The sequence below is a fragment of the Ornithobacterium rhinotracheale DSM 15997 genome, assembly GCF_000265465.1.
In the GTDB taxonomy this organism is placed as follows: Bacteria; Bacteroidota; Bacteroidia; order Flavobacteriales; family Weeksellaceae; genus Ornithobacterium; species Ornithobacterium rhinotracheale.
Genome location: NC_018016.1, coordinates 115,344 through 173,014 on the forward strand (window position 1 = coordinate 115,344; position 57,671 = coordinate 173,014).

At 35.9% G+C, this 57,671-nt stretch carries 53 protein-coding genes and 2 pseudogenes (2 of these 55 cut by a window edge); 23 read left to right on the forward strand and 32 right to left on the reverse strand.

Going from position 1 to position 57,671, the window contains the following annotated elements; translation table 11 throughout:
* The 3 genes in view from ORNRH_RS00565 to ORNRH_RS00575 are tightly spaced (at most 8 nt apart) and all read left to right on the forward strand, a layout consistent with a single transcriptional unit that may run on beyond the window.
* Positions 1-381 carry the 3' portion of an HAD family hydrolase gene (locus ORNRH_RS00565; RefSeq protein ID WP_375600444.1) on the forward strand. Its footprint begins 54 nt before the window's first position, so the window shows 381 of its 435 coding nt (coding positions 55-435); its start codon lies beyond the left edge, outside the window; it ends in the stop codon at positions 379-381.
* 8 nt (positions 382-389) lie between these two features.
* Positions 390-3,593 (forward strand): type I restriction endonuclease subunit R, encoded by a 3,204-nt coding sequence (locus ORNRH_RS00570; protein ID WP_014789972.1) that lies wholly within the window; start codon positions 390-392, stop codon positions 3,591-3,593.
* Positions 3,593-4,291 (forward strand): M48 family metallopeptidase, encoded by a 699-nt coding sequence (locus tag ORNRH_RS00575; protein WP_014789973.1) that lies wholly within the window; start codon positions 3,593-3,595, stop codon positions 4,289-4,291. Before ORNRH_RS00570 ends, ORNRH_RS00575 begins: the two co-directional genes overlap by 1 nt.
* A 29-nt stretch (positions 4,292-4,320) precedes the next feature.
* Here the strand turns inward: ORNRH_RS00575 and ORNRH_RS11470 are convergent, their stop codons facing one another.
* The 5 genes and pseudogenes from ORNRH_RS11470 to ORNRH_RS00600 form a co-directional block, all read right to left on the reverse strand.
* A complete protein-coding gene (locus ORNRH_RS11470; protein ID WP_014789974.1) occupies positions 4,321-4,953 on the reverse strand; it encodes a hypothetical protein in 633 nt (210 codons plus the stop codon).
* Entirely contained in the window at positions 4,916-5,683 is a 768-nt protein-coding gene (locus tag ORNRH_RS00585; protein WP_014789975.1) for a relaxase/mobilization nuclease domain-containing protein, read from the reverse strand. Before ORNRH_RS00585 ends, ORNRH_RS11470 begins: the two co-directional genes overlap by 38 nt.
* Entirely contained in the window at positions 5,676-6,125 is a 450-nt protein-coding gene (locus ORNRH_RS00590; protein WP_014789976.1) for a plasmid mobilization protein, read from the reverse strand. Before ORNRH_RS00590 ends, ORNRH_RS00585 begins: the two co-directional genes overlap by 8 nt.
* Positions 6,126-6,267: 142 nt before the next feature.
* Positions 6,268-7,071, reverse strand: a complete 804-nt coding sequence (locus tag ORNRH_RS00595; protein ID WP_014789978.1) for a toprim domain-containing protein — start codon at positions 7,069-7,071, stop codon at positions 6,268-6,270.
* 60 nt (positions 7,072-7,131) lie between these two features.
* A pseudogene (locus ORNRH_RS00600) lies at positions 7,132-8,477 on the reverse strand (IS3 family transposase).
* Between the two features lie 226 nt (positions 8,478-8,703).
* Between ORNRH_RS00600 and ORNRH_RS00610 the strand changes: the two are divergent.
* Together ORNRH_RS00610 and ORNRH_RS00615 are read left to right on the forward strand one after the other, a co-directional pair.
* Complete coding sequence (locus tag ORNRH_RS00610) at positions 8,704-9,945, forward strand: type I restriction enzyme subunit R domain-containing protein (protein WP_155814479.1); 1,242 nt, start codon at positions 8,704-8,706, stop codon at positions 9,943-9,945.
* Between the two features lie 231 nt (positions 9,946-10,176).
* A complete protein-coding gene (locus ORNRH_RS00615) occupies positions 10,177-10,686 on the forward strand; it encodes a C40 family peptidase (RefSeq protein WP_014789981.1) in 510 nt (169 codons plus the stop codon).
* Here the strand turns inward: ORNRH_RS00615 and ORNRH_RS00620 are convergent.
* The 3 genes from ORNRH_RS00620 to ORNRH_RS00630 form a co-directional block, all read right to left on the reverse strand.
* Positions 10,683-12,494: a chloride channel protein gene (locus ORNRH_RS00620; RefSeq protein ID WP_036600850.1), complete on the reverse strand. Its 1,812-nt coding sequence runs from the start codon at positions 12,492-12,494 to the stop codon at positions 10,683-10,685. The genes ORNRH_RS00615 and ORNRH_RS00620 overlap by 4 nt on opposite strands.
* Before the next feature lie 81 nt (positions 12,495-12,575).
* Positions 12,576-14,357: an aspartate--tRNA ligase gene (aspS, locus tag ORNRH_RS00625; protein WP_014789983.1), complete on the reverse strand. Its 1,782-nt coding sequence runs from the start codon at positions 14,355-14,357 to the stop codon at positions 12,576-12,578.
* A gap of 81 nt (positions 14,358-14,438) precedes the next feature.
* The gene (locus ORNRH_RS00630; protein ID WP_014789984.1) at positions 14,439-15,383 is read right to left on the reverse strand and encodes an NAD(P)H-dependent flavin oxidoreductase; all 945 of its coding nucleotides are present in this window, start codon (positions 15,381-15,383) and stop codon (positions 14,439-14,441) included.
* A gap of 134 nt (positions 15,384-15,517) precedes the next feature.
* Here ORNRH_RS00630 and ORNRH_RS00635 point away from each other — a divergent pair, with 134 nt between their 5' ends.
* Both ORNRH_RS00635 and secA read left to right on the forward strand, forming a co-directional pair.
* The gene (locus ORNRH_RS00635; protein ID WP_014789985.1) at positions 15,518-15,739 is read left to right on the forward strand and encodes a DUF2795 domain-containing protein; all 222 of its coding nucleotides are present in this window, start codon (positions 15,518-15,520) and stop codon (positions 15,737-15,739) included.
* A gap of 126 nt (positions 15,740-15,865) precedes the next feature.
* The gene (secA, locus tag ORNRH_RS00640; protein WP_036600999.1) at positions 15,866-19,225 is read left to right on the forward strand and encodes a preprotein translocase subunit SecA; all 3,360 of its coding nucleotides are present in this window, start codon (positions 15,866-15,868) and stop codon (positions 19,223-19,225) included.
* 88 nt (positions 19,226-19,313) lie between these two features.
* On the opposite strand, the gene ORNRH_RS00645 is transcribed toward secA, so the two are convergent.
* Together ORNRH_RS00645 and ORNRH_RS00650 are read right to left on the reverse strand one after the other, a co-directional pair.
* The gene (locus tag ORNRH_RS00645) at positions 19,314-19,865 is read right to left on the reverse strand and encodes an XAC2610-related protein (protein ID WP_014789987.1); all 552 of its coding nucleotides are present in this window, start codon (positions 19,863-19,865) and stop codon (positions 19,314-19,316) included.
* A gap of 154 nt (positions 19,866-20,019) precedes the next feature.
* Positions 20,020-20,343, reverse strand: a complete 324-nt coding sequence (locus ORNRH_RS00650) for a hypothetical protein (protein ID WP_014789988.1) — start codon at positions 20,341-20,343, stop codon at positions 20,020-20,022.
* A gap of 431 nt (positions 20,344-20,774) precedes the next feature.
* Between ORNRH_RS00650 and ORNRH_RS00655 the strand changes: the two genes are divergently transcribed.
* A complete protein-coding gene (locus ORNRH_RS00655) occupies positions 20,775-22,454 on the forward strand; it encodes a beta-N-acetylhexosaminidase (RefSeq protein WP_014789989.1) in 1,680 nt (559 codons plus the stop codon).
* Positions 22,455-22,503: 49 nt separating this feature from the next.
* Here the strand turns inward: ORNRH_RS00655 and ORNRH_RS12455 are convergent, their stop codons facing one another.
* From ORNRH_RS12455 to ORNRH_RS00695, 9 genes are all read right to left on the reverse strand, one after another.
* Positions 22,504-22,728: a TrmH family RNA methyltransferase gene (locus ORNRH_RS12455; protein ID WP_311316249.1), complete on the reverse strand. Its 225-nt coding sequence runs from the start codon at positions 22,726-22,728 to the stop codon at positions 22,504-22,506.
* Positions 22,718-22,999, reverse strand: a complete 282-nt coding sequence (locus ORNRH_RS12460; protein ID WP_258204924.1) for a TrmH family RNA methyltransferase — start codon at positions 22,997-22,999, stop codon at positions 22,718-22,720. Before ORNRH_RS12460 ends, ORNRH_RS12455 begins: the two co-directional genes overlap by 11 nt.
* 2 nt (positions 23,000-23,001) lie before the next feature.
* Positions 23,002-23,484, reverse strand: a complete 483-nt coding sequence (locus ORNRH_RS00665) for a hypothetical protein (RefSeq protein ID WP_036600852.1) — start codon at positions 23,482-23,484, stop codon at positions 23,002-23,004.
* 134 nt (positions 23,485-23,618) lie between these two features.
* Complete coding sequence (dnaX, locus tag ORNRH_RS00670) at positions 23,619-24,716, reverse strand: DNA polymerase III subunit gamma/tau (RefSeq protein WP_036600854.1); 1,098 nt, start codon at positions 24,714-24,716, stop codon at positions 23,619-23,621.
* Positions 24,717-24,848: 132 nt separating this feature from the next.
* Positions 24,849-25,751: a DNA adenine methylase gene (locus tag ORNRH_RS00675; protein ID WP_014789990.1), complete on the reverse strand. Its 903-nt coding sequence runs from the start codon at positions 25,749-25,751 to the stop codon at positions 24,849-24,851.
* Between the two features lie 4 nt (positions 25,752-25,755).
* Entirely contained in the window at positions 25,756-27,321 is a 1,566-nt protein-coding gene (locus ORNRH_RS00680) for a ParB N-terminal domain-containing protein (RefSeq protein WP_014789991.1), read from the reverse strand.
* 298 nt (positions 27,322-27,619) lie between these two features.
* Complete coding sequence (locus ORNRH_RS00685; RefSeq protein WP_014789992.1) at positions 27,620-28,909, reverse strand: DUF445 domain-containing protein; 1,290 nt, start codon at positions 28,907-28,909, stop codon at positions 27,620-27,622.
* Positions 28,910-28,986: 77 nt separating this feature from the next.
* A complete protein-coding gene (locus ORNRH_RS00690) occupies positions 28,987-30,204 on the reverse strand; it encodes a metallophosphoesterase (protein WP_014789993.1) in 1,218 nt (405 codons plus the stop codon).
* 30 nt (positions 30,205-30,234) lie between these two features.
* Entirely contained in the window at positions 30,235-31,305 is a 1,071-nt protein-coding gene (locus ORNRH_RS00695) for a 3-oxoacyl-ACP synthase III family protein (protein ID WP_014789994.1), read from the reverse strand.
* A 404-nt stretch (positions 31,306-31,709) separates the two neighbouring features.
* Between ORNRH_RS00695 and uvrB the strand changes: the two genes are divergently transcribed.
* Positions 31,710-33,707 carry an excinuclease ABC subunit UvrB gene (uvrB, locus tag ORNRH_RS00700; RefSeq protein ID WP_014789995.1) on the forward strand — a complete coding sequence of 666 codons (1,998 nt, stop codon included), beginning with the start codon at positions 31,710-31,712 and terminating at the stop codon, positions 33,705-33,707.
* 14 nt (positions 33,708-33,721) lie between these two features.
* Positions 33,722-34,612, forward strand: a complete 891-nt coding sequence (locus tag ORNRH_RS00705; protein WP_014789996.1) for a mechanosensitive ion channel family protein — start codon at positions 33,722-33,724, stop codon at positions 34,610-34,612.
* Between the two features lie 42 nt (positions 34,613-34,654).
* Here the strand turns inward: ORNRH_RS00705 and ORNRH_RS00710 are convergent, their stop codons facing one another.
* The 8 genes from ORNRH_RS00710 to folD form a co-directional block, all read right to left on the reverse strand.
* On the reverse strand, positions 34,655-35,152 hold the full coding sequence (locus ORNRH_RS00710; protein WP_014789997.1) for a hypothetical protein: 498 nt from the start codon (positions 35,150-35,152) through the stop codon (positions 34,655-34,657).
* A gap of 97 nt (positions 35,153-35,249) precedes the next feature.
* On the reverse strand, positions 35,250-35,819 hold the full coding sequence (locus tag ORNRH_RS00715; protein WP_014789998.1) for a hypothetical protein: 570 nt from the start codon (positions 35,817-35,819) through the stop codon (positions 35,250-35,252).
* Between the two features lie 81 nt (positions 35,820-35,900).
* Positions 35,901-36,290 carry a hypothetical protein gene (locus ORNRH_RS00720; protein WP_014789999.1) on the reverse strand — a complete coding sequence of 130 codons (390 nt, stop codon included), beginning with the start codon at positions 36,288-36,290 and terminating at the stop codon, positions 35,901-35,903.
* 3 nt (positions 36,291-36,293) lie between these two features.
* A complete protein-coding gene (locus tag ORNRH_RS00725; protein WP_014790000.1) occupies positions 36,294-36,692 on the reverse strand; it encodes a hypothetical protein in 399 nt (132 codons plus the stop codon).
* A 94-nt stretch (positions 36,693-36,786) separates the two neighbouring features.
* Positions 36,787-37,065, reverse strand: coding sequence for a DUF6804 family protein (locus ORNRH_RS00730; protein WP_014790001.1), 279 nt, complete (start codon positions 37,063-37,065; stop codon positions 36,787-36,789).
* 2 nt (positions 37,066-37,067) lie between these two features.
* Positions 37,068-37,550, reverse strand: coding sequence for a DnaJ-like cysteine-rich domain-containing protein (locus ORNRH_RS00735; RefSeq protein WP_014790002.1), 483 nt, complete (start codon positions 37,548-37,550; stop codon positions 37,068-37,070).
* 20 nt (positions 37,551-37,570) lie between these two features.
* A complete protein-coding gene (locus ORNRH_RS00740; RefSeq protein ID WP_014790003.1) occupies positions 37,571-38,212 on the reverse strand; it encodes a 7-carboxy-7-deazaguanine synthase QueE in 642 nt (213 codons plus the stop codon).
* An 83-nt stretch (positions 38,213-38,295) separates the two neighbouring features.
* Positions 38,296-39,177 (reverse strand): bifunctional methylenetetrahydrofolate dehydrogenase/methenyltetrahydrofolate cyclohydrolase FolD, encoded by an 882-nt coding sequence (gene folD, locus ORNRH_RS00745; RefSeq protein ID WP_014790004.1) that lies wholly within the window; start codon positions 39,175-39,177, stop codon positions 38,296-38,298.
* A 300-nt stretch (positions 39,178-39,477) separates the two neighbouring features.
* Here folD and ORNRH_RS00750 point away from each other — a divergent pair, with 300 nt between their 5' ends.
* From ORNRH_RS00750 to ORNRH_RS00810, 13 genes and pseudogenes are all read left to right on the forward strand, one after another.
* Positions 39,478-39,894, forward strand: coding sequence for a hypothetical protein (locus ORNRH_RS00750; protein ID WP_155814482.1), 417 nt, complete (start codon positions 39,478-39,480; stop codon positions 39,892-39,894).
* Between the two features lie 39 nt (positions 39,895-39,933).
* On the forward strand, positions 39,934-40,863 hold the full coding sequence (locus ORNRH_RS00755; protein ID WP_014790006.1) for a bifunctional riboflavin kinase/FAD synthetase: 930 nt from the start codon (positions 39,934-39,936) through the stop codon (positions 40,861-40,863).
* Between the two features lie 78 nt (positions 40,864-40,941).
* Positions 40,942-41,679, forward strand: coding sequence for a hypothetical protein (locus ORNRH_RS00760; RefSeq protein ID WP_014790007.1), 738 nt, complete (start codon positions 40,942-40,944; stop codon positions 41,677-41,679).
* Positions 41,680-41,739: 60 nt separating this feature from the next.
* Positions 41,740-41,928, forward strand: a complete 189-nt coding sequence (locus ORNRH_RS00765) for a hypothetical protein (RefSeq protein WP_014790008.1) — start codon at positions 41,740-41,742, stop codon at positions 41,926-41,928.
* Between the two features lie 90 nt (positions 41,929-42,018).
* Positions 42,019-43,068: a tRNA preQ1(34) S-adenosylmethionine ribosyltransferase-isomerase QueA gene (gene queA / locus ORNRH_RS00770; RefSeq protein ID WP_014790009.1), complete on the forward strand. Its 1,050-nt coding sequence runs from the start codon at positions 42,019-42,021 to the stop codon at positions 43,066-43,068.
* A 7-nt stretch (positions 43,069-43,075) separates the two neighbouring features.
* Positions 43,076-44,140 (forward strand): 23S rRNA (adenine(2503)-C(2))-methyltransferase RlmN, encoded by a 1,065-nt coding sequence (gene rlmN / locus ORNRH_RS00775; protein ID WP_014790010.1) that lies wholly within the window; start codon positions 43,076-43,078, stop codon positions 44,138-44,140.
* Positions 44,137-45,054 carry a hypothetical protein gene (locus ORNRH_RS00780; protein ID WP_014790011.1) on the forward strand — a complete coding sequence of 306 codons (918 nt, stop codon included), beginning with the start codon at positions 44,137-44,139 and terminating at the stop codon, positions 45,052-45,054. Before rlmN ends, ORNRH_RS00780 begins: the two co-directional genes overlap by 4 nt.
* A gap of 46 nt (positions 45,055-45,100) precedes the next feature.
* Positions 45,101-46,078, forward strand: a complete 978-nt coding sequence (locus ORNRH_RS00785; protein ID WP_014790012.1) for a polyprenyl synthetase family protein — start codon at positions 45,101-45,103, stop codon at positions 46,076-46,078.
* A gap of 134 nt (positions 46,079-46,212) precedes the next feature.
* Positions 46,213-46,776, forward strand: coding sequence for a DUF4199 domain-containing protein (locus ORNRH_RS00790; protein WP_014790013.1), 564 nt, complete (start codon positions 46,213-46,215; stop codon positions 46,774-46,776).
* A gap of 15 nt (positions 46,777-46,791) precedes the next feature.
* Positions 46,792-47,751: a glycosyltransferase family 2 protein gene (locus ORNRH_RS00795; RefSeq protein ID WP_014790014.1), complete on the forward strand. Its 960-nt coding sequence runs from the start codon at positions 46,792-46,794 to the stop codon at positions 47,749-47,751.
* An 85-nt stretch (positions 47,752-47,836) separates the two neighbouring features.
* Positions 47,837-48,541 carry a GIN domain-containing protein gene (locus tag ORNRH_RS00800; RefSeq protein ID WP_014790015.1) on the forward strand — a complete coding sequence of 235 codons (705 nt, stop codon included), beginning with the start codon at positions 47,837-47,839 and terminating at the stop codon, positions 48,539-48,541.
* A 16-nt stretch (positions 48,542-48,557) separates the two neighbouring features.
* Positions 48,558-50,267, forward strand: coding sequence for a phospho-sugar mutase (locus ORNRH_RS00805; protein WP_014790016.1), 1,710 nt, complete (start codon positions 48,558-48,560; stop codon positions 50,265-50,267).
* 222 nt (positions 50,268-50,489) lie between these two features.
* A pseudogene (locus tag ORNRH_RS00810) lies at positions 50,490-51,434 on the forward strand (NAD-dependent epimerase/dehydratase family protein).
* Between the two features lie 48 nt (positions 51,435-51,482).
* Here ORNRH_RS00810 and ORNRH_RS00815 read toward each other — a convergent pair.
* The 5 genes from ORNRH_RS00815 to ORNRH_RS00835 all read right to left on the reverse strand — a co-directional run.
* Positions 51,483-52,001 carry a DUF421 domain-containing protein gene (locus ORNRH_RS00815; RefSeq protein WP_014790017.1) on the reverse strand — a complete coding sequence of 173 codons (519 nt, stop codon included), beginning with the start codon at positions 51,999-52,001 and terminating at the stop codon, positions 51,483-51,485.
* A gap of 68 nt (positions 52,002-52,069) precedes the next feature.
* Positions 52,070-53,761 carry a lysine--tRNA ligase gene (gene lysS / locus ORNRH_RS00820; RefSeq protein ID WP_014790018.1) on the reverse strand — a complete coding sequence of 564 codons (1,692 nt, stop codon included), beginning with the start codon at positions 53,759-53,761 and terminating at the stop codon, positions 52,070-52,072.
* Between the two features lie 190 nt (positions 53,762-53,951).
* Positions 53,952-55,436, reverse strand: a complete 1,485-nt coding sequence (rpoN, locus tag ORNRH_RS00825) for an RNA polymerase factor sigma-54 (protein WP_014790019.1) — start codon at positions 55,434-55,436, stop codon at positions 53,952-53,954.
* A 30-nt stretch (positions 55,437-55,466) separates the two neighbouring features.
* The gene (gene asnS / locus ORNRH_RS00830) at positions 55,467-56,915 is read right to left on the reverse strand and encodes an asparagine--tRNA ligase (protein ID WP_014790020.1); all 1,449 of its coding nucleotides are present in this window, start codon (positions 56,913-56,915) and stop codon (positions 55,467-55,469) included.
* Positions 56,916-57,177: 262 nt separating this feature from the next.
* Positions 57,178-57,671, reverse strand: partial view of an FAD-dependent oxidoreductase gene (locus tag ORNRH_RS00835; protein WP_036600857.1) — the 3' end only. The gene runs 853 nt beyond the window's last position; only the last 494 of its 1,347 coding nucleotides appear in the window; its start codon lies off the right edge, out of view; its stop codon occupies positions 57,178-57,180.

Genomic DNA, 57,671 nt, shown 5'->3' on the forward strand with positions numbered 1-57,671 from the left:
AATAAAACGCAATTTCTTTTCAGAATAAATAAGGGGATTGTTAATTCTTGGGATAATTCAAAAATAAACAAATACATTCTCGAATCTGAAAGACATATTCCTTTTTCTCGAATGATATATATTGGAGATGGAGAAACTGATGTGCCTGCAATGAAAATGGTAAATTACCAAGGGGGTACATCAATTGCTGTTTATAATCCAAATACAAGAACAAAAGCAGGGAAAAAGGCAAAAAAGAACTGTGAGGAATTATTAAAACAAAAGCGAGCTACATATATTGCTCCAGCCAGATACACAGAGGATAGTGAACTTTTTGAAATTATACGCCTATGTATTGATCAAATTTCCACGAAAGTAGATTTATCTAAGTTTTCTAAATAAGTACAGCTATGCAACATATAAATTTCCAAGAAGATTATAGCTCACAGCTTCCTGCCCTGAGATTGCTTATCAATTCGGGGTATACTTTTTTGTCCCGAGAGGAAGCTATGGAACTGAGATATCATAAAACTTCCAATGTTTTATTAGAGCCAATTTTAAAGGAGCAATTGGCAAAAATCAATGAAATTCGTATTTCTTCTACCCAAATCGAAAAATTTACTCAGAGTAATATAGACGAAGCCGTAATACGACTAAAAAACATTCCATTTGAAGAAGGTTATATTTCGGCTACGGAATATATTTATGATTTACTCACTTTGGGGACCACTCTAGACCAAACCATTCAAGGAAATAAAAGGGAGTATACTCTGCAATTCATTGATTGGGAACATCCTGAAAACAATGTTTTTCACATAGTAGAAGAATATAGCGTGATGCGCACCGATGGCAAAAAAGAATATCGCCCAGATATCGTTTTGTTTGTCAATGGCATTCCTTTAGCCGTTATAGAAAACAAAAGAGAGGATTTAAAAGAGCCAATCAGCCAAGCGATTTCTCAACATTTGCGAAATCAACAATCCGACAAGATTAGAGGGTTGTATGTATATGCTCAAGTGCTAGTGAGCTGCGCCGTTGGTTCTGCCAAATATGCCACCAATGGCACTCCAGAAGAATTTTGGAATACTTGGCGTAATAAAGATATCCCTACAAGTGAAATAGAAGCAGTTAAAAACAGACCGCTCTCTGACGATCTTATTCAGAAAATCATCAAACCACGCAGTGAATCGCCTTTCTTCTCTAGAAACCAAGCGGATTTAATTGTACAATTATTAAAAGATACTTACACCCTTACGGAACAAGATATTTTGCTTTATTCTGTAAGTAGCCCACATCGATTGATGGATATGGTGCGTAATTTTATATTGTATGATAATGGCGTGAAAAAAATTGCTCGCTATCAGCAATATATTGCCATAAAAAAAGCCATGCGACAGATAAAAACCATAGAAAGCGGAAAAAGACAAGGAGGGGTGATATGGCACACACAAGGAAGTGGAAAATCACTGACCATGGCACTTATGGCAGAGGCGATTGCACGAGAAAAAAGCATACGAAATCCTAAAATAATCTTAGTTACCGATAGAACAGATTTGGATAAACAAATCACAGGCACTTTTAGAAATGTAGGATTAGAAGTTTTAAATGCCAAAACAGGCTCCAACCTTATTGAGATTTTGGAAAGCAATACAGATGCTGTAGTAACGACCATTATCAATAAGTTTGAAACAGCTGTGCGCGGTATCCAAAATCCATTGCAAAGTCATAATATTTTTGTTCTGGTAGACGAAGGACACCGTACACAACACGGAACGTTCAATATCAATATGCAAAAGACAATGCCAAATGCTTGTTTTATTGCTTTTACAGGAACGCCGCTTTTCAAAAAAGACAAAAGTACTGCTGAAAAATTTGGGGGAATAATTGACACCTACACCGTAAAAGATGCTGTAGAAGATGAAGCTGTACTTCCTCTTTTATATGAGGGTAGATATACCAATCAGGAGGTAAACGATAAGGCAATTGATAATTATTTTAATATGATTTCTGAACCATTAAGCGATTATGAAAGAGCTGATTTAAAGAAAAAATTCTCAGCCAGAAGTCACATTGCCGATGCCGATCAAAATATTTATGCCATAGCATGGAATATAACACAACATTTTGTTGAGAATTTTCAAGGGAGAACGCCGTTTAAAGGACAATTGGTTTGTAGCTCAAAACGTGTTGCCGTTAAATATTTTAATTATTTAAAACAAATCGGCAAAGTAAGTTGTGCTTTGGTCATGTCTCCACCAGATGACAGAGAAGGAGAAGATTCTGCTTACGGAACAACTGACGAAGAAGTGAAATCATTCTGGAATCGAATGATGGACCAATATGGTAATGCAAAAAGATATGAAGATAGCATCATTTCACAATTTAAGAACGAAGATTCACCAGAAATCATAATCGTTGTAGATAAATTATTGACTGGGTTTGACGCGCCTAAAAATACTGTTTTGTATTTAACGAGAATGCTACGAGGACATACATTATTGCAAGCCATTGCTCGTGTGAATCGTTTGTACCCAGATAAGGATTATGGATATATTATAGATTACGCTGGTGTAGTGGAAGAATTAGATAATGCATTGCTTACTTATTCGGAGCTATCCGACTTTGATAAAAAAGATTTAGAAGGTACTCTGACAAGCATTAAATCTGAAATAGGAAAACTAGAGCCAGCACATCAAGAGCTTTTGGATATTTTTAAGCAAATTAAAAATACCACAGACTTGGAGTTGTACCAACAAACTTTGAGAGATCAAGATGTGAGAGAAAACTTTTATAAACGATTAGCAAATTATGCCCGAATTTTAAAAGTGGCGCTGTCTTCTATCGATTTTCATAAAAATACGCCAGAGAAGAAAATTGAAAAATATAAGCATGATTTGAAATTCTTCATGAATTTGAGAACCAAAGTTGCTCAGCGTTTTTCAGATAAAATTGATTATAAAAAATACGAAGGGCAAATTCAAAAGCTTATCGATCAGCATATCTCAACGCAAGATATCGAGAAATTGACGGAGCTAGTTAATATTTTTGATGAAGAAGCATTCCAAAAAGAAATTGAAAAAACCATTGGAACGGCCGCAAAAGCTGATAAAATAGCCTCTAGAACTTCTAAACATATCAACGAGAAAATGGATGAAGATCCCGCTTTTTACAAAAAGTTTTCTCACTTAATACAAGAGGCGATTAATGATTTTTATCAACACAGAATCAGCGAATTAGAATATTTAGAAAAAATAAAAGACTACCGTGAAAAAGTTCTCACCAAGACAGATAGCTCTATTCCTGAAGAAATAAAAAACAACGCTGTGGCAAGTGCTTATTATGGCATTACGCATACATTTTTTAAGGATAAGGGGGTTGATATAGATGATTTTCAAAGCATTTTGGTGAAATCTTCTTTACAAATCGAATCGCTAATTGAAAAGGAAAAAGTAGTGAATTGGCAAAGCAATTCAGATGTTTTAAAGAAAATGACGCTAGAGATTGGGGACTATATTTATGATGAGATAAGCAAGGAAATTGGTATTGAATTACAATGGAGCGAAATCGATAAATTAACAGAAGAAATTGTTTCTGTAGCTAAAAATAGAGGCTAATGGAAAAAATCATATACGGAAAATCTATTATTGAGTTCAGTATAAGCTATTCAGATAGAAAAACTTTGGGGATTACCGTAAATCCCGATTTATCGGTAAACATAAAAGCACCATTGAATTCTAAAAAAGAAGATATTTTTAAAATTGTTGAAAAACGAGTGCCATGGATTCTGGAGCAAAAGCGTTTTTTTCTTTCTTTTGAACCGAGAAGAACAGAATATTTGTATAAATCTGGTGAGACGCATTATTATTTAGGAAGGCAATATCTTTTAAAAATCGTAGAAGGAAAAGCTGAAGATGTTTTCTATAAAGGGAGATATTTGCTAATTGAAACAAATGATAAATCTCCATTAAATATCAAAAAACTTTTAGATAGATGGTATAGAGATCGTGCAAAAATCAAGTTTGCTGAAATAGCAGAACCTTTAATTCAGCAATTTAAAAAGTACGAAGTTGAGCCCAATAACTTGTATATCCAAAATATGAAGTTTCGCTGGGGGAGTTGTTCAGCAAAAGGAAATATAATCTTAAATCCTGAGCTAATCAAAGCCCCTAAACCATGTATTGAATATGTCATTATCCATGAACTTTGTCACTTAATACATCAGAATCATTCAAAAGCTTTTTTCCAATTACAAAGTCGAGAAATGCCTGATTGGGAAAAATGGAAAGGAAAACTTGAACATTTCTTAGCATAAAAGAAAGAGCAGCCTAAGCTGCTCTTTTTTTACTTCGCGTCATAACCTTGTTTGAACTTAATAAAGGGTGTTGCATCCTTTGGGTTCGCTTTTATCCATTTGTTGATTAAATCTGTGTTTTGTTCTAATTCCGAAACATAACTATTCGGGAGAATTACTTTACCATCTTCATGTATTTCGTGCAATAAATCACTTCGTATTTCTTCTTTGGTTCTAATGCTTTGATCGTACCAACTTTTGGCCACATAAAATGTCGTAAACATTATAACCATTGATATCAAAGACAATATAACGCTATACCTTACAATTTTTTCATAAAACCCATTTTTCTGTTCATATTTTTTTTGCAGTTGAATTGCCTCATCGGACCAATCTACCTGAATCAGTTTGGGAGATTTTTCAAATAACTCTTGTCGTGATTTAACTTCTTTTTCAAATATTGAGGTGACTTTGTTCATGCCCACCTCTAATTGGCTAATCGTTTGATGAAACGCCGATTTTAATCTAAGCAAATCATCGTTGTAATGGGTTATCACTTGTGTTAGTTGCTCATTCTTATTGAGCAAATCACTAAGGACATCCATTTTAGTTATTAGTTTTTCAAATAATTGAGAGGGATCTACCTCATCGAACTCTTCTGATTGTAATTTTTCTTCTTTCATTTTCGTTTAAAATTTGTTTAATGTGTTTAATCTTTAATTTATTTGTCAATTCGGAGAGCTTGTAACCAGGCTCATAAACTCTTTTTGTATTGGGATTCAAGTCTTCAATTCGCGCGACACGCATACCCGAAACCCCAACTTTGCTGTTTTGTGATAACTTTAGCCAATACCCCAACTCTCGCATTTTGTTTTCCAATTCCACAAAATTTCTGGCAGTATTTAAAACCAGCTGTAAATCGTTAAGCATTTTTTCCTTTTTTTCTGCAGTAATTTCAATATCTGTTTTAATGCCTTTTTCTTTACATACACTTCGTACAGCCTCACCAAATCGCTTACCTATGTCGTGTGCTTTTACAGTACACTTTCCATTTAGATCTACTCGATTCACTACAAAATGGATATGCTTCTGCTTTGTGGAGTTATGTATGTCGAGCCTGTACTGATTTAGTTCTGTCACACCTATTTTTCTTAGAGATTGTATGGTTATATCGGCTAGTTCTTCATTGGTTAAGCTATCTCCTATATTTTTTTCTGGTGAAATATAGCCCGTCAATGCCCACTGCTTTATTTTTCTGTTTCGTTGTTTTACAATTTTCATCTCTTTAAATTGTTGTTCCGCATCATCGCCAAGTAATAAGTTTAGCCCTACTAGCTGTGCCTTGCCTAAATCATCACCATTGTATTGTATCGCAATTTTGCTTATTCGTCTTGTAGTGGCAGAATTATTCATTTTTTGTATTTTTTTCGTACAAATAATTTTTCATCAAGCGCAACACTAAATCAATTTCATGGATTAGCTCATGTTTATTTGCCATTTGGCTCCATTCTCTATTGCGTAAAAGATTCTTGATGCGTATAAAGTGATTGCCGTAGGAGAGTAAAACCTCATCTGTTTTAAATTCATTGACCTTTAATTCTTTTTCGGTTGCAACCATTCTCATATATTTTGATACACTTAATTGATGGCGTTTGGCTAATCTTTGGATTTTATGAAACTCGTGATCTGTAAATCTTGCCGAAATTACATGCGTGCATATCTGTGCATTTTTTCGTTTAAGTCCACCTTTGCGACCAATTTCTTTAAAGAAATTTTTTCTTGTTTCTTCCTCTCTTTTTTGTGCATTAGACTCGGCTGCACGAGCGATGAATTGCGATAAAAAATCTTTCGTCATAATTTATTTTATTAGGTTGTATTTAAATGTTTTCGACGATAGGAGAAAACCAAAAAGTCCCCATTTTGCAATAACGCGTTCACGCTTATTGTAAACATTGGGTACTTTTTGCACTCCCAACGAAGCGAACGTGTTTTTCTGCTTACTCATTACCATTTTTAGACTGGATAAATTCATTTAAATCTTTGTGGTTTTTATATAAAATCCGGCAGTCTTCCGCCTGATGAAATTCAGAAATAATTTCATCTGTTAGATTGTTTCCAGCTGTGTCATTGTCTAAATAAAGTTCAATTTTTGGATATTTTTTCATGACATTTTTTGCTTTAAAAAACATCGAAACAGAATTTAAAATCAGAAAATCCGAAGGCGGAAAAATGTTATTTTGGTTAAGCTTCAAAAAAGAAAAATAATCGGAGAAGCCTTCAAAAATTCTTAATAGTTCAGTCTTGTTTTTAATTGTGGTAATATCCTTTTTTCCGATACAAATTTTCGCATATTTGTTTCGGATTTCATGACCGCCAGAATCATTTTTAAATCCTATTCCGAAATAGTTTTTTCTTTTTACAGTATAATGGATTTCCGAAAGCTCATTCTTAAAATCTATCAGCTTTCGTTCATTTAAGTAATTCAGCAGAGCGGGGTGCGTGATCTTTTCGGTTTTTGTTAGGGTTAAATGATTTTCTTTTTTCTCAGCAGAAGAATCTTCAGTAAGTCTTGAAAAAGAAAAATCAAATTGAGCCAGATACTCTAACGCTGCTGAGACAGAACATTTTTTTATTGCCTGAACGATAGAAATATTATCATAAGCCTTACCGGTTCCGAAATCAAATGCAGTGTTTTTAATAAAATCAACGGATAAACTTGGTGTGTTCTCCTTTCTGTCCAGTGCATAGTAAAATGCGGTTCTTTTGTTATCCTTGCTTGGGAAAAGAGAAAAACTTTCCATGACGACTCTTATTGTGTACGTCGTCAAACTAAAGTTTACTGAGGCTAATATAGTAAACAATTAAATAAGTCCAAAACAATAATTTAATTTTCGTTGATTTAAAGTATTTATTTTCACTTGTTTTCTTAGTTTTAAGATTTGGTCTTGTCTACCTAGGTATACATCTTCAGGGGTTAAATTATTTAAAGCTTCGTGATATCTTTGCGAGTTGTAATATTGCACAAATTTATCAATAGCCCTTTCGAGTTGCTCTGGAGCATAATAATGGTGTAATTTGACTACATTTTTCATGGAACGATGATACCGCTCGATTTTCCCTTGTGTTTGCGGATGCAATGGTTTTCCATGTATGTGTCTGATCCCATAAGTGTCCATTAAGTAATCTTTGAGTTCCTTAGCAATATAACAAGGTCCATTGTCGGAGAGCAACACTGGCGGTTGCTTTCTATTTTTTATTTTAGCTTTACTGATGGCGTTATCGATGGTTCTTTTGACGTTTTGTGCAGTCATACTAGGACAGAGTTCCCAATGAACGATATATCGGCTGTAGTCATCAATGACGGTGGATAAATAATACCATCCCCAACCGATAATTTTGAAATAAGTAAAATCCGTTTGCCACATTTGATGCACGAAATTGGTTTTGGAATGAAACTGATCTGCTGCTGCCAAGAACCTATGCGGTGTGTCGGCCAATAATCCCTGTTTTTTCAAAATGCGATAAACGGATGATTCAGATATGAAAACGCCTTGTTCATCGATGAACCTTGTGGCAATGAGCCTTGGTGTTTCCTGGGGATATTGCAAGGCAATCTCAACGACCATTTGTTTGATTCTATCGGGAATGCTATTCCATTGTTGCTTTTGATTACGTTTCGCTTTAAGGCCATCAATACCATTTTGGCTGTAGGCGTGATACCAATTATAAAAGGTTCTTTTGTGAATGCCTAATTGCTTTAAAGTCCTATTAACGCCTAATTCAGAGTTTTTTACCACCTCTATAATCTCTGCTTTTTCTTCTGCCGTTAGTCTCATATATTTTTTAAATTGAGGGGTTAATCCAACAGATTTAAGCTTTTTTTTACAATGTCATAACGAATAACCAAATCGGCCAAAGACTCCTTCAATACGGTATTTTCTCTGCGTAAATCTTTGACCTCCTCACTGGTAGCTTCTCTTGTTTCGTTACCCGAAAGACGTTTCTTTCCTGCTTCAATGAACTCTTTGCTCCATTTGTAATAAGTGGCTTCGCTGATGCCATATTTTCTGCACAGCTCTGCTACACTGAGCTCTGCACGTAAGCCTTCCATGACGATTAAAATCTTTTGTTCTGCATTGTACACTTGTCGTGTATTACGGCGAACTTCCTTAATAAGCTTTTCGCTTTTTGTTTGTTTTTTTACCATGTTCTAAGTGGTTTTTGTAAAGTTAGTTTTTTCTTTTTTTAACTATACTATTTTTAACCTAAACTGGTAAACTTTTTGCTGACGATTTACAGCAAAAGCCCAGAAGAAATTAAAAAGCTTTGTAGAAAAACATAACCAAACTATTGCTACAAAGGCTAAAATAATGATAAAGCATTTTCTAAACAAAGTATATAATGCCAAAAAACTAAAAGGAAAAGCCAAAGCCATGGTAGTAACACAAGATATAGAATCTGCTATCCGCTATTATAAAGCTTTAAATGAAATTTTAAAATCAAAGGGAAATCCTTTTAAAATAGCCATTGCTTTTTCTGGAGAAAAAACCGTTGACGGTGTAGAATATACAGAAGCAGCACTAAATGGTTTTTCCGAGAATGAAACAAAAGATTATTTTGATAAAGATGAATATAGAATTTTGGTTGTAGCTAATAAATACCTTACAGGGTTTGATCAGCCTAAATTAAGTTGTATGTATATAGACAAACGCTTGCAAGGCGTACTTGCGGTGCAAGCTTTAAGCCGATTGAATAGATCGTCAGAAAAACTTGGAAAGAAAACAGAAGATTTATTTATCCTAGATTTTTACAACGAAGTAGAGGATATAAAATCATCATTTGACCCGTTTTATACTTCAACATCTTTAAGTAAAGCTACTGATGTAAATATTTTACATGAATTAGAGAGCACATTAAATGGAGTTGGCGTCTACGAATTAGATGAAGTAGAAGATTTTATAAACAAATATTTTGCGGGGGAAGACGCTCAATATCTCAGCCCCATCATAGATACAGCAGCAGAAAGATTTAATCAAGAATTAGAGCTAGAAGAAGATGAAAAAAAAGATTTCAAAGTAAAAGCAAAGCAATTTGTAAAAATCTATGGGCAGATGGCAGCTATTATCCCATTTGAAGTAATTTCGTGGGAGAGATTATTCTGGTTTTTAAAATTTTTAATTCCAAAACTAATTGTAAGAACAAAAGAAGATGATTTGATAGATGAGATTTTGGAATCCGTAGATTTATCTACTTATGGAATTGAAAGAACAAAATTAAACTATAACATAGAACTCGATGACTCAAATTCTGAAGTAGATCCACAGAACTCAAATCCAAGAGGTGTGCAGAATGAAACTAATGAAAAAAATGCCTTGGATGAAATTATAAAAGTTTTTAATGAAAGATATTTTCAACAATGGAATAAAGCACCTAAAGATCAAAAAGAAACGATGTTTAAAATTAATGAACAGATTAAAAACCACTCAGATTTTATAGACAAAGTGGTGAAAAATAATGATGTGCAAAATAAAGATTTAGCATTTAGGTTATTAGCAGATACTATTATGAAAAACCGCAGAAAAGATGAAATTGATTTGTATAAACTTTATGCAAAAGACAAGGTTTTTTATGAGGGGTTCTTAGATATCTTGAAAAGATTATCAGGAGTGTTTTAAATAACGAAAAATAGTATAAAACAAGGACAGTTTATTGCTGTCCTTGTTTGTTTTGAACACAATCGAGAATGATAATCATGAAAATTAGAATTTTGATGGATTTTGTGTTTTCATCAGTATGTTTGATTGGGGTTTTGATACAGAAAACACTCAAACCGAATTTAAACAGCTAAATCCTTTATTTTCGGTTGAGATTTCTTAATTTCGCTGCAAATCTTTTAAAATTCAATCATGATTAAAAAATCTTACTATATTCTACTTAGTATTTCGTTGTTAAGCTCTTGTGGCTCTATTCACCGTATAGATAAAGGGGATAGGCATACAACTTTTAAGAAAACGAAAGTAGATAATAGCGTAAGTGGGCGTGCAAAAACGGTTTTAGATGAAGCGCATTACTATTTTGGGACACCATATAAATATGGCGGAACGACTAAAAATGGCATGGACTGCTCGGGATTGCTCTGGAATTCGTACCAGAAAGTAAACATTCAGTTACCACGCGTTTCTCGTGAACAAGCCAATTATGGCATGAAAATCAATTTGAAAGATGTGCAACCTGGAGATGCTGTTTTCTTCAACACATCGGGGAGAGGGATTTCGCACGCAGGCATTGTAGACCGAGTTTCTGGGGGCGAAGTTTTTTTCATTCACTCATCATCTTCCAAGGGGGTAATGGTGAGTTCTCTAGAAGAGCCTTATTGGAAAAAAAGATTTGTGAAAGCAGTGCGCTACTTGCACTAAATGTTGGTATAATCTAATTCTTTTAATTTTTTGCGATAAAGGTTTAGCAATTTAGATTTAGAAATAAATCCTACAAATTCTTTCCCATTCAGCACGGGCAATACCCAAGAGCCCGTTTCTTCAAATTTCTGGAGAATCGTTTTGGGATTATCTTTCCCTTTGATGATGATGGCTGGTGGTGCCGTTGTTAAATCCATAATTGGCAAAGTCCCATATTGTTGCACCTCAAAAAGTGTTTTGCGGTGTTCATTAACATTTACTACGCCTATGAATTCATCATTTTCATTAATCACGGGAAAAACATTTCGTTTGCTCATCTCCACCAAGCGAACGAGTGCTCCTAGATAATCCGATTTTTTCAATTTATGAACATTGGTTTCCGTAATTTCGTCCATGTTCATATCAATTAAAATATTAGAATCTTTATCATGAGTTGTCAATTCGCCACGATGAGCCAATTCTTCTTTATAAAAAGGCAATTTAAAATAGTATCGATTAATCCCAAAGGCAATTACCACCACAAGCATAATCGGCACGATGAGCGTATAGCCGTTACTAATTTCTGCAATTAAGAATATCGCCGTAAGCGGTGCGTGCAAAACACCTGCAAGCAATCCGCTCATTCCGACGAGGCTAAAGTTTACTTCGCTGACATTAAATCCAAAAAGGTTTAAAAATTTAGCAAAACCATTTCCGAGCGTGCAACCTGCAAATAACGAAGGTCCAAAAATCCCCGCCACGCCACCAGCTCCCAGAGTAGTCGCTGTGGCAATGGTTTTGAGTGCACCAACGCTTAATATAAAAATCACAATGGTTATTGGATTATAAAATTGCTGAAAATAGGTATTCATCATTAGAATATCGCCATTTCCACGCAACATTTCGTTCATTTGTTCCGCCCCTTCGCCAAATATGGGAGGAAAGAAGAAAGTGATGACACCAATCGTTAATCCACCTAAAATAATCTTTAAAAATGGAGAACTATTTCGTTTAAAATATCGCTCGGTAAACTTATACATTCTCGTAAACGAAACCGAGGCAAATCCCGAAAAAACACCTAATAATACATAATAAGGAATGGCACTTACTTGAAATTCACCAATGATACGCACAGGGAAAATCACATCATTATCATTAAAGAAATATGAAATCGTAATCGCTGAGATAGAGGAGAGTAGGAGCGGAATCATGGAGCCTAAAGTGAAATCCAAAGCAAAGACTTCAATGGCAAATACAATTGCTGCCATGGGAGCTTTAAACAACGAAGACATCGCGCCCACTGCGGCACAACCAATTAGGAGCACACGCGTTTTTCTATCCATTTTAAAGTATTCGGCGATTTTGGTGGTAAGTGCGGCACCCGATACCACCGTAGGTCCCTCGAGCCCTCCAGAGCCACCCAAGCCCACTGTAAATGGCACCAAAATAAGTGAACTGTATGTTTGGTATTTTTCTTTAAATGTTCCGTGATTGGTAATCGCTCGCAAGGTGGCAGGGATTCCTTGTATCACGGGTTGTTTTATCACAAATCGTATGAATAAATAAGTGAAAAGCAATCCCAAACCTGGGAACAAAAAATAGTAATAATCGTATTTTCTAAACAAACCATGCATCAAAACATCGTTTACAAAAACAGTCATTTTAACGATGAGCAGGGCATAAATACCACTAATCAGCCCAATGATGAGTGCCAATAAATAAATGAACCTAAGCGGAGAAAATACATTATAACGCAATTTCTCTAGCCAGTGTTTTATCTTAATTACCAGCCTGATGTATGCAATACGATTAAATTTCTTGTGTGGCATATTTAAAATTAAAACTCGTGAAACTTTAAAAAAAAAGCCACACGAGTTTTTATCATTCAAAATTTATAAAAAAACGAATTTTTATTGATTTTCTTCTCTCGCTGCTTTTGCCTTTTTCTCTTGAACATCCAAGAAAAGCTCATCTAGCTGTTCTTTAGCAATAGGGGCAGGGGCATCAATCATTACATCACGACCACTATTGTTTTTAGGGAAAGCGATGTAATCTCTAATCGTTTCAGAACCGTCTAAAATAGAAACTAAACGATCGAAACCAAAAGCGATACCACCATGTGGCGGTGCTCCGTATTCAAAAGCATTCATCAAGAACCCGAATTGAGCTTTGGCTTCTTCATCGGTAAAGCCAAGTAGTTCAAACATTTGGCTTTGTAAATCTTTATTAAAGATTCTGATGGATCCTCCACCTATTTCGTTTCCGTTTAATACCAAATCATACGCATTGGCACGCACTTCACCTGGAGCGGTTTTTAATTTCTCGATATCTTCAGGTTTTGGCGAAGTAAATGGGTGGTGCATTGCGTGGTAGCGACCAGTTTCATCATCCCACTCAAGCAATGGGAAATCTACTACCCAAAGCGGCGCAAATTCGTCTGGTTTTCTAAGCCCTAAACGATTTCCAAGCTCCATACGCAACGCCGAAAGTTGCGGGCGCACCTTGTTTGCATCTCCAGACAAAATTAGGATTAAATCACCTTTTTCTGCTTGGCATTTTTCTGCAATTTTCTTTAAATCTTCTTCGTCATAGAATTTATTTACAGACGAAGCATAAGTTCCGTCTTCTTGGTATTTCACCCAAACCATACCTGCGGCACCAATTTGTGGTCTTTTCACGAAATTGGTAAGTTCATCAATCTGTTTGCGTGTATAGTCTGCACAGCCTTTTACATTGATTCCTACAACAAGTTCTGCCTCGTTGAAGATTTTAAAATCTTTGTGCTGAGTTACTTCGTTTAGCTCACAAAACTCCATACCGAAACGGATATCTGGCTTGTCGTTTCCATAGCGTTTCATGGCTTCTTGGTAGCTCATTCTTGGGAATTTGCCCACATCTAAACCTTTGATATCCTTTAATAAATACTGTGTTAAGCCCTCAAATACATTTAAAATATCTTCTTGCTCTACAAACGACATTTCACAATCGATTTGTGTAAACTCTGGCTGACGGTCGGCACGCAAATCTTCATCTCTAAAACATTTCACAATTTGGAAATATTTATCCAAACCACCCACCATCAAAAGTTGTTTGAAAGTCTGCGGAGATTGTGGCAATGCATAAAACTGACCAGGGTTCATGCGAGATGGCACTACGAAATCTCTTGCACCTTCTGGCGTAGACTTAATTAAAACTGGAGTTTCTACTTCGACAAAACCTTCATCAGAAAGGTATTGTCTCACTTTTTGCGCTACTTGGTGTCTAAAGATTAATTTGTTTTTCAAAGGATTTCTACGAATATCCAAATAGCGGTATTTCATTCTAAGCTCATCGCCACCATCGGTTTCATTTTCGATAGTGAAAGGGGGGAGCTTAGCAGCGTTTAGAATCTCAAGCGAATCGATTAAAATCTCGATTTCTCCCGTTGGGATATTCGGGTTTTTAGATTCACGCTCAAGCACTTCGCCAGAAACTTTTATCACAAATTCACGACCGAGTTTTCTTGCTTTTTCAAACAAAGATTTATCGGTGCGCGCTTCATCAAGTACCAACTGAGTAATCCCGTAGCGGTCTCGCAAATCTATCCACATTAAAAATCCTTTATCTCTAATGCCTTGCACCCAGCCACTGAGTTCTACTCTTTCTCCTTTATGGCTTAAATTAAGCGCACCGTTGGTATGTGTTCTATACATTTTTTAACTGAATTTATTTTGATTGCACAAAAATACGCTTTCTGTAGTATAATTAAAAAACTTAGTGCGTAAAATTTAGTTTTAGCCTATATTTTGGGGTAAATTTTGTCTTGCTTGATTGAACTCAGAAATTAAATTTTCCATGATTTTCTTCACGGGCAAAATCTCGTGAATCATCGAGGCACATTGCCCAATTTCGAGCATTCCCTCGGCGGTATCGCCCTCAAACATGCCCAGTTTTGCACGCCCCATGCCTTTCAATTTTTCTAAATCTTCTGGCGTAGCATGCTGAGCATAAGCCTTTAAAATTTCTTGATAAAAAGGATTTTTAATCAATCGCACCGAACCGATTTCTTTCAGCGTTAAATCCGTTCCGCCCTCGTCGGTTTTTAGAATTTCATTTTTAAAATTAATGTGCGCAGAAGATTCTTCGCTCATCACAAAACGCGTCCCAATTTGAACCCCCTCTGCACCCAAAACCATGGCTGCCAATATTTGCTGCCCCGTGGCAATTCCGCCTGCAGCAATCAGCGGTACTTGAATCGCTTTTTTCACTTCTGGAATTAGGCAAAAAGTCGTAGTTTCTTCTCTGCCATTATGTCCACCTGCCTCAAAGCCTTCTGCCACAATGGCGTCCACGCCTGCTTCTTGCGATTTAAGTGCAAATTTAACACTCGATACTACATGCGCTACCTTAACACCTTCTTTTTTAAGCGTTTCAGTCCACTTTTTGGGGCTTCCCGCCGAGGTGAAAACCACAGGAACCTTCAACCTTAAAATACTTTCCACATGTTCCTCGATATTGGGGTAGAGTAGTGGTAAATTTACTCCAAATGGCTGATTTGTAGATTCTTTACATTTTTTAATGTGATATTGTAACACATCGGGGTACATACTGCCAGCTCCCAAAATTCCGAGCCCGCCTGCGTTTGACACTGCAGAAACGAGTTTCCAGCCGCTAGCCCACACCATACCGCCCTGAACAATAGGGTGTTGTATATTAAATAATTGACAAATTCTATTCATTTTTCTTGTTGATTTTCAAGGGCTAAGTTAGTGATTTTTTTCCTTTGGCAGATTTTTTGTTTAAATAAATGACGATGTTTTTGAAAATCAGCAAAACATCTTTTATTTTTGCAAAAAATTAATATATAAATATTATGTATTGGACATTAGAATTAGCCTCTTATTTGAGCGATGCGCCGTGGCCTGCCACTAAGGATGAATTAATCGATTACGCCATTAGAACAGGTGCGCCACTGGAGGTAGTAGAGAATTTACAGTCTATCGAAGATGAGGGAGACCAGTATGAATCTATCCAAGAAATTTGGGCAGATTACCCAACTGATGATGATTTCCTTTGGAACGAAGACGAATATTAAAATCAAGGAACCTTGAACCCTCTGAAAATTTACGAGGGTTTTTGTGTTTTTTAGTCAGTTGAATTTTTAAAACAAATTATAAATAAATTTTGAGCGATGCATTCGCTCAAGTATAGCCAAAGAATTATGGGTTTTTTAGATAAAATATTAAAGAGTTTCCTTGGAGATAAAAACGAAAAGGATGTAAAAGAACTAAGAAAAATTGTGGATCAAGTTCTTGCGGAAGAAGCAAAACTTGAAAGCCTTTCAATCGATGAGTTGAGAGCTAAAACACAAGAGTTTAAAGCAAAAATTAAAGAAGCAACCAAAACGCAAGACGAGAAAATTGCAGAATTAAAAGCAAAGGTTGATGACCTTGAAAACATTGATGAGAAAGATGCTATTTTTGCTGAAATCGATGCGCTGAATGCAGAAAAGTACAAATTAGAGGAAGGTGTTTTAGAAGAAATTTTGCCACAAGCCTTTGCGGTGGTTAAGGAAACTGCTAAAAGATTTTATCTTAACGATACATTGGAAGTTACAGCTACTCCATTTGATAGAGAACTTTCTGGTTCTAAAGATTATGTGAGACTTGAAGGCGAAGACAAAGCCATCTGGAATACTTCTTGGGACGCAGCGGGCAAAGCCGTAAACTGGGATATGATTCACTACGATGTTCAGTTGATAGGTGGTACTGTGTTGCACCAAGGTAAAATCGCAGAAATGCAAACAGGGGAGGGGAAAACGCTCGTGGCGACTTTGCCTCTTTACTTAAACGCATTGCCAGGTCGTGGGGTGCATGTGATTACTGTAAACGATTATTTGGCTAAGCGTGACTCGGCTTGGATTGGGCCTTTGATGGAATTCCATGGATTAAGCGTGGATTGTATCGACAATCACCAGCCAAACTCTGAAGGGCGTATCGCAGCCTACAAAAAAGACATTATTTATGGAACCAACAACGAATTTGGTTTCGACTACTTGAGAGATAACATGGCGACTTCTACCGATCGTTTGGTTCAGCAAGAATTAAACTATGCGGTAATCGACGAGGTGGATTCTGTATTGATTGATGATGCGCGTACACCGCTCATTATTTCTGGTCCTGTGCCTCAGGGAGATCGCCAAGAATACGATATTTTAAAACCAAATATCGAGCAAATCGTAATGAAGCAAAGACAAGAATTATCTTCTGCTTTAAACGAGGCTAAAAAATTATGGAAAGATGGCGATAAAAAAGCGGCAGCTTTTGAAATGATGAAAGTTCACCGTGGATTGCCAAAATATAAGCCTTTAATTAAATTCTTGTCTGAAGAAGGTACTCGTACTCAATTACAAAAAACAGAGGCTTTCTATATGCAGGATAACAATCGTGAAATGTGGCAAATCGATCAGCATTTGTATTTTACGATTGATGAAAAAAATAACCAAATCAACCTTACAGATAAAGGTATCGATTTCCTAACTCGTGGTTCTGAGGATCCAAACTTCTTTATCCTACCAGAAATCGGAGAGGAGGTTGCAAAAATTGAGCAAGAAGGGTTACCAAAAGAAGAAGAACACGCCAAGAAAGAAGAATTCTTCAGAGATTATGCCATTAAATCTGAGCGTATCCACACGCTTCACCAATTGTTGAAAGCCTACACTTTGTTTGAAAAAGATGTGGAATATGTCGTGATTGATGGGCAAGTGAAAATCGTGGATGAGCAAACAGGGCGTATGATGGAAGGTCGTCGTTATTCAGACGGATTGCACCAAGCACTTGAAGCCAAAGAGAATGTGAAAATCGAGGCAGCTACTCAGACCTTTGCTACAATTACTTTGCAGAACTACTTCAGAATGTATAACAAACTTTCTGGAATGACAGGTACTGCGGAAACCGAAGCAGGCGAATTCTGGGAAATCTATAAATTAGATGTGGTAGCCATCCCAACCAATAAACCAATTGCGAGAGACGACCGCCAAGATTTAATTTATAAAACCAATCGTGAAAAATACAACGCGGTAATTGATGAGATTGTAAAACTATCTCAAGAAGAAAAAAGACCAGTCCTTGTGGGTACTACTTCGGTAGAGGTTTCTGAGTTATTGTCTAAAGCCTTAAAACTTAGAAAAATCGACCACAATGTATTGAACGCTAAATTGCACAAGCAAGAAGCAGATGTGGTAGCAGAAGCAGGGCAACCTGGGAAAATCACTATTGCAACCAACATGGCAGGTCGTGGTACGGATATTAAAATTTCGGACGAAGTAAAAGAAGCAGGTGGTCTTGCCATCATCGGGACAGAAAGACATGATTCTCGTCGTGTAGATAGACAGTTGCGTGGTCGTTCTGGGCGTCAAGGAGATGTAGGTAGCTCACAATTCTTTGTTTCGTTGGAAGATAGCTTAATGCGTTTATTCGGTTCAGAAAGAATTTCAAAATTGATGGATCGTATGGGGCACAAAGAAGGAGATGTTTTACAGCACTCTATGGTGTCTAAATCAATCGAAAGAGCACAGAAAAAAGTAGAGGAAAACAACTTCGGAATCCGTAAAAGATTGCTTGAGTATGATGATGTAATGAACAAGCAGCGTGAAGTAATCTACAAACGCCGTAAAAATGCCTTGAATGGTGAGCGTCTAGATACCGACATTGCCAATATGATTTTTGATACCGCTGCTGGAATTGTAAATCAGCACAGAAGTACAGGAGATTTCGAGGCATTCAAAGTTGATTTGATTACACATTTCACCATGGAGTCGCCAGTAGATGAAAACGAATTCAAAAACGGCAATATTCAGAATTTAATAGATAAAGTATATCATTCAGCGATTGAAGATTACAAAATCAAAGTTCAAACTACGGCAGAAAAAGCTTTCCCAGTTGTAGCAAATGTTTACGAAAACAGCGGGCACCAATTCCAGAGAATTCAAGTTCCATTTACCGATGGAAACAGAAGTTTAATGATTGTGTCTGATCTTGAAAAAGCTTACAACACACATGGCAAACAGCTTTTAAAAGACTTTGAAAAGAGCGTAACTTTAGCATTAATCGATGAGCATTGGAAAGAGCACTTGCGCGACATGGACGACTTGAGACGCTCGGTACAAAACGTAACTTATGAGCAAAAAGATCCAATCGTAGTGTACAAAGAAGAATCTTTCTACATGTTTAGAGATATGATAGATACTATCAACCGTGAAGTAGTTTCATTCTTGTTCAAAGGTGAATTGCCTACGCCAGATCCAGAGCAGATTCAGCGTGCAAAACAACAGCAAGAGGAACGCACACAAGCATCTCGCGGAAACGATTTAAACGAAGGGCAAGAAGCTCAGCAACAAGCTGCAAATCAAAGCCAAATCCCAAATTGGCAAAGCCAACAGTTGACACCAAGATATGTAATGAAAATTGGTAGAAACGAAATCGTGAAAGTGAGAAATGTACAAACAGGTAGAGTAGAAGAAATGAAATACAAAAAAGCTGAGCCGCTCATCGAATCTGGCGAGTGGGTTTTAGATAAATAAAATTTCATTTCAAACTAAAATTAAAAATCCTTGTATAAATTTTATACAAGGATTTTTTTATAGATAAAGAAATCAATTGTTAAAATTCTTATTCATATTTATCACCATTCAATTGAATAGCAGTTTTTGGTAATTTTATTTCTTTGTATTTAAGTGCTGAAATAGATTTATCAACATCACCATGGTCAAAACCTTTATCCATAAATTCATCTATCAGTTTAAGTCCTTTTTGCGGAATTACTTTATAAATTCTCCAATACCAACCAGCTGCATTGTATCTCGCATAAACAAAAATTCTTTTAGATGGTTCATCAATGAAAACATAACCATATAAATCAGATAATTCTTTTGAATAAATTAATTTTCCCGATTTTGTGGCTACAAAAAAATATGGTGATGGAGTACTGACAAATGCAAAAGCACATTCATCTCTAGGAATAACTAAATCTTTTATTCCATCAAAATTAACGTCGATTAGTCGCATTTTATTAAATAGAGGAGGACATTTATATTGAATTGAATCTTCAATATAGTTCATTTGTCCATTTTTTATTGTATACGGTATTAAGTCCTCAAAGATTTGTGCAGTTCCAAAATTAAAAGAAAAACACATTACAACTGATAATATAATTTTTTTCATTTCATTATTTTTTTAAATTACTTTTCTTCTTTAAAATTTGCACAATTCATTTCGTGAATTGCACTACAAAGTGTTATATCATATACATAGGATAGGAACGATACCATACATAATGCTGTGGTAAATAGAGTTTTTTAATCATAAAAAGTTTAAATTACTTTCCAGAAATATAATGATTGATATTGTTATAATATCCTAAAATGTCACCTCTTGTACATAAATCTTTTTCTATGGGAGACAAGAAAAATAATTTATAAATAAGTGCATGCTGCTCATTCTCAAAAAAATCATCAATTAAAGAATCTCTTAAATGCAATAACTCATCACAATCAGTGATATTCTCATTCAAACGATTTTGAATAAATTTAATTTGTTTTTCAGTATAATATTTTCTGATTTCTTTTTTTGCTTCTTTGCTTTGTGAATATGATAAGAGCGATGCCATACATAATGCTGTAGTAAATAGAAATTTCTTCATAAATTAAAAAAATAAATTAACTATATTTAAAACAAAAACAAATTAAATGCCAAATATATATTAAATTGAAAGTTTTTGAAAAATTTTATCTTGAGAAAAAAAATATTAAAAGCATTGGAATATAAGGAGTAAAAGATTTATAGAAAACCCAACCGCCAGCTACAAAACAAAAAATCATACAATCCTTTCAAAAAAGCCTATAATTTACATTATGTTAAATAATGTTTTTTGTAAAAGTAAGATATTATATTCTTTATTTCAAAAACATTTATGCTCTACATCACTCCTCAAATCATTTTAATTTAAATAATAATACACCTTAATTGGATTAAAACTAAAAATCATTCAAAAACATAATTTTCTTAAGCATTATGATAATACTCATACGAGATTTTATTTAAAAATCGTATTTTAGTAAAAAATATATAGATATGATAAAGAATCTTTTACTAGCCGGATGCTTAGGGCTTATGGCATCTTGCGCTACACAACAATCGTTGGGCAATTTGCAAAACACAAAGGCAGACTACCCGATTGTTCCTGAGCCCAATGAAATTTTAATTAAAAATGGTGGCTTTGTTCTCAATAATAAAGTCAAAATTTTTGCGCCAAAATCGCTCAATAAAGAAGCTGATTTCTTGAAAGATTATTTAAAAACAGCTGCTAATGTAAAATTGAGCATTGCCGAACCTAATCAAGCTAGCGGAATTCATTTGGTGATTGATCCTTCTGTAAAGGGCGAAGAGGCTTATACTTTAAGCATTAATGACTCGAATGTAAAAATTACCGCAAGCACTTCTACAGGAATTTTTTACGGCATTCAATCATTGAGACAATTAGTTCATAATCAAAAAAATATAGAATATTTCCCAGCGGTAGAAATCAAAGACGCACCGCGTTTTGCATATCGCGGAATGCACCTTGATGTTGGTCGCCACATGTTCCCAGTGGATTTCATCAAGAAATATATCGACCTTTTGGCTTTGCACAAAATGAATAAATTTCACTGGCATTTAACCGAAGACCAAGGTTGGAGATTAGAAATTAAAAAATATCCAAAGCTTACAGAAGTCGGAGCGTATCGTGCTGAAACTGCGATTAAAAAACATTTCCCTGGTTCTGGTTTAAAAGATGAAACATTTAAAGGAGATGGCAAAAAATACGGAGGTTTCTATACTCAAGATCAAGCAAGAGATATTGTAAAATATGCCGCAGATCGCCACATTACGGTGATTCCAGAAATCGATATGCCTGGGCACATGTTGGCTGCACTGGCTGCCTACCCTGAGTTAGGAAACGGAACTGGACCTTACGAAGTTGGGAAATGGTGGGGTGTTTTCCCTCAAATTCTAGCTCCGAAAGAAGAAACATTTAAATTCATAGAAGATGTTTTGACAGAGGTTATGGATATTTTCCCAAGCGAATACATCCACATCGGTGGTGATGAAGCTCCTAAAAAAGAATGGAAAGAAAGCAAACAGGCACAGGACTTAATCCTAAAATTAGGTTTAAAAGATGATACAGAGCCTAATAAATTCGACGGAAGAAAACACACCAAAGAGGAAAAGCTACAAAGTTATTTCATCAATCGTGTTGAGAAATTTGTAAACTCTAAAGGTCGACAAATCATCGGTTGGGACGAAATCCTAGAAGGTGGACTTGCTCCAAACGCTACTGTGATGAGCTGGCGTGGCGAAGAGGGCGGAATCGCAGCGGCAAAACAAAATCACAAAGTGATTATGACTCCTGGTGATTATGTATATTTTGACCACTACCAAACTGAAAAAGACAGAGATACACAAACTCCATTTGCGATTTGTTGTTTAACGACTGTGGAAGAAGTTTACTCATACAATCCTCAGCCTAAGGAGCTTACAGAAGAGCAGAAAAAATATATTTGGGGAGCGCAAGCCAATGTGTGGACAGAGTATATCCCAACTTCTGCACAAGTAGAATACATGGCGGTACCTCGCATGGGAGCACTTTCAGAAGTAGTTTGGACTCAGCCAGATAAAAAAGATTATAACGACTTTAAACAAAGAATGCAATCGTTGAAAAAGTTGTATGATCAAATGAATGTAAATTACGAGAAAACCTTTTTTCAACAATAAATAACACAACCTTAAAAAGAAACTCGGGAATTAATTTTTCCGAGTTTTTTTATACCCATTCGTGAAGTAGCATGCCCGTTGCCACCGCCACATTGAGCGAAGTGTTTTTTCCATACATAGTTAAATGCACATGCGTATCGCATAATTTCAACGCCTCCTCTTCTACTCCATTTTTCTCATTTCCTACAATGATGGCGCAAGGAAATTTGGGGCTAAATGTTGTACAATCTATACTTTGCGAAGTTTTTTCTAAAGCAAAAATGCTAATTCTGATTTTTCAATGATTGAATAACGGGTATTATTTCCGTAGAAAATTCTATAGAAATATATTTTTCTGTACTGCGAGTTAGACGTTTTATTTTGGGCGTAAGCTCTGAAAATTGCTCAGAAATCACAAATATTTTTTGCACACCCATGGCTTCTGCCGTGCGAATGATAAGCCCTATATTTTGGGGAGATTGCACATGATTTAAAACCAAAACAATAGATTTCCCGTGCGAATCGTTGGTGATTTGGTGATGTGCAAGTTGTAATTCTTCAGTCATTTTTAATCAGGCATATTGTCGATATCGAGCAAAAATTTCTGGTGTAAAACCTCAATCAGCGGATTTTCTTTTACCATATCATTAAAGACATCTCGGCGAGTTTTGATATGCATTTCTTGTGGCACATCATCAATCACTTTTTTGTTTATGTTTACATAATAATTATTTAGCGATTGTCTTAATTCATTGATGAGCTCATCTCTCACATTTTCAAACTTCACCGCCATGGTTTCAGAATAGAAACTCAACGAAATATTTTCTTGATTCTCTATCTTCCATTGTGCCATTTTTATGATGTTATACAGCGACTCATCTTTACTTTCAAGCTTAGTTAAATAATTATTCCAGAAAGTTTCAAACTGAGTTTCAGAAAATTCATCTTTTGGCAAACCTTTATTTTCCTCCGTTAAAACTACTTTTTTAGCTTCTTCGAGTTCGCGTTCTTTCTCCTCTATTTTTTGGAGTTCTGCTTTAATCCCAAACACCGCATTTTTTGGTCTTGCCGAAATGATCGGCTTTTTATCCGTATTGGGTAAAGATTGAGCCGTTTGTTTTTCAACTTTAGGTTTAGGTGTATTTTCGGCAGGTTTAGTACTTAAATTACTAAAGAAAGCCGAAGCTAAGATTTTAAACTTTTTTTTTTAAGTTCGCCATCAGGCGTAGTGAGCGAGCATAATTGCATCAACGCAATTTCCACCGTAAGTCTTTGGTTTTTACTAGCTCTATAATTAATGTCAGCCTGATTGCAAATCTCAATAGCATCGATTAAAAATTTAGGAGTGCACTTTTGCGCTTGTTCCAAATATTTATTTTTGGTGTTTTCGCCCACATCTAGCAAATTAATCGTTTGCGGATTTTGCGCCACGAGCAAATCTCTAAAATGCCCACCCAAACCAGAAACAAACATTTGCGCATCAAAACCTTTCTTTAAAATATCATCTAAAAGGTTCAGAGCCTCAGGAATTTGATTGCCTAAACACGCATCGGTTACTTGAAAATAAAAATCATAATCAAGCACATTGAGCGTTTCGGCAACGCCTTTTAGCGTTAAATTTCCTTGCCCAAAAGTAACTAATCTATCAAAGATTGAAAGCGCATCACGCAAAGCACCATCGGCTTTTTGAGCGATTAAGTGCAGTGCATCATCTTCATAAGTTACGCCTTCTTTTTCAGCAATTTTTTGCAAGTGATTTTTAATGTCTGAAATTTGAATTCTTTTAAAATCAAAAATCTGACAGCGAGACAAAATCGTAGGAATGATTTTGTGTTTTTCGGTAGTTGCCAAAATAAAAATGGCGTGTGCAGGTGGCTCCTCCAAAGTCTTTAAAAAAGCATTAAAGGCCGCATTAGAGAGCATATGCACCTCATCTATGATATAGACTTTGTACTTGCCCGTTTGCGGTGGAAATCGCACTTGATCCACCAGCCCACGAATGTCGTCTACCGAGTTGTTTGACGCAGCATCGAGCTCAAAAATATTGAAAGCAAAATCGTTTCCTTCTGCATTCTCATCAGCATTTTCTTCGTTAATTCTGCGAGCCAAAATACGAGCACATGTAGTTTTCCCTACCCCGCGCGGACCACAAAAAAGCAACGCCTGTGGCAAATGCTCAGACGCAATGGCATGCTCAAGCGTGGTGGCAATCGCCTCCTGCCCTACAACTTCTTCGAAGTTTTGCGGACGGTATTTCCTAGCTGAAACTACATAGTTACTCATGGTATGAGCAAAGATAGGTTTTTTATTTTAATTTTGAAAAAAGAATTATTTGATAAAGGTTTTGGAAATTCCGAATCATGTTCGGAATGACATCACAGAGCGACATTCACCGCTATGTCACCTTGAACTTGATCATACCGTTTTTTTGTAAATAATATCAAGTGTTTCTTTAGCTTTTTTAAATCTAAGAGGATCATAATCTTTTATCTCTGGTTGAATTATGTTATTACTGAAGAATAATACCTCTTTTCCTACTCGACTTTGATAAGCTGTATGTTTGAATGAAAACTCTTTGGTAGAACAATCAGAATATAACTTTTTTATTTCAGAAACATTATCATAAGAAACAATCCATTTTATATTTCTTATAGATTTTATTTTATCACTTACTAGTTTGTGATTTTTATCTTCATAATGATTCATATAGAGTGTACTAGCCTTTAAATAATATGGTGGATCAAAATAAAATATTATGTTATCTTTATTTGCCTCTTCTTGTATTATATCAATTAACTCATTAGCATCTTTATTATAGAGTCTTATATTTTTTTTATATTTGGCAATAAGTTTTATTCTTTTGATAAGTTCTAATTTATTAAATCTACAATCCATAAGATAATTGCCTTTTTGCTCAACCCCACCTATTACACCCGCATTTATTATTCCTGAACGATTAGTTCTGTTAAGATAGAATGTAGAGAAACCTAAATCAAGTAAATTTGCTTCATCTTTTTTTAACTGAATTTTTTTTTGCTTTCGCCATTCGTCTATATTCAATTGAGCATTTTCAATTTTTTCACATAGTTGTTTTGTTTTATTCAATACACAATACCAAAAAGCATAGATAGACCTATCTTTGTCATTAATCGTAACTTGCTTTACATAACCTTCGATTAATAAAAATAAAGCAACAGAAGCCCCACCTGAGTATGGTTCTACATAATGACCATTTATATTATTATCAATACAAATTTTTGCAATAAATGCAGAAAGTTTATTTTTTCCGCCTGGGTATCTCAATGGTGAATAAAACATAAAATTATTTTTCAGTATACAGATTATTACTTAATATGATAAATAAAGGTTCCAAATGTGCCCAAGCTCTTTTATTGTGCTCTAAATCAATCATTGTTTCTAAATTATGAACTGCTAAGTCTAAACCATCTTTTATTAGGTCAATGTAATGCTTTAAATTTTTTAATTGATTTATATCAAGTTCATTTTTTAATTCATTATTCTTTACATAGTCAAGCATTACTTTAAGAGTTGCATTTGAATAATCCTTGTTACGATTAAATCGCAGAATATTCATAATATCTTCTGATTCAACTTCTCCTTGAATAGAATATTTATTTTTTAAATATTCTATTAATTGTGTAACTTTTTTCAAATTATTTTTTTTATTTTCTTCATTCGTTTTTAAACTTAAATCTTCAAATAAATTTTTCTCTTTTAAATAAAAATACAAAGATTGTTCTAAATAAGTTCTCAGTAAAACAGCGAAAGAATATTTTTTATCAAGTGGCAACTGTTTTAATTCTTCAAATAAATTATCAAGTTTTTGGTTTCCAAAAATTATTTTACAATTTAAAGGTATAATTCTCTCCTGATAAGAATTTCTACGATTAGTTCTTTTTGTTCTATGAGTAACATTATTTTTCTTTTCTTCTAAATCAGATTTTTTTTTAGACGATTGCCCTTTCGATTTTTCTGATGTAGGTGTTACTGAAAAATCAAATTTAGGATCACCAAATAATTTGGAAATAAATTGTTTCTTGTCTTCTTCTTTATTAAAGTCTCTCGAAAATCTCTCAGCATCAATTAAAATTTTAAAAACTTCTAAAAGTCTTATTTCAAATTCTTCTTGAGGCAAACCTATAATTAATTCTCCTGTTTCAATATCAAACTCAATACCTAAAAATTCTCTTGCAGGCTCGTATGAATAAAATCTTTCTAAATTAGTAAACTCGAAATCAGCCACGTCAATTATTAAGCCTTCTTCTTTCTCTAAAATTTCTTTACCTTCAAAAAATAAATTATAGGCTCTTAGCGGTTTTAAAATTTTAGATTTTTTTTCATTCAATACATCACAAATATCTTCAATAGACAAACCATCTTCATAATACATTTCTGCAACAAAAGAATATTGATTTCCTGTTTTCCATTTTTTCAAGGTCTCACCATTGTGTCTAGTGTAAATTATCGGATTTGCCAATAAACGATTAGGCGCTATGTAACATTTTAATTTTTTATTTACAGGAAAATTATTACGAATAATATTATCACGTAATGTTTTTGCCTTAGCTGCTGGAAGATATTTCTCAGGTTCCTGTAATAACTTTAATGCCGCTGTTCGCCTATTACCTTCGAGAACTATTTTTTTATTATTTTCAATACATATAATAGGCTCTTCACCAATAAAATACCCTTCTTCTGATATTTTTTTAGCTAACTCATAGACATTCTCATTATTAATCAAAAATTTTAATATTTGAGTTTGATTTAACGCAGTATCTCTATGTTTTATTCTAGGATTATTTAAATCTAATTGTAAAGTTTTTAAGCTATATTCAAATGTTTCCCAAGAAGAATAATCTATATACATAATAAAAATAAATTAATTTCAAATATTGGACTTGTCAACAAATATATAAAATTCTTGGCCACAAAAATTGTTTTATTAATTTTTTATTTTAAATCCCTAAAGCCAAATTTCGTTTATTTTACTCGTAATTTAGTTTGTGAAAAATATGCCAAATTCCGATTTTAAAAGATTCCGAATCAAGTTTGGAATGACATCACAGAACAACATTCACCGCTATGTCACCTTGAACTTGATTCAAGGTCTAAATAAAGCAATAAGATTCTGAAATAAATTCAGAATATGAATAAAAATCTTTTTTCTAGCTAAATAATGGAATTAATCCAAAATGTGTTATCAAGTAGATTAATAAACCTACAACGCCACCAATTACGGTTCCGTTTAGGCGTATGAATTGTAAATCTTTACCGACTTCGAGCTCTAGTTTCTGGCTGAGTTCTTTGCCTTCCCATTTCTCCACGGTTTCGCTGATGAATTTGGAAAAACCTTCACGATTTTGCTTAATTCTGTCGGCTAATTCATCGGTAATCATTGCAATTTTGGCTTTCACGGCAGGCGTATTGGCTCGCAGTGCTCTTGCCAAAATCTTTAATTGATTTTTTAAATATAGTTTAAACGCTGAATCTGGCTTATCGATTTCTTTTTGAAAGCTGAATTTTATGTTTAGCCATAAATCTTGTGCGTATTGTTTTAAATTTTCTTCTTCTAAAAAGTGGTCGCGCACTTGGTCGAGCCTTTCTTTCCATCGGTCTGATTCCTGCATATCATTGGCAAAATGGAAGAGCTGCATATCGATTTCGGAACGAATTGGGTGCTCGGGATTGGTTTTAATTTCTTGAAAATATTTGGACAAGCCACGCGTGATTTTATCGGCAATGGCATCGTCTACAAAACTTGGAATAATGCTGTAACTTTCCTTGCGCACGCGATCTCGCACAATGTCTTGATTTTGCAAGATGTATTGCTCAAGCAAATCAGAAATGTGGGTAACTAGCTTTTGGTGTTCTTGCTTTTCGATTAAATAATGTATACCATCGCCCACCAGTCGATTGAGCTGAATCTTACCCGCCATTTGTTGGGCTTGGCTTGTGATGAAATTTACCACTTCTTGGTCGTTTAGTTTATTTAAAATACTACCGCCCACTCCCATTACTTGCTCTACAATATTATTCTGATTTTCATCTTTTTCGAGCCAATCGGCGAGATGTTTAGAAAAATTGATTTTTTGTAATTGTTCGTCGATTTTTTCTTCGGTCAAAAATTCATTTACTACAAAATCGCCTAAGTTTTTTCCGATTTTATCTTTGTTATGATTAATCAAATTGGTGTGCGGAATTGGAATTCCCATGGGGTGATAAAACAAAGCTGTTACAGCAAACCAATCTGCCAAAGCCCCCACCATAGCTGCCTCTGAAAAGGCTCGGAACAATCCCGCCCACGCATTGTGCTGCATATTTTCTGCCCAAAAACTGATGACATAGACAATGAACATCAAAATCAATGCACCGAGTGCGATACCTTGATATTTTCGCAATTCTTTTTTCTTTTGTCGTTCGCGATCTTGGGTGCTTGTGGGTATTTGGGGATTCATTGTTTTTTAGTTATGACAAAAATACGATTTTATTTTTAGCTCATTTTCAACTGAAAATTAATTTAAAACTTAATAAATTAAGCCCTTGTAAGTTCTAAAACCGTAATTTCTGGCCACTCACCTACACGACCTGGAAATGCCAAATAACCAAATCCGCGATTTACATAATGCTGTCTGCCTTTGTTTTCGTACAATCCCGCCCAATGGTAATAGCGATACTGCACAGGGCTCCATTTTATCAAACCTGGGATTTCTATTCCAAACTGCATACCATGGGTGTGCCCAGAAAGGGTTAAGTGCATGAATTTTTCAAAATCCACAATGTTGTCGTACCCTGATATCTCGTGGTCAAAATGCGATGGATCGTGAGAAAGTAGGATATTGATATCGCCCTCTCTTGCATCTGCACTCGCCTTGCGAATATCCCCTTTGCGTGGGAAATATGGCGAACTCCCCCAGTTCTCTACCCCAATGATATTGAGTCTTTTACCGTTTCGCTCAATGGTTTTCATTTCGTTGTTTAGCACCGTAAATCCCATTTTACGCTGCATTTCTTGGATTTTTGCAATGCTTTCTTTTTTCTCGGCTGGTGTCAAATTTCCATAATCTCCATAATCGTGATTGCCAAGCACGGCAAACATTCCGTCTTTAGCATTTAATTGCGAAAATATCTTTTGGTATGGTACAAATTCGCTGTAATGATTATTTACCATATCGCCCGTAAATACCAAAATATCAGATTTTTGCTCATTAGCTAACTGAACGCCATAGTTTACTTTCTCTACATCGTCAAAACTTCCGCTATGAATATCTGAGAGTTGCGTAATAGTAAATCCTTCAAATTCTTCGGGCAAATCTTTAATTTTAACTTTTTTACGAATAACTCTGAAACGGTATCTCCCAAACAAAATTCCGTCTAAAACGCCCAAAAATGCCACCGAAGCTACGCCCAAAACTATAAGCGAAACAGCTTTTCTGCGACTTGGCATCGTGCCTCCATCTTTTGCTTGAAATAAATACCCCACCAAACGAAATGCATCTTCTATCATCATTCCAATGGCAATGAGGATTTTAGGCACTATAAATAGCGTGAAAAGTATGATTAATTTCTTAAAAGCTGGCGTTGCAAAATTCTTGATTCCGCTAAATAAAAAATAAATAATTGCAGCATAAATCAACGCGTTTACAACGATATAGGCGTAGAGAAATGTGTTGTTTTTGGTATAAATTCTAAATGCTTGAAACGAATAACACTCGATCAAGACTAAAAAAAGAAGGATTACATATTTAAACATAGCAGCGTTTAAACCAAAAAAAATGCCATTTTATGGCACTTTATAAATGATTGCATTAATATTCATTCCCGCACCCACGCTTGCAAAAATTATTTTGTCATTTGACTTAAATTCGTGCGTGCCGAGTTCCTTTTTCTGAATCAAGTCGAACATAGTTGGCACCGTTGCCACCGATGAGTTTCCAAATTTTTGCACCGTCATAGGTGCTACATCTTCAGGGGCTTCGGCTTTATATAATTTGAAAAGTCTTGCCACCATGGCATGATCCATTTTGGCATTAGCTTGATGCAGCAATACTTTTTTGATTTCGCCAATATCGCTACCTGAAGCATCAATCACATCTTTTATGGCTTGTGGCACATTTCTTAAAGCAAATTCATATACTTTTCGCCCTTTCATACTTACGCTTTTTGTGTAGTCTTTGCAACTAGCTTTAAGCGATGGACCGCTCATTAAGTACGAAATTTCGTCTTGTGCATAATTGTAAGTTCCATAGCCCAAAACTCCTTTTGGTTCATCACTTTCTTCGGCAGAAAGCACTACCGCCCCCGCTCCATCGCTAAAAATCAGCGCAGTGCGATCGTGCGGATCTATAGCTCTCGAAACCATGTCGCTACCAATTACCAAAATGTTTTTCGCTAATCCTGCTTGAATGAATTGCGTAGCCATAATCATCGCCTCTATCCAGCCTGGGCACCCAAAAATCATATCATACGGACGGCATTTTAAATTTTTAATGCCTAATAAGTGTTTCACTCGGGTAGACATACTTGGCATAAAATCAGCCGTTTGGCAAGATTTTTCGATATCACCATAATTAGACGCCACAATAATGTAGTCTAGCTGCTCAGGATCTAAATTTGCATCTTCCAAAGCGCGTTTTCCTGCGATTGTTGCCATTTCAGAATTTTTCATCTCAGGATTTGCATACCTACGCTCTTCAATTTCGGTAATTTCTTTGAATTTCTGAATCGTTTCTTCGTTTGATTTAAGTATTCTTTCGCCTTTTTCATCATAAAATTCATGTGACAAAAAATCTGAATTTTTCACGATATTTTCTGGCAAATAGTGTCCTGAACCTTTTATAATGGCATTAAGCATAGTTTCGATTTTTAGTTTGCAAAGATAATAAAAACAAAACGGATACTTTAAACATTAAATGATTTTTTTCATTTTTGGGGTGGGCAATGTTTTTACTAAATTAAAAATATACCAAATTATGATTTTTCTGAGATTCCGAATCAAGTTCGGAATTAAACCACGCATAATTTCACCGTCCTGTCACCCTGAACTTGATTCAAGGTCTAAATAAAGCAAAAAGATTCTGAATTAAATTCAGAATGACAAATATGAATAAAAATCTACCTAATTCGGTTTTTGAGATTCCGAACCAAGTTCGGAATGACAATTAGGGTTTAAACAAATCATGAATAAAAATATATCAAATTCCATATTTTTTATACCGAGCGTTTTATGTAACTTTGTTTAATTGTATTTTTGCATTAATGGATTTTAAAATAGTTTCAAATTACAGCCCTACGGGAGATCAGCCCAGAGCGATTAAACAACTGTCTCAAGGTATTTTAAATAACGATAAATATCAGACGCTACTCGGGGTTACAGGTTCGGGAAAAACCTTTACCATTGCTAATGTGGTGCAGGAAGTGCAACGGCCTACGCTCGTTCTGGCACATAACAAGACGCTTGCAGCTCAGCTCTACATGGAGTTTCAAGAATTTTTCTCAAACAATGCTGTGGAATATTTTGTATCCTACTACGACTACTACCAGCCAGAAGCTTACATTCCGCATTCTGGCGTGTATATAGAAAAAGATTTAAGCATCAACGACGAGATTGAAAAACTGAGGCTTAGTGCTACTTCTTCCCTACTTTCGGGGCGAAGAGATATTTTGGTCGTTGCCTCGGTTTCGTGCTTATATGGTATCGGAAACCCAACGGAATTTCACAAAAATGTGATTAAAGCCGAAGTGGGACTAGAAGTTTCTAGAACACACTTTTTGCATCAATTAGTAAATGCTCTCTACTCCCGCTCTATGGTGGATTTTGGTCGTGGAAACTTTCGTGTGCAGGGCGATACGGTGGAGATTTTCCCCGCCTATGCCGATGACGGAATCCGTTTTCATTTTTATGGCGACACAATCGAAGAGATTGAATCCTTTAATGTAGAATCGGGGAAAAGAATTTCGGGATTTGATAAAATTAATATTTATCCAGCCAATATTTTTGTGACTTCGCCCGAGACCTTAAACAATGCTATAAAAAACATTCAGATAGACTTAGGAAAACAAGTTGAATATTTTCAAAACATGGGCAAAATGCTTGAGGCAAAACGCCTTAAAGAACGCACCGAATTTGACATCGAAATGATGAAAGAGCTAGGCTACTGTTCTGGGATTGAAAACTATTCTCGCTACCTAGATGGGAGATTGCCAGGCACACGCCCATTCTGCCTGCTCGATTATTTTCCAGAGGATTATCTTATGGTGATTGATGAGTCGCATGTTACGGTGCCACAAGTGCATGCCATGTACGGGGGCGACCGAAGTAGAAAAGAAAATTTGGTAGAATACGGATTTAGACTGCCCGCTGCGATGGACAACCGCCCGCTCAAGTTTGAAGAATTTGAAGCAATCCAAAACCAAGTGATTTATGTTTCTGCAACGCCTGCAAATTACGAATTAGAAAAATCTGATGGTGTGATTGTAGAGCAAATCATTCGTCCGACGGGATTACTCGACCCCATAATCGAAGTGCGACCCTCTCAAAATCAAATGGATGATTTGATGGAAGAAATCCAAAAACGCGCCGAAATCGATGAACGCACGCTCGTGACCACGCTCACCAAGCGTATGGCAGAGGAACTTACAAAGTTCTTGACTCGCTACGGCGTAAGGACACAATACATTCACTCAGATGTAGATACGCTAGATCGTGTAAAAATCATGCAAGATTTGCGCGAGGGACTTTTTGATGTACTCGTTGGAGTAAACCTTTTAAGAGAAGGGCTCGATTTGCCAGAAGTTTCGCTTGTTGCAATTTTAGATGCCGATAAAGAAGGATTTTTAAGAAATCACCGTTCGCTCACGCAAACAGCAGGGCGTGCCGCTCGAAATGTGAATGGAAAAGTGATTATGTATGCCGATAAAATTACGGGCAGTATGCAACAAACCATTGATGAAACCGCTCGACGCAGAGAAATTCAGATTAAATACAACAAAGATCACAACAAAACGCCTCAACCACTGCACAAGAAAATCACACGCATTCAGCAAGAAGCAGAATTTGAGCAAAATCCATATGTGCGCAAAGAAGCCAGCTTAAGACAAGTGGCAGAACAACAAGCATCTTATGGCGAAGTGGACATCGAAAAACTCATCGAAGAAAAAACAAAAGCCATGGAAAAAGCTGCCAAGGATTTAGACTTCTTGCAAGCCGCCAAGTTGCGAGACGAAATCAACGAACTTAAAAATCAACAAGCTTAAAATAAACTACTTATATGAAATCCAATTTTGAATATTTACATGGAATTTTAGACTCTTGGGAGGATTCTTTTTTTAGCTTTTTGCCCAAAGCATTTTTGGCATTGGTAGTTTTTGTACTTTTCTACTTCATCGCGAGAGGAGCCAAGCGCATTAGCCAAAATTTTTATCACAAAACCTTCAAAAAGCATATCGAAATTGCTTATTTAATATCATCGCTCATTTACTTCTTTCTACTAATTTCAGGTATAATTTTAGCTTTACAGATTTTAGGTTTAGAAAAATTTATAACCAAACTTTTAGCAGGTGCTGGTATTGTGGGGATTATCGCAGGTTTTGCGTTTAAAGATGTGGCTTCCAACCTCTTTGCAGGATTATTGCTAAAGGCACAAAGCCCGTTTAAAAAAGATGATTGGGTTACGATCAATGGCACTTACGGAAAAGTGACCGAAGTAGGCTGGATTACTACAAGCATTAAAACCGTGCCAGGGCAAGAGGTGTATGTGCCTAACCAAGTGGTGTATAACAATAATTTCACCAACTACTCCACCTACGGCATGAGACGAATTATACTGCAAACAGGAGTTTCGTATGGCGATGATTTAGAACATGTAAAAAAATGCGCACTAGAAGAAGTATTAAATGCCCCCGATGCCTTAAAAGAGCAACCTATTGACATGTATTTTACAGAAATCGGAGATTCTAGCTACAATTTTGAATTAAGATTTTGGATAAAATTTGAGACCAATGACAATTATCGTGTGGCACTGAGTGATATAATTATGCGTGTCAAAAAACGATTTGAGCAAGAAAACATTTCTATTGCTTACAATGTTACTACGCTAGACTTTGGGGTAAAAGGTGGCGTAAATATCTTTGATAAACAAATTCAAGTAAAAAGCGAATAAATCTTCTCTGTTTTAAGATTTATTCGCTTTACAATGGACTATCTATGGCATATTCACAACACCACACCCATCTACAAGCCAGCGATTATCTTGATTTACCATTTTTAATTTTAAAGTAAAATCTATCGTTTCTTTGGCTTTTAATGTAACGATATTTGTTTTTTCATCAAAAGAAACGATTTCAAAACCATCATCAGGGACATCTTGCGCATTGATAATGGGATCAAAATCTAATCCCAATTCCGGATTTTTTCTTTCGGCTTCTACAATCATGTCTATATACGATTTTTTAAAAGCTTCTGTAACCTCTTTGTTCTGCTCTACCCACTTTTTGGTTTCGGAAAGATCAGCGTCTTTTTTTATAAATTGTACGTAAGAATTAGCAAAATCAAGTGCTATTTTTTCAGCAAGAAACTCCGAAGTTTTTTCAGATAAAACAGTAGTGGCTTTTTGAATATCTCGTAATAAATCTTGTTTTTCATTTTTCCCACATGAGAAAATTATGCTAAAAACGATAAGACTAAAAATTGTTTCTTTCATGATAAATGTTTAATACTGTTAAAAGATACTTTGAAATCGGTTTTTATTTTTTTTTAAAATTAAATATCAATACATTTCGAACCTTTTTTTAAACATTTTAATTAATTTCAATTTCTTTTAAAAAGTTAATCGCTTGTTCTTGATTCCATTTTCCCAGTGTTTGAACCGAAAAAATATAGAAAGTGTTATGTTTCTCTGTTATAAAGAAATAATTATTCACCTTTATCATGCCATCTTCTTTTTTATAAATTTGAAATATTAAATAATTATCATTTGGGTTCTCTTCAATCAACTTTACATCTACTTTTACCGTATTGGTAAAATATTCTTTTTCCCATTCAAAATAGGCTTTCAGAAGATCAAATCCCTTCTTAGAACCATCTTGATTAAATTCAAACTTATTGTTTGGTCCAAGAGCAATCGATATTCTATTTCCGTTTTCATTATTGAAATATTGTTGCCTGCTGTGGTTCAAATATTCTGCCTTCTCCCACTTACCAGGGATAAACACGGTACCATAGGGCAAAACCATATATTCTGTAATATTTTTTTTCTCTACATAATGTACACCTACAATCGTGTAGGTTGCCGATTTTGGACACGAACAACTTGCCAAAAACAATAAAATTACAATTACAACGAGTGATTTAAAAATTATTTTTTTCATGATTTTTAATTTTACAGCTTAGTAAATTTAATTAAAAAAAATGAAATTTCGTTATTTTTTTAAGAAAGAATATTTACTTTGCTAGTCAATATCTTTTTGCAACTCCTGAAAAAAAGCCTCAAATTCGGATTGTTGGTCTTTTTGGATTAATTGTTTAGGAATTTTTATTTTCTTTTGGTCTGAAACAAAAATATAATCTCCTGCAAAATATTTCACTTGGCGTAAATCTTTAAATCTAATTTCCTTTTTAGGAATACCATAAACAATAAGCCTATCGTCTTTGATTTCCGCATAATTCCTCCAAATCTGGGTTAAAAAGACGAAAAAATAAAGTATCCCTACAACCAAATACAAATAATACCCCCACCAATCACTACTAGATATAAACACAAAATACAAGCCTAAAGCAATCCACAAAATCCCTAGAATGAGATTGGTATACATATATTTTTTACTAAACTGAATTTTCATAACTTATTCACTTTGAATATTATGAGCTAAAAGTTGGTTGAAAAATTTTTCGAATTCGGGCTGTTGTTCGGGCTTCATGGATTTTTTAGGGATAATTATTTTCTTTTTTGCCGAAGCAAAAATATAATCGCCCGCAAAATATTTCACTTCTTGCAAATCTTTAAACGCAATTTCTTTTTTTAAAATTCTATTGACCATGATCTTATCATCGGAAATGATTACAAAATCTCGACCGATTCGCAAGGCAAAAAATAAAAAGTAGATGACGCCAAATGCTAACATTAAATAATTGAGCAAAAACAATTCATTATTATAAAACATTGATTGCACTACAAATCCAATCATAAACAATCCAAATATAGCATTTGCAATAAGCGGCGTATTGTTATATTTTATCTTCATAACAGAATTTTAATCCTATCAAAGATACATTTCCCCCATTACAAAACAAAAAAAAGATTAACTTGAGTTAATCTTTTTTTGTTTTTAATTAAAATTATTTTTTCTTAAGGCTAAGATATAAGCCAATGGCGACAAGCACATCGACTGAATTCCACAAAGTGCGCCCAAACGAAATCTTAAAAAATGGCTGAAATAATAAAGCCAACAAAATATAAAAAACAACGGCATTTCCTTTTTTTTCTTTTTCCAAATAAGCTAAAATCAAAAATCCCGCAAAACTCAAATATCTCACCAGTTCATAAAACCCATAAGGCATTCTAAACAAGCACAATAGTAACAATATCGATAAAGCAATTTTTATATTTTTTTCCATTTTTAAAATTTCATGTAACCATATCCATTACAATTATCACACTCAACTGTACCTTCACCATCGCATTCATCACAATCATTTTCACCATCACCATTACAATTATAACAAACTACAAAACCATCTGAACAAGACCTGCAATCATTGTAACCTCTCCCACTGCAAGAAAAACATCTTTCGTAACCATCACCTAAACAAAACGAACATGTCTCATATTCACTATCTATGTAGTCGTATTCATACCCATCACCATGACAATAGATACATTCTTTTTTTCCTTTCCCCCAACAAAAAATACATTCCTCTTCACTAGTCCCATCACACTCCGAACATATCAACCTACCTTCTCCATCACAAACATCACAGGTTAAGCTCCCTTCTCCATCACATTCAAAACAGTCAATCTCCCCCTCTCCATAACAATAGTCACATTGAAATCTACATGATGTGATAAAAATTAAAACAGATAACAAAAAAAATTTTTCCATTTTTAGTTTAAATTAAATTCTTACGGAATACGCAACACTTTATGCGTTTGCAACGAAATTTTCCATTTTGGATTTTCCAAAATGTAATCAATGATTTTGGGCGTCATTTCCTCTCGTTTGCTCCATTCGGGCTGAAGATAAAGCACGCAATCGGGCGAAACTTTTGCGGCGTATTCTTCGGCAAATTTAAAATCGTGGTGATTAAAAACAATTACCTTCAACTCACTGGCTCGGTCTAGCACATCTTGCTTAGGCAACAATCGTTTTTTGGGCGAAAGGCAAATCCAATCTAGCGTTCCGCTTAACGAATGCGAGCCCGAAGTTTCAATATGGATTTTACAACCTTTTTCTTTTAATTTCTGGGTTAAATATTCCAAATTCCACATAAGTGGTTCCCCCCCTGTGATTACAATCATTTTGGCGTATTTTGTGGCACGCTCCACCAGCTCATCTACGGGAGTGAGTGGGTGTTTGCTCGCGTCCCAACTTTCTTTGACATCGCACCAATGGCACCCTACATCACAACCGCCTATGCGTATAAAGTAGGAGGCAGCTCCTGTGTGTGCTCCCTCGCCTTGCAGTGTGTAAAAATCTTCCATAATTGGCAAGAGTTTTCCAGCATTCATCAATTCGGTTTGTTCGGGTGTAAGTGATTGTACCATTAGCATTTATTTAAGCAAATAAAACGCACCAAAATCAGATTCTGGCACGCTTTACTTCATATTTTCGGGCGCAAAGTTACGAATTATTTATTCAAATAAAATCTTTCGTACGCCAAAAGTGTATTTTCGAGCAACATAGCACGCGTCATAGGTCCTACGCCACCTGGCACGGGCGTAATAAATTCGCATTTAGGTGCTACTGCTTCATAATCCACATCGCCTACCAATTTGTAACCTTTTGGCGATTCAGGATCTTCTACTCTATTGATGCCCACATCTACCACCGTTACGCCTTCTTTTACCATATCGGCTTTTAGAAATTCAGCTCGCCCCAATGCCGCAATAATAATATCTGCATCTTTAGTAAACTTCTCCAAATCCTTGGTTCCGCTATGGCAAAGCGTTACGGTAGAGTTTCCTGGGTTTGTCTTTTCGCTCATTAGAATACTCATCGGGCGTCCTACGATATGGCTTCGCCCAATTACTACACAATGCTTGCCTGCCGTAGGCACTTCGTAGCGTTTAAGCAATCTCATAATTCCGTAAGGTGTGGCTGGCAAAAAAGTTTCCATACCGAGCGTCATTCTTCCCACATTTTGCGGATGAAACCCGTCGACATCTTTTTTAGGATCTATGGCTAAAAGTATTTTTTCTTCGTCTATATGCTTAGGCAAGGGCAATTGCACAATAAAACCATCAAGGGTTTCGTCTTGATTAAGTTCGTGGATTAAATCCAATAACTCTTGCTCGGTTATATTTTCATCTTTTTTGCACAAAGTGGACTGAAAGCCCACTTGCTCGCAGTCTTTGATTTTCATGCCCACATAGGCTTTGCTCGCAGGATTTTCGCCCACAAGTACTGCTGCCAAATGTGGCGCACGCTGATTTTGTGTGTATTCCGAAACCTTTTGTTTAATTTCGGCTTTGATTTCTTTGGCTAATTTGATTCCGTCCAGTGTTTTCATGATAAATTAGGATTACACACAAATATAGTTTCTATTTCGCAAATCTCAAAAATTAGCTTTTTAAATCATTGGTGTTTGGATGAAATTTAGTTTTCGCACATTAAGAGTTTTTGTAGAGATTCCAAATCAATATCGTAATGATAAAAATGCACCAAATTCTGTTTTTTAATAAATCGCTCCGCCAAAAGTGTACTTAAAACAAATTAAAATATGATTCTTCTATGGGATTATAGTTTTTTACAATATAATTAACCCCAAATGTCATTTTTTATTGCTAATTTTAGCCGAAAATCAATTGAAATGAAAAAATCAATCTACAAATTTAACCAAGTAAGACTTTATTTTTTTCTCTTTTTGGCTATCGTTTGGCTCCTGCTTTGTATTAGCTACATAATTCTTTCCGATTCTAGAATTTACATTTCAATTCTTTATCTAGTTTTAGGGCTTAATTATGGATTTTTATTCATTAAATATTATTTTTTCCCATATATTAAAATCGAAAACAATCATTTAATCTTCAGTAAATTCCCAACAAAAAATATTGATTTAAATCAAGTTACAACGCTTAAATATTTTGCAGGCGATTATGTTTTCGAAACCAACGAAGCCAAAGTTGTGATTCCTAAAAATAGTATCAAAAAAACACAAAGAGAGCGTTTTGAACATTTTTTCAAATCGATTGAAAACGATTTGGCGCAAAAGCATTCTGTGCACTAAAATTTGATTTTGTACCTTTGTGCAACATATTTTGTTTGAATGAAAATTGTAGAAGGCATACAGCCCATTGCTGAATCTGAAAAACTTGTGCTCACGATCGGAATGTTCGATGGGGTGCACAAGGGGCACCAAAGCATTATTAATCAACTAAATAAAAGAGCTAAAGCTGTAAATGGGCATTCGGCATTGCTCACGCTCAATCCGCACCCGCGCCATGTGCTACAATCTGATTCGGATTTTAAACTTTTAAGTCCAATTGACGAAAAAATTCAGCTTTTAAAAAAATACAATCTGGATTATTTAATCATTCAGCCGTTTGATTTTGAATTTTCTCGTACTTCTTCGCTTGATTTTGTGAGAGAATCGCTTGTGAAACAGCTAAATATTCATACGCTTATCATCGGGCACGATCATCAATTTGGAAGAAATCGCGCCGGCGATTTCCACCAATTGCAGGAACTTTCATCGCTCTACAATTTTGAGCTCAGTCAGCTCAAGGCGATTAAGGAAAACGAGAATCCAATTAGCTCGACCAAGGTGCGCAATGCACTGGCTGAGGGCAATATAGCGTATGCAACACAAGCACTCGGCAGGTCGTATTCGCTTGAGGGCAAGGTGATTCATGGCGACAAAATCGGACGCACTTTAGGCTTCCCAACGGTGAATTTAGCCATAAATGATGAAAAACTTATTCCCAAAAACGGAGTGTATGGCGTGAATGTTTGGATCGATGGTCAAAAATTCCAAGGTTTAATGAATGTGGGAATTCGCCCTACGATTGAAGGAAAAAATCAGCGAATCGAAGTTTTTATTTTTGATTTTGAAGACAATTTGTACGAAAAAACATTAAAAGTTGAAATCCTAAACCGCATTCGCGACGAACAAAAATTTGACTCGCTCGAAGATCTGAAAGATCAAATCGCCAAAGATGTTTTGTTTTTTAAAAATTCGGAATTTTATTTGGGCTAAATTTTTCGGGGTGAAATTTCAATAATTCAGTTAATTTTCATAGCTTTATAAAATGTATTAAAATCTCATTTTTTAGTTATGAAAGTAAATAAGCTTACTTCCGTTTTTCTTGCGTTTTGCAGTTTTTCAGCTTTTGGACAAAAAACTGATTTTCAAAATTTAAGTAGTAACAACCAAGCATTGCTCATCGCTGAAAATCAAGATAGTCTCCAGATCAACGGAAGGACTTATTATTTCAAAATGTCTCCTATTTCCTATTTAAAGGAAAACGCTACAATTTTGTGCGACAAACCTTTAAATAAAAATTACTACACCAATTGGAGCGTAGAGAAAAATCAATTATATATCAGCAAAATTACGCCCGTGGAAAGTTATTGTGGCGAAAATTTGTACACCGAAAAAAATGAAATTGCACGAGAAAAATTAGCCCAATTCACAAATTCTGATTTCAATAAACAAGGGCTACTACCTGCCAAATGGGTAAATGGCGAATTTCTAGTGTATAAATTCCCCATCAATCTCAACGAGGCTTGGACTTTGAGAATAAATGCTGTTTCAAGAGAAAACGAAGCGATTTACCAAAAAAGCATTGCAAATCAACAAGAAGTGTGGGTGGCTAATTTCAAAAATGGAAGTTTAGTTTCGTTCAAAAGAGATAAAAATCTTGAAAACAAATTGAAAAGAGCATTAAACAAACCTATCAACGAAATAAGTACCGAAGACTTAAACGCTCTCATCGAACGCTTGCCCAAAACCGATGATTATAAATTTGCCATAGAACAATTGCGCGAATATATAAAACAAAAAAAGGGATAAAAACCCTCCAAAATTTGATTTTTCAAGGATTTAAAGTACATTTAAACCCAAATTAAATGTATGAAAGATTATAGCAACCGTTTCATTATCATCAGCACGCTTGTAGCGATGGTGGCTCTGTATTTATTTTTTATCAACAAAGAAGAAGTATCTCAAGATTTGGCAATCATGAATGCCTTGGGCGGCGGCGCGGGAATGGCAATTGGGCTCATTATTTACCGAAAAATATTAAGAAATAACAATTCTTAAATTTATTTAATACAAAAAACTTGACAACCGCCCTATTTAGTTTGTATATTTGCCCGATTTACTTTTTAAAATTATAGAAAAATACAAATAATGAAAACATCTGATTTTGATTTCAAATTACCCGAAAAATTACTTGCAGACCGTCCTTCACGCTTCAGAGACGAAGCAAAATTGATGGTGCTTCATCGTGATACTCAAACCATTGAGCACAGAGAATTCAAAGATTTAATTGAATATTTTGACGAAGATGATGTTTTGATTAGAAACAACACCAAGGTGTTCCCTGCAAGATTATACGGAAATAAAGAAAAAACTGGTGCCAAAATCGAGGTTTTCTTGCTCAGAGAACTTGACCCAGAAACTAGATTGTGGGATGTTTTGGTAGATCCTGCAAGAAAAATCAGAATTGGTAATAAACTTTTCTTTGGAGATGATGATAGTTTAGTCGCTGAAGTAGTAGATAACACAACTTCTCGTGGTAGAACTTTGCGTTTCCTTTTTGATGGAAATTACGAAGAATACCGTGCAAAATTAAAAGAATTGGGGACTACTCCACTTCCTAAATACATTAAGCGTGAGGCAGATAAAGAAGATGAAGAAAGATACCAAACTATCTATGCAACAGAAGAAGGAGCTGTGGCTGCTCCTACTGCGGGGTTGCACTTCTCCAAACATTTGCTTAAAAGACTAGAAATTAAAGGTGTAGATTTCGCTGAAATTACATTGCATGTAGGATTAGGCACCTTCTCTCCTGTACAAGTGGAGGATTTAACTAAACATAAAATGGAATCTGAACGCGTAATCATTCCAGCATCTACTGCCGATCGTGTAAACAAAGCACTAGAAGATGGAAAACGCGTGTGTGCCGTAGGTACTACTTCTATGCGTGCAATTGAATCTGCCGTATCTGCCAATAAACGATTGAACCCATACGAAGGCTGGACTAATAAATACATTCACCCGCCATACGATTTCAGTATTGCAAACTGTATGGTTACCAATTTCCATACACCAAAATCAACTTTATTGATGATGATTTCTGCTTTTGCTGGACATGATTTTGTGATGAAAGCCTACAAAGAGGCAGTGAAAAAAGAATACAAATTCTATTCTTACGGAGACGCAATGTTAATTTTATAATTATCCATTGAGCCAAAGTAAAAAAGACATAAGAAAATTAAGTCTCCAAGAGATTCAAGATTTTATCGTTTCTCATGGGGAAAAAGCTTTCAGGGCTAAACAGATTTATGAATGGCTCTGGAACAAAAATGCACATACTTTTGAGCAAATGAGCAGTCTTTCCAAGGAATTACGCTCTTTGCTCGATGAGCATTTTGTGATTCAGCCTATACGAGTGGAGGAACACCAAAAAAGTGAAGATGGCACCATCAAAAATGCCATTAAGCTTTTTGACAACAATGTAGTAGAATCCGTTTTGATCCCAACTGAAAAGCGAACCACTGCCTGCGTTTCGTCGCAAGTGGGTTGCAGCTTGGATTGTAATTTCTGTGCCACGGCAAAACTTATGCGTATGCGTAACCTTAATGTGGCAGAAATCGTGGATCAAGTGGCTTTAATCGACCAGCAAAGTAGAGAGAATTATGGAATTCCACTCAGCAATATCGTGTATATGGGCATGGGAGAGCCACTTTTAAACTACAACAATGTGGTGGATTCGATTAGAAAAATCACAACGCCATTCCCAAACGGGCTCGGAATGTCTCCGCGTAGAATCACCGTTTCAACTTCGGGGATTCCCAAAATGATTAAAAAATTAGCCGATGAGAATTTAAAAGTGGGCTTGGCACTTTCGCTTCACTCAGCCATTGAGGAAAAACGGAACCAAATCATGCCCTTTAGTCATAAATTCCCATTGACCGAAATTTTAGAAAGTTTGCAATATTGGTACGACAAAACCAAAAGCCGAATCACGCTCGAGTACATCATCTGGAAAAATGTAAACGATACGCCTGAAGATGTAAAAGCACTCGTAAAATTCTGCAAAAAAGTGCCGACTAAAGTAAACTTAATTGAATACAACAGCATTGGCGATGATAAATTTGCTCAAGCTCCTGAAGATGTGACTAATATGTATATCCAAGCACTTGAGAACGAAAATATCATTGTAAATGTTCGCCGTAGTCGTGGTAAAGATATTGATGCCGCTTGCGGACAATTAGCCAATAAGAATAAAATTGCCCAAAACCTATGAGAAAATTTAGCCTAATCCTTTTAGTTTTAATCATTTTACAATCTTGTGCCTCACAAAAAGATGTGCAAACGCACAAAGATTTTGAAATGACTGAAAAAATTCTTTTGCCTGAAAAAATCGATGAAATTTCAGGTTTGGAAATCTACAACAATCTTTTTTGGGGAATTAACGACAGTGGCGGAGAAGCTGAAATCTATGGTTTCAATCCAAGCACCCCTGCCGAAATCCAAAAAACAGTAGCCATAAGCAATGCTAAAAATAAGGATTGGGAAGAAATTGCCATGAGCGACTCTCTCGTTTTCGTGGGAGAATTTGGGAACAATTACGGAAATCGTAAGGATTTAAAAATCTTTTATTTCGATAAAAATTTACTGAACAATCCTGAATCAAACTTTAGCGTAACAGCAGATACGATAAACTTTTTTTACCCAGAACAAAAAGACTACAACCCGTTGCCTCACAAGCACGATTTTGATACCGAAGCTATGTTCTATTTTGGTGGAAAAATCCATGTGTTTACCAAAGAATGGCAAAGTGCAAAAACACATCACTACACGCTCGATGTCTTAAAAGGAAAGCAACCCGCTTGGCTTGTTGAGGAATACAATACAGGATTTCTGATTACTGGTGCCGATGCAAAGCTGATAGATGGAAAATTACACATTGCATTTGTGGGCTACACCAGAAGCGGAAAAGTGTATTTGCTTATGGGAGAAGCCGATCCTAATACGCCAGATTTTAAATTCATGACACACGGTAAATTCAAAAAATACCATTTAGGATTTTCTGGAAATTTGGGGCAAGTAGAAGGCGTGAAAATTGTTTCGGACAAGAAAGTTTGGGTGAGTGCAGAAAGATTTAAACAAAAAATTTATAATTCACCACAAAACATCACCAGTTTTCAGCTAAAATAAAATTTGCTTATATTTAGCCGATTTTTAACCCATAGCCATTTAATTAGTGACTAAAATAATCGATAAAATAAAGAATCCCATCTCCGAAGAGATGAATATTTTTGAGGATAAATTCTATCGCTCGATGAAGACGAATGTGTCTCTACTCGATCGAATCATGCAATTTATCGTTCGCCGAAAAGGAAAACAAATGAGACCTATGTTTGTGTTTCTAACGGCAAAACTCATAGGCAAAACAACCGAACGCACCTATCGTGGTGCCTCGATGATTGAGCTAATCCACACCGCCTCGCTTGTGCACGACGATGTGGTAGACGATAGCAATATGCGCCGAGGATTCTTCTCAATCAACGCCTTGTGGAAAAATAAAATTGCCGTTTTGGTGGGCGATTATTTATTGTCTAAAAGTGTGCTTTTGGCTACCGAAAATACCGATTTTGATCTGCTCATGGTAGTTTCCAATGCCATACGAGAGATGAGCGAGGGCGAATTGCTACAAATCGAAAAAGCAAAAAAATTAGACATCACAGAAGAAGTTTATTTTGAAATCATTCGCCAGAAAACAGCTGCTTTGATTTCTGCTTGTTGCGAAATCGGGGCTCGCTCGGTAGGAGCTGATGAAGAAGTGGCAAAAAAAATGTACCGTTTTGGGGAATTAGTCGGTATTGCATTTCAGATTAAAGATGACCTATTCGACTACACCAATACCAACATCATCGGGAAGCCCATCGGGATTGACATCAAGGAACAAAAAATGACTTTGCCTTTGATTTACAGTATTAATACAGCATCTCCTAGCGAGAAAAGATGGCTAATCCGTTCAGTGAAAAAATACAATAAAGACAAAAATCGTGTGCGCGAAGTTATAGAATATGTGAAAAATCACGGCGGACTAAATTACTCGGAGCAAGTAATGTACGATTATCGCGACCGCGCACTTAGGATTTTAGATGATTTTGAGGATTCTCCTGCCAAAGATTCGCTCAAGACTTTGCTAAACTATGTGGTGGAAAGGAAACATTAAAAAATTGAATTTTTAATCATTTTTATTGCACTTCTATCTAAAATAAATTCCTTTAGAAACATAAAAATTTTGTAAATTAGCACATTGAATCTAATCGTGAGTTTTTATTTAAAATTTACGGATAATTTGACTATATGCTAAAACACATTATTTTTAAATCTACAGCGATTTTATTTTTTCTTACCATGGTTATTTTCACCGTGGTTCAGGTTTTATTTAGGACACAAGAATACTTTCAAATTTCTCAATTTCAATATCTTATTGCAACGGCTGTGAGCAATGCTTTTGTTATCACCACGCTCTATGCCGTGATGGCTGCTTACAATATGATCAAGCAAACCAATCACCCTAATTTACATTTTTTCAAAGTTTTTGGGCTTTGTTTTAGTCCAGGTGTATTGGCTGGTTTTATGAGTTTAATTGCGATTTTTGCCTTTTTCTATTATGTTCAGCCTGATTGGATTGAACAATTTAAGAATGAATATTTAGACTACAGCTTGCTCGATGCCAAGGAAGCAGGAGATTACGAAAGTGTGGCAAAAGTAATTAATAGCGAAGCCGTGAGAAACACAAACATTCTGAACATCAGAACCTTTACATTGATTTCTCTTGTAATTGCATTTTTCAATTTTTCGTTAGGAATCATGATGGCTCTTCTGTGGAAAGTTCGCACTACTTCCTCAAAACCAAATGCTTAAATAAAAAACAACAGCATGGAACTTTCGATTGTAATCCCACTTTTAAACGAACAAGATTCTCTTGTAGAATTACGCCAAAGAATTGCAGATAGCATTGAGAATCAAATACAAAAAAGCTACGAAATTATATTTATAGATGATGGTAGCACCGACGATTCTTGGCACATCATTCAAGATTTAGCCAAAAAACACAATCAAGTAAAGGGGATTAAATTCAGAAAAAATTACGGAAAAGCACAAGCACTCAATGCTGCATTTGAGAAAGCAAAGGGCAATATTGTCATCACAATGGATGCTGATTTGCAGGATTTTCCAGAAGAAATTCCCGTGCTATACAATCGCATGATTCATGAAAATTTGGATTTGATTTCGGGCTGGAAACAAAAAAGACAAGATCCTGTTCTTACCAAAAATATTCCTTCAAAATTATTTAACGGCGTAGCACGAAAAACCAGCGGTCTCCCACTCCACGACTTCAATTGTGGGCTGAAAGCCTATCGCAAAGAATTGATAAAAAACATAAAACTCAATAGCGACATGCACCGCTACATTCCTGTGCTGGCAAAAAATGCAGGATTTACCAAAATCGCAGAACAGCCCGTTCAGCACACGGCTAGAAAACACGGAAAATCCAAATTTGGAACAAGCAGATTTGTCAATGGATTTTTAGATTTAATCACCCTTTGGTTTGTCGGGAAATTTGGCTATCGCCCTATGCATTTCTTTGGTGCTGCAGGAACAATTATGTTTATCATCGGTTTTTTGACAGCCTTGTTCATCGGCTCGCAAAAATTATATTTTTTAGCTAAAGGAATCCCCGCACGATTAGTAACCAACGATCCATTTTTCTACATATCGCTTGTAGCAATGATCCTCGGTTCGCAATTATTTTTAGCAGGATTTTTGGGAGAATTAATCGTAAAAACCCAAGAAAACAAAACCGAATATGCGGTTGCAGAAGAATTAAATTTTTAGTCTTTTCTTTAAATAAGTCTAAAATTTTTATTTCTTGAAAAAATTAAATAACTTTATAACTTATATAAATTAATACAAAAACACAATGAAAAAAATCTTACTACTTTCTGTCCTTGGATTCAGTTTATTCTCTTGCCAGCAAAGCATTACAGGTGAGGGCTCTGCCGACATGGCACAAGATTACAAGGTGCAGAATTTTGATAAAATTGATGCTAAAGGAATGTTTAAAATCACTTTGATTGAAAACGATTCTGCCTACATAAGTGTACAAACTCACGAGAACTTAATCGAAAATCTTGATATAGCAACAAAAGGAAACACTCTAAATATCAAAGAGAAAAAAGATGTAGATGGTTTTGAGTCTTACAATGTGTATGTGTACTACAATCACCCAATTGAGGAAATCGATTTGGCAGGAAAAGTTTTGGCAGAATCTGCTGGAATCTTCCAAGGGAACAAATTAGACATTTCTACTCAAGATGAGGCTAAAGTAGACCAATTTAGTGTGAATTTAAAAGAATTAGAAGCTGAGGCTAAAGATAAATCTGAAATGACTATTTTGGGCGTTACTACCAAATTAAGCGTTGTGGGCAAAAATTTAAGCACGCTCAACTTTGGAAGATTAAACACCACTGTGGCTAAAATAAATCTAAGCGATGAAGCTAAAGCGATCTTAGATGTTCAGAACGAACTAAATGGAAAAATCACAAACAACACTTCGCTAGAATACAGTGGAAATCCTAAAAAGGATGTAGATGTGAAAGACAGAGCTAAAATTCAGAATAATTAATTAAATATAAAATATTATGTCAACATTAGATAGAGCAAAACTTTGGTTGAGTGAGGCTTATGATGAAGAAACTCGCCAAGCAGTACAAAAAATGATCGATGAAAACGGATCAGAATTAGAAGAATCTTTCTACAAAGATTTGGAGTTTGGTACAGGAGGAATGCGTGGCATCATGGGCGTGGGTACCAACCGATTGAACAAATATACTTTAGGTGCCGCTACACAAGGTTTGGCAAATTATTTAAAATTACAATTTCCAAACAAAGAGCTTAAAGTAGCCGTAGCACACGATGTGAGAAATAATAGTAGAAAATTCATGCAAATCGTGGCTGATGTATTATCTGCCAACGGAATTAAAACTTATATTTTTGACAATTTTCGTCCTACACCAGAGCTTTCTTTTGCGGTGAGATACCTTGGTTGCGATGCGGGTATCGTGCTCACGGCTTCTCACAACCCACCAGAGTATAACGGATACAAAGTATACTGGAACGATGGAGCACAAGTAGTTCCGCCACACGACAACGGAATCATCACCGAAGTGGGAAAAGTGAAAGTTGAAGATATTAAATTCGAAGCACAAAAAGATTTAATCGAAACTTTACCAAACGAAATCGACGATGCATTCATCGCAAAAGCTGTAGAATACGGTGCTAGAAAAGACAAGCCAGGTTATGATGATTTAAAAATCGTTTTCACCTCTATCCACGGAACTTCAATCGCCATTACGCCAGACGCTTTGAAGGCTGCAGGATTTACCAATGTGCATGTGGTGGAAGAACAAGCAACACCAAACGGCAACTTCCCTACCGTAAAATCTCCAAACCCAGAAGAGCCAGAAGCATTAAAAATTGCTTTGGACTTAGCAGAAACTACCAATGCTGACATTGTAATCGGTACAGATCCAGATGCTGATAGAATTGGGGTAGCTGTGAGAGATTTCGACGGAAAAATGGTTTTGCTTAACGGAAACCAAACCAATGTAGTCTTCACCGATTATTTATTAAACGAATTGAAAGAACAAGACCAAATCAATGGCAAACAATTCATCGGGTCTACCATTGTAACCTCAGATGTGTTCTTTGACTTAGCAGATAAATACGGCGTAGAATGCAAAGCGGGACTTACTGGATTTAAATGGATTGGAAAAATGATTCGCGAGGCAGAAGGTGTTCAAAAATTCATCTGCGGCGGAGAAGAAAGCTTCGGATTCATGGTAAACGATTTCGTGAGAGATAAAGATTCTGTAACCTCTACTCTACTCGCTTGCCACATCGCTGCCAAAGCAAAGGCAAACGGCAGCAGCTTCTATCAAGAATTGGCTAAAGCATATGCAGGAACCAAATGCTACCAAGAGTCCTTGATTTCTATCGTGAAACCAGGAATTTCTGGTGCAGAAGAAATCAAACAAATGATGGCAGACTGGAGAAGCAATCCGCCAAAATCATTTAACAACTCTCCTGTGGTAACGATGAACGATTACCAAGAAAGCTACTCGCTAGACATCAAAACAGGCGAAAAAACACCAATTGATTTACCAAAATCAAATGTTTTGATATTCTATACAGAAGACGGATCTAAAGTGGCGGCAAGACCAAGTGGAACTGAACCAAAAATTAAATTCTACTTCTCTGTGAAAGCTCCTCTAAAATCTGCTTCAGAATACGAGAAAGTAAAAACAGAATTATTAGAAAGAATCGAAAACATAAAAAAAGAATTGAATTAATTATTTAATTTTTTTATTTACAGAAAACTCCGCCCATAAATGAGGCGGAGTTTTTTTTTAACTAAAAGCTAAACAATCATTTATTGTATTTTTTACAATATCCTATTTCAATAAATTAAATAATTAATATTATTTCAAAAAATTGCAGCATTATAAAATTAATTCGTAAATTTACTACTAGATTAAATTTCTGAATTAAAACATATAAAATAACACATAGAGATGGGTAAAATTTTAGTAACTGGAGCTTTGGGGCAAATCGGCTCAGAACTCACGACCGCTTTAAGAGAAAAGTACGGAGATGATAATGTAATCGCCTCTGATATTAAGGAGATTAACCCTTTTGGCGGAAGATATGTTCAGCTTGATGTTTTGGACACAGAAAGCTGGAAAAACCTTTTAAAAAAGGAAGGCATCACGCAAGTGTATCATCTTGCCGCAATGCTTTCTGGTGTGGCAGAAAAATTCCCGATGAAGGCATGGGACTTGAACACTAAATCTTTTATGAGCTTACTGGAAATGGCTCGCGAAGGCTTGGTAGAAAAGATTTTCTAGCCAAGTAGTATCGCCGTCTATGGCAAAGGGGCTCGCAAATACCAAACTCCTCAAAGCGAAGTAAAAAAACCTCTCAGTATGTATGGTATCGCCAAACTTGCAGGCGAAAGATTGTGCGATTATTACAACACAAAATATGGCGTAGATGTGAGAAGCATCCGCTACCCAGGGCTCATCAGCTGGAAAACTTTGCCAGGTGGAGGCACCACAGATTATGCCGTGGATATCTACTACAAAGCCTTGGAAGACGGCAGATATGAATGTTTCTTAAAAGAGGATTCTACTTTGCCTATGCTGTATATGAACGATGCCATCAAGGCGACAATCCAATTGATGGAGGCAGACAAAGACCAATTGACTGTTCATTCATCATACAATTTAGGTGGCTTATCGTTTAATCCAAAAGAAATTGCAGAAGTCATTAAAACCCGTATTCCTGAGTTTGAAATCACCTATAATCCAGATTTTAGACAAGCCATTGCAGACTCTTGGCCTGCTGAAATAGATGACTCGGTAGCAGTAAAAGATTGGGGTTGGAAACCAGATTACGACCTCGAAGCCATGACCGACGAAATGCTCAAGAACCTAAAAATTAAACTTAATATTCACTAAATAATTATTTTTTAACTATGAAAGCCGAACTCTGGAGTTCGGCTTTTTTTATTTCTGGTCGGGGAAGTTTCTACTGATTTTTTTATGGCGTGTAAAATGTGTTTTTTCGGTTTCTTTGTCAAACGAAACAATGCTGATGCTCCCATCTATTTCAAACATGGCTAGTCTCACATCTTCAGCATCTTCTACGCCATGTTCTCGAATGGCTTCATAAAGCTCAGAGAGCGAAATGTGCTCTTTCATTAAGTTTTTATGATTGATTTGCCCATCTTTGATTAAAGTCACAGGCTCTGATTCTAAAAACTTCTTGATTTTCCGGTTTTTAGAAATAAATTTTTTCATGATTAAATTTGCCACAAATAGCACCAAAGCCGCCGTGATACCACCTTTCAGAGAAGTATTATTGCCCACCATGGCGTTTTGCACAGCATTTGAAATCAATAATAGCAAAACGACATCTGCAGCATTTAATTGGGATAATTGATTTTTGCCAAAAAGTCTAATCCCTCCAAATATGAACAGATATACACAAAATGTTCTAAGTATGATTTCGAGCAAACTTGTCATAGCAATACAAATCTACAAAAAAAGCCAAACATTTAATGTTTGGCTCTAAAAAATTTATATATAAATATTTATACTAATTTAATCATTAAATCATCTCCCACTTTGTCGATAGAGATTACATTGTTTTTAGATAAATTTTTGGTTGATTTATCCCATTTTTTACCAGAAAGCCCAGCTTGTTCTTTCACTTCAGCGAGTGGTTTTGGCTCTTCGCTCAATAGGGCAACGATTGCCTTTTCCTCTTCTGTCAATTCAAAGCTTGGTGCTTTTTTCTCTGGTTTCATTTGCGGGAAGAACAATACTTCTTGAATTGATTGCTGATTGGTCAAGAACATCACAAGTCTATCCATTCCGATTCCTAAACCTGCAGTAGGTGGCATTCCGTATTCTAGTGCACGCAAGAAATCTTGATCTATGAACATTGCCTCGTCGTCTCCTTTTTCAGAAAGTTTTAATTGCTCTTCAAATCTCTCTCTTTGGTCGATTGGGTCGTTCAACTCAGAATAAGCATTGGCAATTTCTTTACCACATACCATTAATTCAAAACGCTCAGTAAGCGATGGATTGTCTCTATGCATTTTGGTAAGCGGAGACATTTCTTTAGGATAATCGGTGATGAAAGTAGGCTGAATGTAATTTCCTTCACATTTTTCTCCAAAGATTTCATCGATTAATTTTCCTTTGCCCATGGTGTCATCTACCTCAATGCCCATTGATTTTGCAGCCTCTCTTAATTCCTCCTCAGATTTGCCTAAAATATCAAATCCTGTAAATTCCAAAATTGCATCGCGCATCGTTACACGCTTGTATGGAGCTTTGAAATCGATTTCGTGCTCGCCAAAAGTAGCCTTGGTAGTCCCATTTACGGCGATTGCACAATGCTCAATCAATTTTTCGGTGAAATCCATCATCCAGTTGTAATCTTTGTACGCAACATAAATCTCCATTGCAGTAAATTCTGGATTGTGGGTTCTATCCATTCCCTCGTTTCTAAAGTTTTTAGAAAACTCATACACACCATCAAAGCCACCTACAATCAATCTTTTAAGATAAAGCTCGTTGGCGATACGCATATATAGCGGAATGTTCAATGCGTTGTGCTGAGTAATGAACGGACGCGCCGCTGCTCCTCCTGGAATTGGCTGAAGGATTGGCGTTTCTACCTCGAAATAACCTTTATCGTTGAAGAAATTTCTCATCGCAGTAAATAAACGAGAACGCTTGTTGAAGATTTCCTTCACATGCGGGTTTACTACCAAATCGGCATAACGCTGGCGGTAGCGCATTTCTGGATCGGTGAATCCGTCGTGCACATTTCCTTCGGCATCGGTTTTTGGCAATGGTAGTGGCTTAAGCGATTTACTCAACAAAGTAAAATCTTTTACCATCACCGTTTTCTCGCCCACTTGGGTTTTGAAAAGCTCTCCATCAATTCCCACAAAATCACCTATATCCAGTAATTTTTTATATAATTCGTTGTATTTAGTTTTATCTTCTCCTGGACAAATTTCATCTCTATTGAAATAAACCTGAATTCTACCTTCGGCATCTTGCAATTCTGCAAACGAAGCTTTTCCTTGAATACGACGAGCCATCAATCTACCCGCAAGCTTAACTTTCTTTCCTTCTTCAAAATTCTCCTTGGCAGAAGTTGTGGTATCGGTAACATCGTATCCTTGTGCAGGATATGGGTCTATGCCCAAATTTCTGATTTGTTGTAATTTCTCTCGGCGTATTTGTTCTTGTTCAGATAATGCCATTGTATTTTAGTTTAAGTTCTAATTTTGCAAAATTACAATTTTAAGTTCAGAAAAACGAAAATTTATTTTTGGATTATTTTTCATGGCTAAAGGTTTTTAAAACCCAAATTTCCAAAAACATAAAAAAAGAAGTTTTTCAGCATGCTGAAAAACTTCTTCTCCTAACTTTAAAATATCTGAATCTATTATTTTAAATTTCTTTTCTTAATCTCGCCACAGGAATGTTGAGCTGCTCTCGGTATTTTGCCACCGTGCGGCGAGCAATACTGTAACCTTTTTCTTTAAGATGTTTTGCCAATTTTTCATCGGTGAGTGGCTTGCGCTTGTTTTCGCTACCTACTATATCTTGCAAAATTTTCTTGATTTCTCGAGTCGAAACTTCCTCTCCATCATCATTAGTCATTGATTCTGAGAACAAATCTTTGATCAAAAATGTACCGTAAGGCGTGTTTACATATTTGCTATTTGCCACACGAGAAACAGTGGAAATGTCCATCCCGATGATTTCTGCAATATCCTTTAAAATCATTGGTTTAATCTCTGTTTCATCGCCAGACAAGAAATAATCTCGCTGATATTCCATAATGGCGGTCATCGTAGCCATAAGCGTGTTTTGTCTTTGCTGAATCGCCTCGATAAACCATTTTGCTGCATCTAACTTTTGTTTTACAAAAAGCACCGCTTTTTTCTGTTCTTGCGATTTATTTTCGGTCTTTTTGTAAGTGTCAAACATTTCAGAATATTCGCGCGAAATATGCAATTGTGGTGCATTTCTCCCGTTCAGCGTCAATTCCAAATCGCCATTTACAATTCTTATGGTGAAATCTGGCACGATGTGCTCCACTATTTTGGTATTGCCCCCAAAGGCTTTCCCTGGTTTTGGGTTTAAATGCTCTACCTCATCAATGGCTTCTTTTAGTTCTTCTTCCGAAATCTCGTGTTTTTTCAAGATTTTCTTATAATGTCTTTTTGCAAAAGCCTCAAACGAATTGGTGATTAAATCCTCTGCCAGCTCTACGCTTGGTGTTTGCTCCTTTTGTTTTAATTGAAGCAAAAGACATTCTTGCAAATTACGAGCCCCCACTCCCGTAGGACTTAATTTTTGCACATAATTCTCAAGCAAATTGGTCAGCTCTTCGGGCGAAGTATAAATGTTTTGCGTAAAGGCTAAATCATCTACAATCGATTTGATTTCACGACGCAAATAGCCATCTTCGTCTAAATTCCCGATAAGGAAATCGGCTAAATTTTGCTGCTCTTCGTTAAGCCTAAAGGTGTGTAATTGCTGTTTTAAATGCTCATAAAAACTTGCTCCCTGCGCATACGGCACCTTGCGCTCCTCGTCGTCGCTACTATAATTATTGGTGTATGATTTGTAAGAAGGATACTCATCATCGCTCAAATATTCATCGACATTGATGTCTACTTGATCTAGCGAATTTTGATTCTCATCATAAGAATCTTCGTAATTATCCTCATACACATCAGCAGAATTATCTCCAAAGATGTCATCATTCTCATGCGTATCTTGGTCGTCCAAAGCTGGATTTTCCTCGATTTCCTCCTTCACTCGTTGCTCAAATGCCACGGTGGGCAGCTGCACCAACTTCATCAACTGAATCTGCTGTGGAGATAATTTTTGTTGTAATTTTTGTTGTAGTTCTTGTTTAAGCATATAGCTTGTAATCGCTTATATTATAAATTATTAAAATTCTGCATTTTTTGGCGTTCTTGGGAACGGAATCACATCGCGAATGTTTGACATGCCTGTTACAAACAATACCAAACGCTCCAATCCTAAACCAAATCCACTGTGTGGCACGGTTCCAAATCTGCGCGTATCGAGATACCACCAAAGTTCCTCTTCGCTCACGCCCATTTTCTGCATTTTTTCTTTTAGCACATCTAGGCGTTCCTCTCTTTGCGAACCTCCGATGATTTCTCCGATGCTCGGGAACAATACATCCATGGCGCGCACGGTTTCTTTGTCATCGTTTAATCGCATATAGAAAGCTTTGATTTTGGCAGGATAATCAAACAAAATCACCGGAGATTTAAAGTGTTTTTCCACCAAATATCTTTCGTGCTCAGATTGCAAATCTGCCCCCCACTCTTCGATTAAATATTTGAATTTTTTCTTTTGGTTTGGCTTAGATTTTTTCAAAATCTCGATAGCCTCGGTATAGCTTAAACGAACGAATTTATTGTTTAACACATATTCCAAACGCTCAATCAAGCCAAGCTCTGCACGCTCGTTTTTCGGTTTTTCTTCTTGTGTCTTTTTGTATCTTTCGTCCAAGAATTTTAAATCTTCTTGACAATGGTCTAGCGCATACTTAATCACATATTTCATGAAATCTTCTGCCAAATCCATATTGTCATCTAAGTCATTGAACGCCACCTCTGGCTCAATCATCCAGAATTCCGCCAAGTGGCGAGAAGTATTGGAATTTTCTGCTCTAAAGGTAGGTCCAAAAGTGTAGACCTTGCCAAGTCCCATAGCTGCAGTTTCTGCCTCTAACTGACCAGATACTGTGAGATTTGTTTTTTTACCAAAGAAATCTTCTTTAAAATCCACAGCACCTTCCTCGTTGCGTGGCTCCTCGCCCAAAGTGAAATTGGTTACTGTAAACATCTCTCCTGCTCCCTCGGCATCAGATCCCGTGATAATTGGAGTGTTTACATAGAAAAATCCTTTTTGATTAAAGTAATCATGGATGGCAAACATCAATGCGTGGCGCACACGCATAATCGCACCAAAAGTATTGGTTCTAAATCTTAAATGCGCTTGCTCTCTCAGTTTTTCGAGCGAGTGTTTTTTTGGCTGAAGAATGGTTTCTTGCAACTCATCTGGATTCACTTCGCCATACACTTCAATTTTTTTGGCTAAAACTTCGATTTCCTGACCTTTTCCTTGGCTTTCTACCACGGTTCCTGTAACTTTTAACGAAGAAGCTACACTGATTTTCTTCAACAATTCCTCGTCAAAGTTTTCAAAATCTACCACTACTTGAATGTTTCCAAGGCTTGTTCCATCGTTTAGCGAGATGAAACGATTGCTACGAAAAGAGCGAACCCATCCTTTCACAATTACCTCTTCGTGATTAGCATCTTTTCCTTTTTTCAACAAATCGTTTATATAATATCTAGTCATTTTTTTAAGATTAATAAATACAAAGGTAATTTAAATTTTAGATTTATGTAAAACAAAGGCATAATTTTTGAGCCTTCGGCGCACGATTTTTTTCATTTATGTTTTGGTCTAAAAGTTTAAACAAATGCAAAAAACCGATTTTTGATGTTTTTTAGCTTTTAAAGCTAAAAACAACTTTTTCATTTAAATTAAACCATTTTTTCAAGCATAAAAAAATCTCCACAAAATGTGGAGATTTTTGTTTTTATGAGTTTTTTAAAGTTTAATCCTCAAATTGACCGAATAGCATATTAAATGCCTCAATCATAGTTGGGTGCGTAAAAATGTAATCTCTCACCTCTTGCCATGTCATGCCTTGGCGAATGGCTAAATCCAAGAAATTAATGATTTCGTGCGATTCTGCACACAACAACTGCGCCCCGATAATTTGATCTGTCTCGGCATCTACCACCGCTTTTAGCAAGCCCTCGGTTTGTTCCAAGATTTTGGCTTTTGGGATATTTACGGCTGGTAATTTCGCTGTACGGACTTTGATTCCTTTTTCTTTGGCTACAGCCTCGGTTAATCCCACATTGGCAAGTGGCGGATCCACAAATACGGCATACGGGAATGTTCTGCCTCGTGTGCTGCGCTCGCCGTCGCCCAAGATTTGGTCTTTTACCACGCGGTAATCATCTAGCGAAATGTATGTAAATTGCGGACTGCCCGCTACATCGCCCATTGCCCAAATATGCGGAACGCTGGTTTGTAAATATT

What these genes read in the sequence shown, in the direction of transcription:
- ORNRH_RS00570 (WP_014789972.1), top strand. Translation starts at nt 390, where the DNA reads ATGCAACATATAAATTTCCAAGAAGATTATAGCTCACAGCTTCCTGCC.
- ORNRH_RS00575 (WP_014789973.1), top strand. Translation starts at nt 3,593, where the DNA reads ATGGAAAAAATCATATACGGAAAATCTATTATTGAGTTCAGTATAAGC.
- ORNRH_RS11470 (WP_014789974.1), bottom strand. Translation starts at nt 4,953, where the DNA reads ATGAAAGAAGAAAAATTACAATCAGAAGAGTTCGATGAGGTAGATCCC.
- ORNRH_RS00585 (WP_014789975.1), bottom strand. Translation starts at nt 5,683, where the DNA reads ATGAATAATTCTGCCACTACAAGACGAATAAGCAAAATTGCGATACAA.
- ORNRH_RS00590 (WP_014789976.1), bottom strand. Translation starts at nt 6,125, where the DNA reads ATGACGAAAGATTTTTTATCGCAATTCATCGCTCGTGCAGCCGAGTCT.
- ORNRH_RS00595 (WP_014789978.1), bottom strand. Translation starts at nt 7,071, where the DNA reads ATGGAAAGTTTTTCTCTTTTCCCAAGCAAGGATAACAAAAGAACCGCA.
- ORNRH_RS00610 (WP_155814479.1), top strand. Translation starts at nt 8,704, where the DNA reads ATGGTAGTAACACAAGATATAGAATCTGCTATCCGCTATTATAAAGCT.
- ORNRH_RS00615 (WP_014789981.1), top strand. Translation starts at nt 10,177, where the DNA reads ATGATTAAAAAATCTTACTATATTCTACTTAGTATTTCGTTGTTAAGC.
- ORNRH_RS00620 (WP_036600850.1), bottom strand. Translation starts at nt 12,494, where the DNA reads ATGCCACACAAGAAATTTAATCGTATTGCATACATCAGGCTGGTAATT.
- aspS (WP_014789983.1), bottom strand. Translation starts at nt 14,357, where the DNA reads ATGTATAGAACACATACCAACGGTGCGCTTAATTTAAGCCATAAAGGA.
- ORNRH_RS00630 (WP_014789984.1), bottom strand. Translation starts at nt 15,383, where the DNA reads ATGAATAGAATTTGTCAATTATTTAATATACAACACCCTATTGTTCAG.
- ORNRH_RS00635 (WP_014789985.1), top strand. Translation starts at nt 15,518, where the DNA reads ATGTATTGGACATTAGAATTAGCCTCTTATTTGAGCGATGCGCCGTGG.
- secA (WP_036600999.1), top strand. Translation starts at nt 15,866, where the DNA reads ATGGGTTTTTTAGATAAAATATTAAAGAGTTTCCTTGGAGATAAAAAC.
- ORNRH_RS00645 (WP_014789987.1), bottom strand. Translation starts at nt 19,865, where the DNA reads ATGAAAAAAATTATATTATCAGTTGTAATGTGTTTTTCTTTTAATTTT.
- ORNRH_RS00650 (WP_014789988.1), bottom strand. Translation starts at nt 20,343, where the DNA reads ATGAAGAAATTTCTATTTACTACAGCATTATGTATGGCATCGCTCTTA.
- ORNRH_RS00655 (WP_014789989.1), top strand. Translation starts at nt 20,775, where the DNA reads ATGATAAAGAATCTTTTACTAGCCGGATGCTTAGGGCTTATGGCATCT.
- ORNRH_RS12460 (WP_258204924.1), bottom strand. Translation starts at nt 22,999, where the DNA reads ATGACTGAAGAATTACAACTTGCACATCACCAAATCACCAACGATTCG.
- dnaX (WP_036600854.1), bottom strand. Translation starts at nt 24,716, where the DNA reads ATGAGTAACTATGTAGTTTCAGCTAGGAAATACCGTCCGCAAAACTTC.
- ORNRH_RS00675 (WP_014789990.1), bottom strand. Translation starts at nt 25,751, where the DNA reads ATGTTTTATTCACCATTGAGATACCCAGGCGGAAAAAATAAACTTTCT.
- ORNRH_RS00680 (WP_014789991.1), bottom strand. Translation starts at nt 27,321, where the DNA reads ATGTATATAGATTATTCTTCTTGGGAAACATTTGAATATAGCTTAAAA.
- ORNRH_RS00685 (WP_014789992.1), bottom strand. Translation starts at nt 28,909, where the DNA reads ATGAATCCCCAAATACCCACAAGCACCCAAGATCGCGAACGACAAAAG.
- ORNRH_RS00690 (WP_014789993.1), bottom strand. Translation starts at nt 30,204, where the DNA reads ATGTTTAAATATGTAATCCTTCTTTTTTTAGTCTTGATCGAGTGTTAT.
- ORNRH_RS00695 (WP_014789994.1), bottom strand. Translation starts at nt 31,305, where the DNA reads ATGCTTAATGCCATTATAAAAGGTTCAGGACACTATTTGCCAGAAAAT.
- uvrB (WP_014789995.1), top strand. Translation starts at nt 31,710, where the DNA reads ATGGATTTTAAAATAGTTTCAAATTACAGCCCTACGGGAGATCAGCCC.
- ORNRH_RS00705 (WP_014789996.1), top strand. Translation starts at nt 33,722, where the DNA reads ATGAAATCCAATTTTGAATATTTACATGGAATTTTAGACTCTTGGGAG.
- ORNRH_RS00710 (WP_014789997.1), bottom strand. Translation starts at nt 35,152, where the DNA reads ATGAAAGAAACAATTTTTAGTCTTATCGTTTTTAGCATAATTTTCTCA.
- ORNRH_RS00715 (WP_014789998.1), bottom strand. Translation starts at nt 35,819, where the DNA reads ATGAAAAAAATAATTTTTAAATCACTCGTTGTAATTGTAATTTTATTG.
- ORNRH_RS00720 (WP_014789999.1), bottom strand. Translation starts at nt 36,290, where the DNA reads ATGAAAATTCAGTTTAGTAAAAAATATATGTATACCAATCTCATTCTA.
- ORNRH_RS00725 (WP_014790000.1), bottom strand. Translation starts at nt 36,692, where the DNA reads ATGAAGATAAAATATAACAATACGCCGCTTATTGCAAATGCTATATTT.
- ORNRH_RS00730 (WP_014790001.1), bottom strand. Translation starts at nt 37,065, where the DNA reads ATGGAAAAAAATATAAAAATTGCTTTATCGATATTGTTACTATTGTGC.
- ORNRH_RS00735 (WP_014790002.1), bottom strand. Translation starts at nt 37,550, where the DNA reads ATGGAAAAATTTTTTTTGTTATCTGTTTTAATTTTTATCACATCATGT.
- ORNRH_RS00740 (WP_014790003.1), bottom strand. Translation starts at nt 38,212, where the DNA reads ATGGTACAATCACTTACACCCGAACAAACCGAATTGATGAATGCTGGA.
- folD (WP_014790004.1), bottom strand. Translation starts at nt 39,177, where the DNA reads ATGAAAACACTGGACGGAATCAAATTAGCCAAAGAAATCAAAGCCGAA.
- ORNRH_RS00750 (WP_155814482.1), top strand. Translation starts at nt 39,478, where the DNA reads ATGAAAAAATCAATCTACAAATTTAACCAAGTAAGACTTTATTTTTTT.
- ORNRH_RS00755 (WP_014790006.1), top strand. Translation starts at nt 39,934, where the DNA reads ATGAAAATTGTAGAAGGCATACAGCCCATTGCTGAATCTGAAAAACTT.
- ORNRH_RS00760 (WP_014790007.1), top strand. Translation starts at nt 40,942, where the DNA reads ATGAAAGTAAATAAGCTTACTTCCGTTTTTCTTGCGTTTTGCAGTTTT.
- ORNRH_RS00765 (WP_014790008.1), top strand. Translation starts at nt 41,740, where the DNA reads ATGAAAGATTATAGCAACCGTTTCATTATCATCAGCACGCTTGTAGCG.
- queA (WP_014790009.1), top strand. Translation starts at nt 42,019, where the DNA reads ATGAAAACATCTGATTTTGATTTCAAATTACCCGAAAAATTACTTGCA.
- ORNRH_RS00780 (WP_014790011.1), top strand. Translation starts at nt 44,137, where the DNA reads ATGAGAAAATTTAGCCTAATCCTTTTAGTTTTAATCATTTTACAATCT.
- ORNRH_RS00790 (WP_014790013.1), top strand. Translation starts at nt 46,213, where the DNA reads ATGCTAAAACACATTATTTTTAAATCTACAGCGATTTTATTTTTTCTT.
- ORNRH_RS00795 (WP_014790014.1), top strand. Translation starts at nt 46,792, where the DNA reads ATGGAACTTTCGATTGTAATCCCACTTTTAAACGAACAAGATTCTCTT.
- ORNRH_RS00800 (WP_014790015.1), top strand. Translation starts at nt 47,837, where the DNA reads ATGAAAAAAATCTTACTACTTTCTGTCCTTGGATTCAGTTTATTCTCT.
- ORNRH_RS00805 (WP_014790016.1), top strand. Translation starts at nt 48,558, where the DNA reads ATGTCAACATTAGATAGAGCAAAACTTTGGTTGAGTGAGGCTTATGAT.
- ORNRH_RS00815 (WP_014790017.1), bottom strand. Translation starts at nt 52,001, where the DNA reads ATGACAAGTTTGCTCGAAATCATACTTAGAACATTTTGTGTATATCTG.
- lysS (WP_014790018.1), bottom strand. Translation starts at nt 53,761, where the DNA reads ATGGCATTATCTGAACAAGAACAAATACGCCGAGAGAAATTACAACAA.
- rpoN (WP_014790019.1), bottom strand. Translation starts at nt 55,436, where the DNA reads ATGCTTAAACAAGAACTACAACAAAAATTACAACAAAAATTATCTCCA.
- asnS (WP_014790020.1), bottom strand. Translation starts at nt 56,915, where the DNA reads ATGACTAGATATTATATAAACGATTTGTTGAAAAAAGGAAAAGATGCT.